General features: G+C 60.0%; 49 protein-coding genes and 1 tRNA gene (1 of these 50 running past the window's edge). 22 read left to right on the forward strand and 28 right to left on the reverse strand.

All coding sequences use genetic code 11. The features are described 5' to 3' along the window. Window positions 1–474 precede the first annotated feature (474 nt). From AACV02_RS27915 to AACV02_RS27965, 11 genes are all read right to left on the reverse strand, one after another. A complete protein-coding gene (locus AACV02_RS27915) occupies window positions 475–1326 on the reverse strand; it encodes a transporter substrate-binding domain-containing protein (protein WP_119738231.1) in 852 nt (283 codons plus the stop codon). Further along, window positions 1323–2099, reverse strand: coding sequence for an amino acid ABC transporter ATP-binding protein (locus tag AACV02_RS27920; protein ID WP_119738233.1), 777 nt, complete (start codon window positions 2097–2099; stop codon window positions 1323–1325). Before AACV02_RS27920 ends, AACV02_RS27915 begins: the two co-directional genes overlap by 4 nt. Further along, window positions 2096–2755: an amino acid ABC transporter permease gene (locus tag AACV02_RS27925; RefSeq protein WP_032884905.1), complete on the reverse strand. Its 660-nt coding sequence runs from the start codon at window positions 2753–2755 to the stop codon at window positions 2096–2098. The genes AACV02_RS27920 and AACV02_RS27925 overlap by 4 nt, the downstream gene beginning before the upstream one ends. Continuing rightward, window positions 2736–3401 (reverse strand): amino acid ABC transporter permease, encoded by a 666-nt coding sequence (locus AACV02_RS27930; protein ID WP_106577379.1) that lies wholly within the window; start codon window positions 3399–3401, stop codon window positions 2736–2738. The genes AACV02_RS27925 and AACV02_RS27930 overlap by 20 nt, the downstream gene beginning before the upstream one ends. 490 nt (window positions 3402–3891) lie before the next feature. Next, the gene (locus AACV02_RS27935; protein ID WP_119738235.1) at window positions 3892–4674 is read right to left on the reverse strand and encodes a MetQ/NlpA family ABC transporter substrate-binding protein; all 783 of its coding nucleotides are present in this window, start codon (window positions 4672–4674) and stop codon (window positions 3892–3894) included. Window positions 4675–4798: 124 nt separating this feature from the next. Continuing rightward, on the reverse strand, window positions 4799–5740 hold the full coding sequence (locus AACV02_RS27940) for a sigma 54-interacting transcriptional regulator (protein ID WP_119738237.1): 942 nt from the start codon (window positions 5738–5740) through the stop codon (window positions 4799–4801). Between the two features lie 49 nt (window positions 5741–5789). Further along, window positions 5790–6371, reverse strand: a complete 582-nt coding sequence (locus AACV02_RS27945) for an alpha/beta hydrolase (RefSeq protein ID WP_119738240.1) — start codon at window positions 6369–6371, stop codon at window positions 5790–5792. 307 nt (window positions 6372–6678) lie between these two features. Then, the gene (locus AACV02_RS27950) at window positions 6679–7080 is read right to left on the reverse strand and encodes an ExbD/TolR family protein (protein WP_106577375.1); all 402 of its coding nucleotides are present in this window, start codon (window positions 7078–7080) and stop codon (window positions 6679–6681) included. 1 nt (window position 7081) lies between these two features. Next, a complete protein-coding gene (locus tag AACV02_RS27955) occupies window positions 7082–7804 on the reverse strand; it encodes a MotA/TolQ/ExbB proton channel family protein (protein WP_106577759.1) in 723 nt (240 codons plus the stop codon). A gap of 51 nt (window positions 7805–7855) precedes the next feature. Further along, window positions 7856–8677, reverse strand: a complete 822-nt coding sequence (locus AACV02_RS27960; RefSeq protein WP_119738242.1) for an energy transducer TonB — start codon at window positions 8675–8677, stop codon at window positions 7856–7858. A 395-nt stretch (window positions 8678–9072) separates the two neighbouring features. Beyond that, window positions 9073–9924, reverse strand: a complete 852-nt coding sequence (locus AACV02_RS27965) for a LysR family transcriptional regulator (RefSeq protein WP_106577373.1) — start codon at window positions 9922–9924, stop codon at window positions 9073–9075. Window positions 9925–10034: 110 nt separating this feature from the next. Between AACV02_RS27965 and AACV02_RS27970 the strand changes: the two genes are divergently transcribed. Next, a complete protein-coding gene (locus tag AACV02_RS27970; RefSeq protein WP_119738244.1) occupies window positions 10035–11234 on the forward strand; it encodes a CynX/NimT family MFS transporter in 1200 nt (399 codons plus the stop codon). On the opposite strand, the gene AACV02_RS27975 is transcribed toward AACV02_RS27970, so the two are convergent. Then, entirely contained in the window at window positions 11205–13520 is a 2316-nt protein-coding gene (locus AACV02_RS27975; protein WP_119738246.1) for a TonB-dependent receptor, read from the reverse strand. The genes AACV02_RS27970 and AACV02_RS27975 overlap by 30 nt on opposite strands. Before the next feature lie 155 nt (window positions 13521–13675). Between AACV02_RS27975 and AACV02_RS27980 the strand changes: the two genes are divergently transcribed. Continuing rightward, complete coding sequence (locus tag AACV02_RS27980) at window positions 13676–14620, forward strand: LysR family transcriptional regulator (protein ID WP_119738401.1); 945 nt, start codon at window positions 13676–13678, stop codon at window positions 14618–14620. A 189-nt stretch (window positions 14621–14809) separates the two neighbouring features. Continuing rightward, a complete protein-coding gene (locus tag AACV02_RS27985) occupies window positions 14810–16417 on the forward strand; it encodes an alkaline phosphatase family protein (protein WP_119738248.1) in 1608 nt (535 codons plus the stop codon). Window positions 16418–16542: 125 nt separating this feature from the next. Here the strand turns inward: AACV02_RS27985 and AACV02_RS27990 are convergent, their stop codons facing one another. Beyond that, a complete protein-coding gene (locus AACV02_RS27990) occupies window positions 16543–17448 on the reverse strand; it encodes a TauD/TfdA dioxygenase family protein (protein WP_106577368.1) in 906 nt (301 codons plus the stop codon). Window positions 17449–17630: 182 nt separating this feature from the next. Between AACV02_RS27990 and AACV02_RS27995 the strand changes: the two genes are divergently transcribed. After that, window positions 17631–18551: a LysR family transcriptional regulator gene (locus tag AACV02_RS27995; RefSeq protein ID WP_119738250.1), complete on the forward strand. Its 921-nt coding sequence runs from the start codon at window positions 17631–17633 to the stop codon at window positions 18549–18551. 96 nt (window positions 18552–18647) lie between these two features. On the opposite strand, the gene AACV02_RS28000 is transcribed toward AACV02_RS27995, so the two are convergent. Then, a complete protein-coding gene (locus AACV02_RS28000) occupies window positions 18648–19649 on the reverse strand; it encodes an ABC transporter substrate-binding protein (protein WP_119738252.1) in 1002 nt (333 codons plus the stop codon). A gap of 288 nt (window positions 19650–19937) precedes the next feature. On the opposite strand from AACV02_RS28000, the gene AACV02_RS28005 reads away from it, so the two are divergent. Genes AACV02_RS28005 through AACV02_RS28015 form a run of 3 tightly spaced genes read left to right on the forward strand, consistent with a single transcriptional unit; the run spans window position 19938 to window position 23973 of the window. Further along, window positions 19938–21536, forward strand: coding sequence for an ABC transporter permease (locus tag AACV02_RS28005; RefSeq protein WP_119738254.1), 1599 nt, complete (start codon window positions 19938–19940; stop codon window positions 21534–21536). Further along, window positions 21533–22348: an ABC transporter ATP-binding protein gene (locus AACV02_RS28010; protein ID WP_119738256.1), complete on the forward strand. Its 816-nt coding sequence runs from the start codon at window positions 21533–21535 to the stop codon at window positions 22346–22348. The genes AACV02_RS28005 and AACV02_RS28010 overlap by 4 nt, the downstream gene beginning before the upstream one ends. Before the next feature lie 14 nt (window positions 22349–22362). Then, window positions 22363–23973: an arylsulfatase gene (locus AACV02_RS28015; RefSeq protein ID WP_119738258.1), complete on the forward strand. Its 1611-nt coding sequence runs from the start codon at window positions 22363–22365 to the stop codon at window positions 23971–23973. On the opposite strand, the gene AACV02_RS28020 is transcribed toward AACV02_RS28015, so the two are convergent. Beyond that, window positions 23945–25024, reverse strand: a complete 1080-nt coding sequence (locus AACV02_RS28020; protein WP_119738260.1) for a fatty acid desaturase — start codon at window positions 25022–25024, stop codon at window positions 23945–23947. The two genes, AACV02_RS28015 and AACV02_RS28020, sit on opposite strands and share 29 nt — an antisense overlap. Before the next feature lie 101 nt (window positions 25025–25125). Between AACV02_RS28020 and AACV02_RS28025 the strand changes: the two genes are divergently transcribed. Continuing rightward, window positions 25126–26130, forward strand: a complete 1005-nt coding sequence (locus AACV02_RS28025) for an AraC family transcriptional regulator (protein ID WP_119738262.1) — start codon at window positions 25126–25128, stop codon at window positions 26128–26130. Window positions 26131–27268: 1138 nt separating this feature from the next. On the opposite strand, the gene AACV02_RS28030 is transcribed toward AACV02_RS28025, so the two are convergent. Together AACV02_RS28030 and AACV02_RS28035 are read right to left on the reverse strand one after the other, a co-directional pair. Further along, on the reverse strand, window positions 27269–27634 hold the full coding sequence (locus AACV02_RS28030) for a response regulator (RefSeq protein WP_119738264.1): 366 nt from the start codon (window positions 27632–27634) through the stop codon (window positions 27269–27271). A gap of 38 nt (window positions 27635–27672) precedes the next feature. Continuing rightward, entirely contained in the window at window positions 27673–28359 is a 687-nt protein-coding gene (locus tag AACV02_RS28035) for a Crp/Fnr family transcriptional regulator (protein WP_119738266.1), read from the reverse strand. Between the two features lie 83 nt (window positions 28360–28442). Between AACV02_RS28035 and AACV02_RS28040 the strand changes: the two genes are divergently transcribed. Beyond that, window positions 28443–28970, forward strand: coding sequence for an Mpo1 family 2-hydroxy fatty acid dioxygenase (locus AACV02_RS28040; RefSeq protein ID WP_106577358.1), 528 nt, complete (start codon window positions 28443–28445; stop codon window positions 28968–28970). A gap of 120 nt (window positions 28971–29090) precedes the next feature. Here the strand turns inward: AACV02_RS28040 and AACV02_RS28045 are convergent, their stop codons facing one another. The 6 genes from AACV02_RS28045 to dibA all read right to left on the reverse strand — a co-directional run bounded on the left by AACV02_RS28045 (window position 29091) and on the right by dibA (window position 35462). Continuing rightward, complete coding sequence (locus AACV02_RS28045) at window positions 29091–30071, reverse strand: sulfate/molybdate ABC transporter ATP-binding protein (protein WP_106577357.1); 981 nt, start codon at window positions 30069–30071, stop codon at window positions 29091–29093. 3 nt (window positions 30072–30074) lie between these two features. Continuing rightward, entirely contained in the window at window positions 30075–30947 is an 873-nt protein-coding gene (gene cysW / locus AACV02_RS28050) for a sulfate ABC transporter permease subunit CysW (protein WP_003218139.1), read from the reverse strand. A gap of 13 nt (window positions 30948–30960) precedes the next feature. Then, entirely contained in the window at window positions 30961–31779 is an 819-nt protein-coding gene (gene cysT, locus AACV02_RS28055) for a sulfate ABC transporter permease subunit CysT (protein ID WP_003218141.1), read from the reverse strand. Window positions 31780–31979: 200 nt separating this feature from the next. Further along, on the reverse strand, window positions 31980–32990 hold the full coding sequence (locus AACV02_RS28060; RefSeq protein ID WP_106577355.1) for a sulfate ABC transporter substrate-binding protein: 1011 nt from the start codon (window positions 32988–32990) through the stop codon (window positions 31980–31982). 75 nt (window positions 32991–33065) lie between these two features. After that, window positions 33066–33248, reverse strand: coding sequence for a sulfur starvation response protein OscA (oscA, locus tag AACV02_RS28065; RefSeq protein ID WP_003170956.1), 183 nt, complete (start codon window positions 33246–33248; stop codon window positions 33066–33068). A 303-nt stretch (window positions 33249–33551) separates the two neighbouring features. Then, a complete protein-coding gene (gene dibA / locus AACV02_RS28070) occupies window positions 33552–35462 on the reverse strand; it encodes a phosphodiesterase DibA (RefSeq protein ID WP_106577354.1) in 1911 nt (636 codons plus the stop codon). Between the two features lie 165 nt (window positions 35463–35627). On the opposite strand from dibA, the gene desA reads away from it, so the two are divergent. Then, the gene (gene desA, locus AACV02_RS28075) at window positions 35628–36812 is read left to right on the forward strand and encodes a delta-9 fatty acid desaturase DesA (protein WP_119738268.1); all 1185 of its coding nucleotides are present in this window, start codon (window positions 35628–35630) and stop codon (window positions 36810–36812) included. Between the two features lie 326 nt (window positions 36813–37138). Further along, window positions 37139–38140: a sensor domain-containing diguanylate cyclase gene (locus AACV02_RS28080; protein ID WP_106577352.1), complete on the forward strand. Its 1002-nt coding sequence runs from the start codon at window positions 37139–37141 to the stop codon at window positions 38138–38140. Window positions 38141–38193: 53 nt separating this feature from the next. Here AACV02_RS28080 and AACV02_RS28085 read toward each other — a convergent pair whose 3' ends face one another. The 3 genes from AACV02_RS28085 to gabD all read right to left on the reverse strand — a co-directional run bounded on the left by AACV02_RS28085 (window position 38194) and on the right by gabD (window position 42436). Then, on the reverse strand, window positions 38194–39396 hold the full coding sequence (locus tag AACV02_RS28085; RefSeq protein ID WP_119738270.1) for an HDOD domain-containing protein: 1203 nt from the start codon (window positions 39394–39396) through the stop codon (window positions 38194–38196). 139 nt (window positions 39397–39535) lie between these two features. Continuing rightward, a complete protein-coding gene (gene gabT, locus AACV02_RS28090) occupies window positions 39536–40813 on the reverse strand; it encodes a 4-aminobutyrate--2-oxoglutarate transaminase (RefSeq protein WP_106577350.1) in 1278 nt (425 codons plus the stop codon). 180 nt (window positions 40814–40993) lie between these two features. Further along, the gene (gene gabD / locus AACV02_RS28095) at window positions 40994–42436 is read right to left on the reverse strand and encodes an NADP-dependent succinate-semialdehyde dehydrogenase (RefSeq protein ID WP_095186318.1); all 1443 of its coding nucleotides are present in this window, start codon (window positions 42434–42436) and stop codon (window positions 40994–40996) included. Between the two features lie 371 nt (window positions 42437–42807). Between gabD and AACV02_RS28100 the strand changes: the two genes are divergently transcribed. The 11 genes from AACV02_RS28100 to AACV02_RS28150 all read left to right on the forward strand — a co-directional run bounded on the left by AACV02_RS28100 (window position 42808) and on the right by AACV02_RS28150 (window position 50862). After that, window positions 42808–42884, forward strand: a tRNA-Arg gene (locus tag AACV02_RS28100). Between the two features lie 167 nt (window positions 42885–43051). Continuing rightward, the gene (locus AACV02_RS28105) at window positions 43052–44287 is read left to right on the forward strand and encodes a tyrosine-type recombinase/integrase (RefSeq protein ID WP_119738272.1); all 1236 of its coding nucleotides are present in this window, start codon (window positions 43052–43054) and stop codon (window positions 44285–44287) included. Window positions 44288–44777: 490 nt separating this feature from the next. After that, entirely contained in the window at window positions 44778–45026 is a 249-nt protein-coding gene (locus AACV02_RS28110) for a helix-turn-helix domain-containing protein (RefSeq protein ID WP_116079674.1), read from the forward strand. Between the two features lie 92 nt (window positions 45027–45118). After that, window positions 45119–45379 carry a helix-turn-helix transcriptional regulator gene (locus AACV02_RS28115; RefSeq protein WP_256680474.1) on the forward strand — a complete coding sequence of 87 codons (261 nt, stop codon included), beginning with the start codon at window positions 45119–45121 and terminating at the stop codon, window positions 45377–45379. Next, on the forward strand, window positions 45376–45681 hold the full coding sequence (locus tag AACV02_RS28120) for a hypothetical protein (protein ID WP_119738276.1): 306 nt from the start codon (window positions 45376–45378) through the stop codon (window positions 45679–45681). Before AACV02_RS28115 ends, AACV02_RS28120 begins: the two co-directional genes overlap by 4 nt. A 47-nt stretch (window positions 45682–45728) precedes the next feature. Then, window positions 45729–46214: a hypothetical protein gene (locus AACV02_RS28125; protein WP_157986812.1), complete on the forward strand. Its 486-nt coding sequence runs from the start codon at window positions 45729–45731 to the stop codon at window positions 46212–46214. Next, a complete protein-coding gene (locus AACV02_RS28130; protein ID WP_060548259.1) occupies window positions 46211–46495 on the forward strand; it encodes a hypothetical protein in 285 nt (94 codons plus the stop codon). Before AACV02_RS28125 ends, AACV02_RS28130 begins: the two co-directional genes overlap by 4 nt. Then, window positions 46492–46764: a DUF3077 domain-containing protein gene (locus tag AACV02_RS28135; protein ID WP_119738278.1), complete on the forward strand. Its 273-nt coding sequence runs from the start codon at window positions 46492–46494 to the stop codon at window positions 46762–46764. Before AACV02_RS28130 ends, AACV02_RS28135 begins: the two co-directional genes overlap by 4 nt. Beyond that, window positions 46761–49649, forward strand: a complete 2889-nt coding sequence (locus AACV02_RS28140; RefSeq protein WP_119738281.1) for a DUF927 domain-containing protein — start codon at window positions 46761–46763, stop codon at window positions 49647–49649. Before AACV02_RS28135 ends, AACV02_RS28140 begins: the two co-directional genes overlap by 4 nt. A 97-nt stretch (window positions 49650–49746) precedes the next feature. Continuing rightward, a complete protein-coding gene (locus AACV02_RS28145) occupies window positions 49747–50589 on the forward strand; it encodes a chromosome segregation protein SMC (RefSeq protein WP_119738283.1) in 843 nt (280 codons plus the stop codon). Window positions 50590–50652: 63 nt separating this feature from the next. After that, window positions 50653–50862: a hypothetical protein gene (locus tag AACV02_RS28150; RefSeq protein ID WP_256680475.1), complete on the forward strand. Its 210-nt coding sequence runs from the start codon at window positions 50653–50655 to the stop codon at window positions 50860–50862. Window positions 50863–51105: 243 nt separating this feature from the next. Here the strand turns inward: AACV02_RS28150 and AACV02_RS28155 are convergent, their stop codons facing one another. Together AACV02_RS28155 and AACV02_RS28160 are read right to left on the reverse strand one after the other, a co-directional pair. Beyond that, window positions 51106–55698, reverse strand: a complete 4593-nt coding sequence (locus AACV02_RS28155; protein ID WP_119738288.1) for a hypothetical protein — start codon at window positions 55696–55698, stop codon at window positions 51106–51108. 242 nt (window positions 55699–55940) lie between these two features. Further along, a protein-coding gene (locus tag AACV02_RS28160) for an ATP-binding protein (protein WP_119738290.1) crosses the window boundary here: on the reverse strand, window positions 55941–57443 show its 3' portion. The gene runs 315 nt beyond the window's last position; the window shows 1503 of its 1818 coding nt (coding positions 316–1818); its start codon lies beyond the right edge, outside the window — the gene reads right to left on this strand; the stop codon is at window positions 55941–55943.

Here is a 57443-nt window from a genome sequence, read left to right on the forward strand (position 1 = left end):
TATTCCAAGGTTGGAACTCGGTCATAGGTGGGAGCTGGCTTGCCTGCGATAGGGGTAGAACGTGGCATTGGCCGGAATAAGTGGTGATTGCACCGGCCTTTTCGCGGGCAAGCCCGCTCCCACATTAGCCTGTATTCCAAGGTTGGAACTCGGTCAAAGGTGGCAGCGGGCTTGCCTGCGATAGGGGTAGAAGGTGGCATTGGCCGGAGTAGGTGCGGTGACTGCACTGGCCCCTTCGCGGGCAAGCCCGCTCCCACATTAGCCTGTATTCCAAGGTTGGAACTCGGTCAAAGGTGGCAGCGGGCTTGCCTGCGATAGCGGTAGAACGTGGCATTGGCCGGAGTAGGTGCAGTGACTGCACCGGCCTTTTCGCGGGCAAGCCCGCTCCCACATTAGCCTGCATTCCAAGGTGGGAACTCGGTCAAAGGTGGGAGCTGGCTTGCCTGCGATAGCGGTGTGACAGTCAGCGCGGGATCAACCCTGCCACTTACCGCCCTCAACAATCACACTCTCAGGCTTGGTGTCATCGCTCAGCTCTTTACGCACATATTGGTCGTACAGCTTGAGCAGGAACTTCTCCTCACCCAACTTCGCCAACTCGGTATTCACCCAGTCGCGCAGTTCGATGTTGCCCTTCTTCACGGCTGGCGCAATCGGTGCTTCATCACCGAGTTTCTCTTCCAGCACGCGGTAGCCCGGGTTCTGCTTGGCCCAGCTGAACAGCACCAGGTTGTCTTGCGCGTACGCATCGCCACGCCCGGCCGACAGCGCCTGCAGCGACTCGGAGTTTTTCTCGAACTTGAGCAGTTTCCAGTCCGGGTGGTTTTTGGTCAGCCAGATATCGGCAGTGGTGCCGGTGGTGACGATGGTGGTGCGGGTGGCCAGGTCATCCAGGCTTTTCACCGAGCTGTCCTGCGGCACCAAAGCCTGCACCGCCACTTTCAGGTTGGGATTGGTGAAGTCCACCGCTTCCTTGCGCTCCGGCGTTACGGTCATGTTGGCAAGGATCAGGTCGACCTTGTCGCTCTGCAGGAACGGAATACGGCTGGCCGGTTCGACGGCGACGAATTCCACCTTGTTTTCATCGCCCAACAGGTCCTTGGCGAATTGGCGGCCGATGTCGGTATCAAAGCCGACGTAACGACCGGCTTCGTTCACAAAACCGAACGGCGGTTTGTCGGTGAATACGCCGACGATCAGCTTGTCCCGCGCTTTGATCTTGTCGATGTAGCTGGCAGCAGCGACGGGTTTGGCAGGCTCTTCGGCCTTTTTATCGCAGCCGGCCAGTAAGGCGATGGCAAACAGTGGCAGCAGTAGTTTTTTCATATCAGCTCCAATTCCTTGGTTTTCTTGGGCAGTGTTGAAACAAAGGAGAACTTCTCCAGGAACTGCTGCGCGCGTGCGGTTTGCGGGTTCGTAAAGAATTCTTCGGGGGTGTTGTGCTCAAGGATGCGACCGGCCTCCATGAACACCACGCGGTCGGCGACGGCGCGGGCGAAGGCCATTTCATGGGTGACGATCAACAAGGTCATGCCGTCGCCGGCCAGACCTTGAATCACTTCCAGCACTTCCTTGACCATTTCCGGGTCGAGGGCGGCGGTGACTTCGTCAAACAGCATCACTTGCGGGTTCATGCACAGCGAACGGACGATGGCGATGCGTTGCTGCTGACCACCGGACAGCTGGCGTGGGAAGGCGTCGCGCTTGTCGGCCAGGCCAACGCGTTCGAGCAATTTTTCCGCTTGGGCACGGGCTTCGCGAGGCGTGCGTTTTTGCACTTTCAGCGGGCCGAGCAGTATGTTGTCGAGCACGCTCATGTGCGGGAACAGGTGGTAACTCTGGAACACCATGCCCACGTCCTGGCGCACCTGGCGCCAATCGGTATTTTTGTCCAGCAGCTCTTTGCCGGCAAAACGCAGGCTGCCGCTGTGCGCCACTTCCAGGCCGTTGAGGCAGCGCAGCAAGGTGCTTTTGCCACAGCCGCTGGGGCCGAGGATCACCACCACTTCGCCGCTTTGCACCCTCAGGTCGATGCCCTTGAGCACCTGCTGCTCGCCGAAGAATTTGTTGAAAGCCTGGAACTCGATCAATGCGCTCATGCTTGGGCCCAGCGCCGTTCCAGCACCTTGGAGGCGGCTGACAACGGGTAGCAGATAAAGAAGAAAAACAGGAACAGCACGCCGTAGATCAGTACTGACTCATAGGTGCGTTCGATGATTTGCTGGCCAACCTTGATCACGTCCACCACGCCGATCAGCACCGCCAGCGAGCTGGTCTTGATGATGCGCGTGTAGACGTTGATGGTTGGCGGCGTCATGCGCTTGAGGGCCTGGGGCAGCAGCACGTAGCCGTACAGCTGCGGGTCGGACAGGCCAATCGACAACCCGGCCTCGCGCTGGCCACGCGGCAGCGAATGCAGCGCGCCACGGACCACTTCGCCGACCTCGCTGGCGCCCCACAATGACAGCACCAGCACCGCGCACCAGAAACTCGGAATGCTCAAGCCAAAGAAAATCGGCAGGCCGAAAAACAGCAGGTACAACCACACCAGCACCGGGATCGCGCGAAACAGCTCCAGGTACACCCGCAGCACCGCGTTGATCAGCGTGTTATTGAGCGTGCGCAGCACGCCGTACAGCACGCCGCCGACGGTGCTGAAGGCAATGCTCAAAAATGAAATCGACAGCGTTTGCGCAGCGCCCTTGCCCAGTTGCGGCAACGACACCCACAACAACTCAAGACCCGAACTGGCCATGCTGGAGCCTCCTTTCCAGGCGGCTGAGCAGCAGCGACAGCGGCAAAAACAACAGCACGCAGATCAGCGTCAGCACGGCGAGCATTTCGTAGGTTTTGTAGTAGAGCGCGATGTAGCTCTTGGTGGTGTAGAGAATCTCCGGCACCGCCACGGCCGACACCACCGTGGTCTCCTTGAGCAGAAAGATGAAATTGGCGAACAGCGCCGGCAGGCTGAGGATGCCGGCCTGAGGCAGGATCACATGGCGCAGCAGCTGCCAGTCGGACAGGCCGATGGACTTGCCCGACTCGATCTGCGCCAGCGGCACCGCCTCCACACCGGCGCGCAGCACTTCGGTAAGGTAGGCGCCGCCGAGGAAGGTCATGGTGATGATCGCGGCCCAGAACCCGGAGATATTGAACCCCAGCGCCGGCAAGGCGAAGTACACAAAGAACAGTTGGATCAGCAGCGGCGTGTTGCGCGCCAGCTCCACATACAGCGCCACCAGGCGCGACAGGTACGGCGTGCGAAACACCAGCAGCGCGGCGTTGATCAGTGCCACCAGCAACGAGGTGGCAATGGCGATCAGGCCCACTTGCAGCGTCACCCCAACGGCGCTGAGAAACGCCGGCAAGGTGCTGAGGATAAAAGCGAAATCGAAGGTCATCTTGAGTCCATGACGCCGCAAGGGTAATGCAGCGGGCGCAGTCCGGTCCGGCGTGGGTAACGCCGGGTAGCGCGAACTCTAAAGGTATAAAAAGCAAAATTTAAATACCCAAATAGCATATTGATATCACCCAAAAAGATAACCGCCGGATTCGCGGGTTGTCCGGGTGACGGCTAGGGTTGGGGGGTCTGAGATTCGAGGGATTGAACCGTGAACGACGCGAAACCGATTGATCCGCAGGAGCTGGTGAAGTGGTTGATGGCGTTGCGCCGGGCGATCAACACACAAAACAGGTAAGCCTGCGCCAATCAAATGTGGGAGGGGGCTTGCCCCCGATAGCGGTATGTCAGCCACAGATACATTGACTGAACCCCTGCTATCGGGGGCAAGCCCCCCCACATTTTTATTGCATTCCAAACTCCAGGCATAAAAAAACGCCGACGCTATGTGAGCCGTCGGCGTTCAAACCTTGAAGGGGGTTTTGTTTACATCAGAACGCAGGCACTACCGCGCCTTTGTACTTGGAATCGATGAATGCTTTGACTTCAGGGCTGGTCAGGGCCTTGGCCAGCTTCTGGATAGCGTCGCTGTCCTTGTTGTCGGGGCGTGCCACCAGGAAGTTCACGTACGGCGACTTGGCGTCTTCGATGATCAGTGCGTCTTTGGCTGGGTTCAGGCCAGCTTCCAGCGCGTAGTTGGTGTTGATCAAGTCCAGGTCAACCTGGTCCAGCACGCGTGGCAGCAGCGCCGATTCCAGCTCTTTGAATTTCAGGTGTTTCGGGTTGCTGGCGATGTCTTTCGGCGTGGCCAGGGCGTTGCTTGGGTCTTTGAGGGTGATCACACCGGCTTTCTGCAGCAGCAACAGGGCGCGGCCGCTGTTGGAGCCTTCGTTCGGGATGGCCACGGTGGCGCCGTCCTTCAACTCAGAAATGTTCTTGATCTTTTTCGAGTAACCGCCGAAAGGCTCAACGTGCACACCGATCACAGTGACCAGGTTGGTGCCCTTGCCCTTGTTGAAGTTTTCCAGGTACGGCAGGGTCTGGAAGTAGTTGGCGTCCAGACGCTTCTCGGCCACTTGCACGTTAGGTTGCACGTAGTCGGTGAATACTTTGATCTCCAGGTCCACGCCTTCTTTGGCCAGGGTCGGTTTGACCAGCTCAAGGATCTCGGCGTGCGGGATCGGCGTGGCGGCAACCACCAGTTTCTCGTTGGCCTGGGCGAAGCTTGCAGTCAGGGCAGCCGCCAGTGCGGTAAACAACAGAACCTTTTTCATGCAGTGTCCTTATCGAAATTCCGGGGCGTCTCTGACGACCGTTTTTATGGTGTGCCAGCGAAGTGCTATCGCGGCGTGGAGTGGACAATACCTAGATTTTTTATTCCCGAACAATATCTTTTATTCACTTTGATATTCCATTTTGCTCATGTAGCTGCTGTTCATTTAGAAAGCCGAGCAAGGCTTGCCGCTCGGCAGCGCTGGCACTCGCGAAGATCCGCTGCACCTGTTCCAGTGGCGAGCCCGCCACCGGCAGGTTGAGATGTTCGGGCAAAATCTCATCACCACTGCTCACCAGCAGCGCAAAGTGAATAACGTTTTCCAGTTCGCGGGTATTGCCCGGCCAGCTGTGGAGTTCCAACACACGCTGGGCGGCATCACTGATCAGCGGCACCGGCAGGTCCAGGCGCTGGCTGTAGATGCCGAGAAAATACTCGGCCAGGGACAGGATGTCGCCGACCCGCTCACGCAAAGCCGGCAGGTCGAGCCGGCCTTCACTCAAGTAATGGAACAGGCGCTCATGAAACTTGCCCGCCGCCACCGCCTGGGCCAGGTCGATGCTGGTCGCCGCCACCAGCCGCACATCCACCGGGCTGGGCTGGTGGGCGCCGACGCGGGTGACTTCGTGATTTTCCAGGGCGGCGAGCAATTTCACCTGGATCGGCAACGGCAAGTCGCCGATCTCATCCAGGTACAAAGTACCGCCGTTGGCCGACCCGAACCACCCGGCCCGGCTGCTCGCCGCGCCGCTGTGGCTGCCGGCCGCGTAGCCAAACAGTTCGGCATCGGCGTAAGTGGGGCTGATCGCGCCGCAGTTGACCGAGACAAACAACCCGGTGCGGTCGCTGCCACGGTGGATATGCCGCGCCAGCAGTTCCTTGCCGCTGCCGGTCTCACCGCGAATCAACACCGGCAAGGCGCGCGGCGCCAGGCTTTCCAGGTCTTCACGCAATTGGCGCGAGCGCGGGTCGACAAACACCAGGGCCTTGGCACGGATGCTCAGCGGGCTTTTTTCGGCGTCGGGGAAGGTCAGCAAGGGCTGGCCGTAGGTTTCATGCAGACTCATGGCAGGCTCCCGCCCCAAATCCACTCAGGGACGGGGCGTTGAAAAATGTTCAGGCAGTACGCCGGGCGTGGTGCTCAAGGCGATTTTGCAGGCGATAGAGGTAGGCGAAGCCCTGCTCCCAGCGCTGGTGGCCGGACTTCACATTGATATGGCCGGCGCCGGACAGAATCCCGGCCTCCGCGCCCCAATTGCGCGCCAGTTCCAGGGCCCGCGGGGCGCTGACGGCGCTGTCGTTGTCGGAGCTGACCACTTGGCTGGGAAACGGCAGCAGGTCGCTCGGGATCGGTGCGAAGTTGCGCAAGGCCGGTGAGCAGGCCGGGCGCTCGACATCCGCCGGAGCCACCAGCAAAGCGCCGCGAACCTGACGCAGAAAGTGCACCGGCGCAGTGGCGGCCCAATGCGCGACGGTGATGCAACCCAGGCTATGGGCGATCAGGATCACCGGCGTGCTGTCGGCGGCGATGGCCTCGGCGAGTGCGGCCACCCAGTCTTCGCGACGCGGCGTCAGCCAATCGGCCTGCTCCACCCGCGCGCTGTTGGGCAGGCTGTTCTGCCAATGGGTTTGCCAATGATCTTCTGGCGATCCTTGCCAGCCCGGCACGATCAGATAACGAATCGACTCGCTGTGCATGGGTGTGCCCTCCTGCAGCGTTTAACGTTGCTGACCAGTATAGGGACGGGGGTTATATTCGTTAAGGAATAAGAAGCTATTTATTAATAACCAAAAACTCAAAGACGCAGAAGATCAAAAGGTGGGAGCGGGCTGGCTCGCGAAGGCGGTATATCAATCAGCGCATCTGCTACTGACCCACCGTATTCGCGAGCAAGCCCGCTCCCACATAGACCTCATTTCGCATCGAGCTTCAGCGGAATTTCAGGCAAAAAAAAGGCCGCACCCTGCCAAGGAGACGGCCAAAAAATTGTCGAGGCATTTGAAACTAACGTGCAGTAATCACCGACAACTTGGTAATCCCCGCGCGTTCGATAGACGCCATGGCTCGCGCCACTTCGCCGTAGTTCACGCCATTGTCAGCCTGCAGTTGCACCCGCACATCGGGGTCCTTGGCCTTGGCCGCCTGCAGGTTGAACTCCAGCAGGTCCGGCTGGATTTCGTCCTTGTTGATAAACAGTTTGCCGGCGCCGTCGATACTCACCACCAGTGGGTCTTTCTGCTCAACCGGCGCCACGGCTTCGGTCTTGGGCAGGTTGATCGGGATCGCGTTGGTCAACAGCGGCGCAGTGACGATAAACACCACCAGCAGCACCAGCATCACGTCAACCAGCGGCGTCACGTTGATCTCGCTCAGCACCTCGTCACTGTCTTGCGTGGAAAAGGCCATCTCAGGACGCCTCCTTCACTTTCTGCGGGTTGCCGGCTGCGTTCTTGGTCAGCGCAGGGTGCAACAGCACGCGGAAAGAGTTTTTCTGCGCCAGGCTGTAGAAGTCATGGGCAAAGTCGTCAAGGTCAGCAGCCGTCAGCTTCAAACGACGCAGGAAATAGTTGTAGACCAGCACCGCCGGCACCGCGACGGCGATACCGACACCGGTGGCCACCAGCGCCGCACCAATCGGGCCGGCCACGGTTTCCAGGCTGGCGGAGCCGGCGGCGCTGATGCCTTTCAACGCTTCCATGATCCCCCAGACGGTGCCGAACAGGCCGATAAACGGCGAGGTGCTGCCGATACTGGCGACCACGGCCAGGCCGGTTTCCAGCGAGCGACGCTCACGCACGATCTGCTGACGCAGGGCGCGTTCGAGGCGGTCCTGGTGGTTGATGGCCTGGCTCAGGTCCGCAGCGTGCGGCGCGTCACCCACCTGGATCGCGGCATAACCGGCCTGGGCCACACGCGCTGCGGCGCCGGGCTGGGTGTCGGCCAGTTCGGCGGCCGAGTCGAGACTCGACGCCGCCCAGAACTGTTTGTGGAATTTGCGATCCTGGGCCTTGAGGCGACCGAACTGCACGCCCTTGAGCAAGGCGAAACCCCAGGTGGCGACTGAAAAGGCCACCAGCAGCCAGATCACCGCGCTTTCGATGGATTCAAGTGGAGATGCTAATGCCATGATGTTTTCCCTCTGTGCAGGTCGCGACGTGTCCAACACACCGCTGCCGAATAGTTAGTGAATCTTGAAATCGATCGGTACGCTGACCCAGCCGTCCTGGGCCACATCGCCCTGCTTGGCCGGCACGAAGCTCCAACGCTTCACCGCGGTCAGTGCGGCGTCATCGAGTTGCTGACGACCGCTGCTTTTCTGGATCTGGATCTCGCCCGGCTTGCCGCTGGCCAACACATGCACCCTGAGCAACACCGTGCCTTCCCATCCGCGACGCTGGGCCAGTGACGGGTACTCCGGCGCCGGGTTCTTCAGGTACGCGGCGTTTGCCGAAGCGGGTGTCACCGGCGCCGGCGACGGTGGCGCGGCTGGCGCGGGCGGTGCAGGTGGCGCCGGCGTCGGTGGCGCGGGCGGCTGCTCGACCGGTTTCGGTGCAGGCTTGGGCTCGGGCTTGGGCACCGGCTTGGGTTTAGGCTTGGGAATCGGTTTTGGCGGCGCCGGCTTGGCGGCCAATTCATCCACAACCGGCGGCGGTGGCTCGACCACAGGCGGCGGTGGCGGTGGCGGCACGGGCGGTGGTGGTTCAACCACCGGCGGCGCCGGCTGGGAAAATTCGATCGTCATCGGCGGGATTTCCGGCGGCACAATCGGCAACACCGGCGTCGGCTTCTGGCTCACCCAATAGATCACCGCGCCGTGCAGCGCCAACACCAGTAAGCCGAGCAGAAGCCCTTCGCGACGGCTCGAGAAGCGCTTCGGGGTTTTCTGCAAACGCAATTGCCCCAACGGCGCGCGATGCGGCCGGCCAAGGTCGACCAACTCACCACCCGGTGCCTGGCGCCATTGCGCCTCGGGTGCACTGGCGGCGGTCTGGACATTGCCCATTGATTCACTCCCTACGGTTTTCACACAAAAAACCGACAGGCCTGCCTTGGCGGCCGTCGAGGGCTGAATCATCGGGGCCAGACGCTTATCTCTTAAAGTAATCTTTAAAGTTATACATAGATCTAAATTGAATATGAGAAACATCCTGAAACGCCAAAGCCACGGCCTGCGTGGCCTGTGGCGAAGGCACGGTTTTTCGATGCATTTCAGGCATAAAAAATATTCAGTAAAGGCATCGAATGCGGCGGGTGGACTTGCCCCGCGCGGGGTTGCGCAGCAGACCCGCCGGGAAACAACGCGGTGTCAGGTAGACCGGTTGGGCAGGTTTTGAGGCGGCTACACAGCCCAACGCGGGGCAAGGCCGCTCGCCACGAACGTGGCGCTCGGCCACAGCTTTACGCTGGGCTGTTGGCGCATAACGCGAGCAATTGACGTTGCAACGTCTGCCCGGCTGCGCCCAACCCGCTGCGGCCATATAACGCCAGGCGCACGCCTTGCACCGCGGGCAAACCACTGTCCTCGCCGAGCACCACGTGCCCCGGTTGCACTACCCGGCGTGGTAACAGGCTGATACCGAGCCCCGCCGCCACTGCCGAACACACACTGGCCAGGCCGGCGCTGGAATAGCCGATGCGCCAGCGCCAGCCGCCCACTTCCAGGTGATGCAGCATTTCATTGCGGTACAACCCACCCACCGGAAACGCCACCAAGGGCAACGGGTCGCGGCCCAGCGACGGCATGCTGCGGCTGTCGACCCAGCACAGGGGCTCCGGCCACGACGCCAGGCAGTCGTCGCTGGCACCCATTTGCTTGACCAGCAACACGTCGAACTCACCTGCACGGTATTGACGCTGCAGCTCCGGGCCGAGGCCGCTGGTGACTTCCAGGCGCACGCGCGGATAGGCCACCACAAACGACGACAGCAACGGCATCAGCCGTTCAGCGGCAAAGTCCTCTGGCACCCCCAGGCGCAGCACGCCGTCGCTTTGCTGAGTGATCAGCACGTCGGCAGCCTCCTCATGCAGCGCGAGGATGCGCCGCGCGTACGCCAGCAAGCGCTCACCCTCGGCGGTGGCCACCACGCGGCGCTGATCGCGGTCGAGTAACTGGCACGCCACGGCCTCTTCCAGGCGGCGGATCTGCTGGCTCACGGTGGACTGGGTCACGTGCAGGCGCTCGGCGGCGCGGGTGAAATTGCCGCAATCCACCACGGCGACAAAACTGCGTAACAACACGGGGTCGAACATGGCGCTTCACCATTGCGTTTGCCACTGATTGGCATGGTTATATTTAATTTCAGAATACCTCGCGAGCTGCCCATACTTCCTGCCTCTTTTGCACACCGGAAAGGTCCTGCATGCCGCTCAACCCTTCATTCATGAGCAGACTCGCCGGTTGGGGCCTGCTGGTAGTGCTTGGCCTGAACCTACGGCCGATCCTCAGTTCCATCAGCCCGTTGCTTGGCGAGATTCGCCAGGCCACGGGCCTGAGTTTCCAGAGCAGCGCCCTGCTCACCAGCCTGCCGGTGGTGTGCATGGGCCTGGTGGCGCTGGTCGGCGTGCGCGTAGAGGCACGACTGGGCGAGCGGCGCGGTATTGCCCTGGGCTTGATGATGATTCTGCTGGCGTGCCTGGCGCGCTGGTTGATGGGCCAGGCGTCGGCGTTACTGGTCACGGCCTTGCTCGGCGGCGCCGGTGTGGCGCTGATCCAGGCGTTGGTACCGGCGATGATCAAGCGTGAATTCCATCACCGTGTGCCGGTGGCGATGGGCGTGTATTCGGCCTCGTTGATGGCCGGTGGCGGGCTGGCCGCGCTGCTTAGCCCGGTGGTAGCCACGCACTTCCAGCAATGGCAGGCGGGGTTGGGCGTGTGGCTGCTGCCGGCGCTGGGGGCGTTGCTGTTGTGGGCGTGTTTGCCGTTGGGTGCGCCGCGCAATCCTCACATGGCCCCCACGTTCAAAGGCCTGCGCAATCGTCGCGCGTGGCTGCTGGCGCTGTATTTCGGTTTGGTGAACTGCGGCTACATGAGCATGGTGGCGTGGCTGCCTGCGTACTATCAGCAACTGGGCTGGGGCGTGTTGCCGAGCGGTTCGCTGCTGGCCTTCATGACCATCTTCCAGGTGATCGCCGCGCTGTTGATGCCGGTGCTGGCGCAACGCGGAGTCGACCGTCGTCCGCTGCTGGGCATCAGCCTGTTGGCGCAAACCATCGGCTACCTCGGCCTGATCATCGCGCCGCTGGACTATCCGCACCTGTGGGTGGCGCTGTGCGGCTTCGGCCTGGGCGCGTGTTTCGCCCTGAGCCTGCTGCTGACCCTCGACCATCACCGCGACCCACGCCAAGCCGGGCAACTGGCCGCCTTCGTGCAAGGCGTGGGCTTTCTGATCAACGCGATTTCACCATGGCTGACCGGCTGGCTGCGCCAACTCACCGGCGGCTTTGTCAGCGCCTGGGTGGTGCTGACGGTGACCGCGGTGGCGATGCTGCTGGTGACACGGGTGTTCAGCCCGGCCACCTATCGCAGCGCATCAGAAGTCGTAGCGCCCGGTCACGCCTAACGTGCGCGGTGTGCCCAGCAGGCCTTCGTAGCCGCCGTTGCCGCCGGTCCACAGGGTGGTGTAGTAGGTTTTGTCGAAGGCGTTTTTCAGCCACAACGACACGTCCCACTGCCCTTGCTGATAGCTGCCGCGCAGGCCGGTGGAGAGGTTCACCACGGCGTAGGCGGGGATCTGCCCGTAGTCGGAATCCTCGACAGTGCCCACCGCTTTGGAGCGGAACGCGTAGCTGGCAGTCACGTAGGGTTCGAAGCCGTTATCCAGGTTCCACTTGTACTCACCGTTGGCGTTGGCGATCCACTTGGACGCGCCGACCACCTGGTGGCCGGTCAGGTCGCAGGACGCCGGCGCACCGGCGCGCAGGCTGACTTCCGGTGGGCACGGCGCATCCTTGTAAGACAGGTAACTCACATCGTTGAACGAGCCGTTGAGGTTCAGCGTCAGGCCCTTGAGCGGCACCAGCGTGCTTTCCACTTCAACCCCGCGCGAGCGCACGGAGCCAGCGTTGGTGAGGTACTGCACGCGGTTGTCCTGGTCGTAGGCGTTGGTCTGGTAGCCGTTGACCTGGGTCCAGAACAGGTTGGCATTGAGCTGCAGGCGGCGGTCCCACAGCGTGCTCTTGAAGCCCAGCTCGGCGTTGTTGGCGCGCTCGGTGCCGATCAACAGTGAGTCGGCCCCGGCGGTCGGCGCGGAGCCCACGGCCAGGTTGACCCCACCGGACTTCTCGCCATGAGACAAGGTCGCGTAGCCCAGCAGGTTCTCATTGAAGTGATAGCTGAGGTTCAGCAGCCCAGACGGCGTTGCGCTGTACTGGCTGAGGTCGCCCGAGTCGTACACCCCGGCACGCCCGCGCCGCGCAGTGGCTGCGGCGCCGGTCACCGCCGCGCCCCCCACTGGCGCATTGCGCGTGACCCAGGCACTTTTCTCTTCATAGGTGCCGCGCAGGCCGGCCGTGAAATCCAGGCGCTCGGTGAGGTGCCAGGTGCCTTGGGCGAACAGGGCAAAACTGTCGGTGCGGATATGCCCGTTGCCGACGCTGCTCACATTGTTCAACGCGCCGGTTGGCGTGCCGTTCCAGATATCCGCCTTGGGCCCGTAGTAGGCAAAGGATTTGTTATCCAGCGAATTGCCGAAGTAATAAGCGCCCAGCACATAGTCGAAGAACCCGCCGGTAGGCGAGGCCAGGCGGAATTCCTGGGACCACTGTTTATCTTCCACCGATACCCCGGCGTTATACGCTGCCGGGACATTGAGGCCGTCATCGTTGCGCGGGGTGAAATTCCACCAGCGATACGAGCTGACCGAGGTCAGGGTGAAGTCGCTGGGCAGGGTCCAGTTGGCCTCCACAGACGTGCCGCCCTGGAACACGGTAACGTGCTGGTCGTTGTCCAGATTGACCTTGCGGTGAGTGCCATCCACCAGTGTCGCTCCCGCCGCCGTTGCCCGCGATTGATACAGGTTGGTGCCATTGATGGTCGGCCCGGTGCTGTACAGCACGCGGGTGCCGGCGCTGGAATCTTCCTCGTTGTAGTCGCCGATCCAGCGCAGGTTGAATGTCTCGCTGGGCTTGTACAGCAGCTGCCCGCGAAAGCCCTGGCGTGAGCCGCCGTTGAGGTCGTGGCCGTTGTATTCGTTCTTGATGTCGCCGTCGCTGCGCGTGCGATAAGCCGAAAAACGCCCGGCGAGGTCATCGGTGAGCGGGCCGGAAATAGTGCCCTTGGTCTGGAAATAACCGTCCTCGCCCAACGAGGTTTCAATGCTGCGTTCCGGGGTAAAACTTGGCGCGCGGGTGCTGATATTGATCACGCCTGCGGTGGTGTTTTTGCCGAACAGCGTGCCTTGCGGGCCCCGCAACACTTCAAGCTGTTCGATGTCCATCAAATCGAACACCGCCATGCCCGGTCGGCCGAGGTACACGTTGTCGATGTACAGCCCCACGCTGCCTTCCAGGCCGTCGCTGGCCGGGTTGTTGCCCAAGCCGCGAATCGACACGCTGGACTGGCGCGCATGCATGTAGGCAACGTTGACGCTGGGCACCAGTTGCTGCAAATCCTGAATCCGATAGACCCGCTGACTCTCCAGCGCCTGGCCGCCAATCACGCTCATGGGCGTGGGCACTTCCTGGGCGCTTTCGGTGCGCCGACGCGCGGTCACCGTGACCGTCTCAAGCTGGCCGCTGGCGTTTTCGCCCTTGCTTTCCGGCGCGTGCGTTTCGGCGGCCTGGGTCGGCGACCAACTGGTGCTGCCGGCCAGTAACATGGCCATCGGCAAGGACTTCAACAGACTCATAAGCGGCTCCGGACCCCGGAAATATCCCTTATCGAATATTCCATTAGGTTATTTATTTATGTTTTTACGAACATTTACTGCATAAGAGATAGCCTTTATAAGGAGTCGACCTAATGCATAGCCAATGCATTTCCCGGATATTTTTGATGTGGAAAATGCATATCGATCTGCGCCAACTTCGCCACTTCATCGCCCTCGCTGAACAGCGCAGTTTTGTCGCGGCAGCGTTGGCCGTGAACCTCTCGCAGTCGGCCTTCAGCCGCAGTATCCAGGCGCTGGAACACAGCGCCGGGTGCCAACTCGTGGACCGTGGCCGCAAGGACCTGGCGCCCACCAAGCAAGGCCAGGTGCTGCTCGAACATGCGCGTCGGCTGGTCAGCGGCGCGCAGCAACTGGCCAACGAGATCAGCCAGTTCAATGGCCTTGAGGCCGGTGAATTGCGCTTCGGCTGCGGCCCGGCACCGGCGGCCGGGTTGATCCCGCGCGCCATCGGCAGTTTTATCGGGCGTTACCCCAAGGCGCGCGTGCAGTTCCAGGTGGATGACTGGCAAAGCCTGAGCAAGCGCCTGCTCAGCGAAGAGTTCGAATTTTTCGTCGCCGATACCCGCCACTTCGAAGCCAACCCGGACTATCACACCCACCGCCTGCGCGCGCGGCGCTGGTATTTCTGCTGCCGCGCCGGGCACCCGTTGGCCACGCGCAGCAGCGTGAGCGCCGCCGAGCTGATGAGCTATCCATTGGCCGTGACCCTCCGCCCGCCGAACCTGCGCAAGGTCATTGTCGACCTCAGCGGCCGGCCGGATTACCTGCCCAATGTGGAATGCGAAAACGGCTACAGCCTGATGGGCGTGGTGCTGCGTTCGGACGCTATCGGCATCGTCAGCGCCAACAGCGATGTGCTGCACATGGCGCGGAGCGAGTTGGTGTGTTTGACCATTGATGGGCTGGCGGAAGACCTGGAGGAGCGTTACACCCGCTATGGCATTGTCAGCCGCGCGGGGTATCGATTGTCGCCGCTGGCCGAAGCGATGATCGAGCAGATCAAGCAGATTGATGAGTTGGATGAGGATGTGTGTGCATTGGAGAATGTCGCTGTTTGAGTAGACGCCTTCGCGAGCGAGCCCGCTCCCACAGTTGAACGCATTCCAAATGTGGGAGCGGGCTTGCTCGCGAAGGCGTCAGCAGTAGCACCCATGCATTCCCTGCATAAAACCCAGTCCTCAAATGCACTTGCCAGTGCCCCTGCGAACAGCGAAAACCGTCACCTTTGTTCTGTTCGGTGAAGCCCCATGTCCCAACCCAACCCCGTGCGCAACGTGCTCTACATCATGTGCGACCAACTGCGCCGCGATTACCTGTCGTGCTACGGCCATGCGCATTTGCACACGCCGAATATCGACCGCCTCGCCACTGCCGGCGTACGCTTCAGCCGGGCCTACACCCAGGGCACCATTTGTGGGCCGTCGCGAATGTCGGCCTACACCGGGCGCTATGTCAGCAGCCATCAGGTGGCGTGGAACGCGGTGCCGCTGCCGCTGGAAGAGCTGACGATTGGCGATTACCTGCGCCCCCATGGCATCCGCACTGCCCTGGTCGGCAAGACCCACGCCACGCCGAATCTGGACGCCCTGCAACGTCTGAATATCGCCCCCCACAGCGCGCAGGCCGAGCCGCTGAATGAGGTCGGGTTTGACGCGTACATGCGCCACGACGGCATTTACCCTGACAGCCCACTGTTCGAGGACAAACGCGAGTCCGCGCCGTACACCCATTACCTGCGTGAACAAGGCTACGACGGCAGCAACCCGTGGCATGAATGGGCCAATGCCGCCGCCGGTGAAAACGGTGAAATCCTCAGCGGCTGGCACATGCGTCACTCAGGCAAGCCTGCGCGCGTGGCGCAGGAGCATTCGGAAACGGTCTACACCACCGACCGCGCCATCGACTTTATCGCCGAACAAGGCGAGCAGCCGTGGTGCCTGCACCTGTCCTACATCAAGCCGCACTGGCCCTATATCGCTGCGGCGCCGTACCACGCGCTGTATGGCGCCGAGCATGTCCAGGCGCCCATTCAACCTGAACACACCAGCGATCACCCGGTTTACCACGCCTTCCGCCAGCACCAGGAGAGCCTGAATTTCTCCCGTGATGAGGTGCGGTTGACGGTGATTCCCACCTACATGGGGCTGATCAAACAGGTCGACGATCAACTCGGGCGGCTGTTCGATTTTCTGCAAAGCAATGGCCGTTGGGACGACACGCTGATCGTGTTCACCAGCGATCACGGCGACTTTCTCGGCGACCACTTCCTCGGTGAAAAGGAGTTCTTGCTGGAGCCTGCGGTGGGCGTCCCGCTGATCGTGCGCGACCCGCGCGCCAGCGCCGACATCAGCCGTGGTTCAGTGGACGCACGCCTGGTGGAAACCATCGACGCCCTGCCGACCTTCCTCGACGCCCTGGGTTTGCCGGCGGCTGACCACCGCCTGGAGGGTCGTTCGCTGATCCCGCTGCTGCACGGCAAAGACATCACTTGGCGCAACTACGCCATCGCCGAATACGACTATGCGTTCCAGGCCCCGGCCCGCGAGCGTCTGGAACAGCCCATCGACCGTTGCCGCATGACCATGGTGCGCAGCGAGCGCTGGAAGTACCTGGCGTATGACGGCTTTCGCCCACAGCTGTTTGATCTTCACAATGACCCGCAGGAATTACACGACCTGGGGGCCGATCCGGCCTATACGGCGGTGCGCGAAACGCACCTGGGCTATCTGTTCGAGTGGCTGCGTGGGTTAAAGCGGCGCACCACCATCAGCCACGCGGAGATTGATCGGCGTGGCCAAGGGTTTCGGTATGGTGAGCCGGAGGCGGAAAAAGTGGTGCAGATAGGCGTCTGGTAAACACCACACACCAATGTGGGAGCGGGCTTGCTCGCGAATGCAGTCTGTCAGTTGATACATACATCGACTGACACTGCGCATTCGCGAGCAAGCGCGCTCCCACATTTTTGATCGCCAAACTTAGCCTAGAGCCCCTTTGTGGTCTGGCTACGCTGCCCCTGCACACCCACCGGCACGTCGCCCTTGAGCGTTACCCGGCGCACGATGCGTTCCTGGGTGCCGTAGTCATCCACCGCGTAATGCTGGGTGGCGCGGTTGTCCCAGATCGCCACGTCGCCGGCATTCCAGCGCCAGCGCACGGTGTTTTCCAGGCGGGTGACGTGGCTTTGCAGCAGGTTGAACAGCTGCGTCGAGTCCGCCTGGGAATAGCCTTTGAGGCGCTTGACGAAGTGCCCCAGCAGCAAGGTTTTCTCGCCGCTGACCGGGTGCACGCGCACCACCGGGTGTTCGGTCTCGTACACCGTGGAGGTGAACACCTTGCGGTATTCCTCAAGCTTTTCGACCGATACATCCGGCTTGCGCCCGGCGTAGTCGTACTCGTTGCTGTGTATCGCCCACAGGGTGTCGGCGAGGGCGCGCAGCTCGACGCTGAGGTCGTTGTAGGCGCTGGACGTGTTGGCCCACACGGTGTCGCCGCCGGATTTTGGCGCCAGCACCGACCGCAGGATCGAGGCTTTCGGGTAGGCGTCAACGAAGGTCACGTCAGTGTGCCAGGAGTTGGCGCGCTGGCCGCGCGTGCCATCCAGTTCCAGCAGGAACCGCGTGCCGTCGCGCACCGGCACGGTGGGGTGGGCAATCGGCTCACCGAGCAGGTGAGCGAAGGCTTCCTGGCTCTGGTCGTCGAGGTGGGTCTGCTCACGAAAGAAGATCACTTTGTACTGCACCAGCGCTTGCTGGATCGCGTCGACGGTGGCGGCATCCAGGTCACCGGACAGTTTGATGCCACGGATCTCGGCGCCGATGCGGCCAGCGACCGGGTGGATGTCCAGCGCCTGGGCGACGGGTTGAACAGCTAATGCGGCGTTGCTCATGGTGAAGACCCTCATGTGCCTGCTGATGGTGGGGATGCCTTCCGGCAACGCTCTATTGATATGCATTTTAGATCTAGCAAATGAATCAATGCTTCGTTGACGGAATAAGAGCTTGCATTTAAAACCTCAGCTCCCTCGGTCGCAAATGCCTTCGACCTATTTTTCAGATGCCGGGAAAGCATATGGATCTTCGCCAACTGCGCTACTTCATCGCCCTCAACGAACACCGCAGTTTCGTGCGTGCAGCGGACGCCATGGGCATCACCCAGCCCGCCTTCAGCCGCAGCATTCAAGGGCTGGAGCAAGAGTTCGGCTGTGTGCTGGTCGATCGCGGCAACAAGGATCTGCGCCCCACGCCCGAGGGCCAGGTGGTGCTGCAACACGCCTTGAGCCTGGTGCATGGCGCCGCCCTGCTGAGCAGTGAAGTGACGCGCATGACCAAACTCGACGCCGGTGACCTGCGCTTTGGCACCGGGCCGGCGCCGGCCGTGAAACTGGTGCCGGATGCGGTGGCGCGGTTTATCGGTGCGCACCCGAAAATCCGCACCAGCTTCCAGGTGGACAACTGGGAGAAACTCAGCCGCGCCCTGAGCCGTGAAGAGATCGAATTCTTTATCGCCGACATTCGCCAGTTCGAAGCCGACCCGAACTTCCAGACCCGCGCACTGACGCCCAAGCGCGGGGTGTTTTTTTGCCGACCGGGGCATCCGTTATTGGCCAAGGACAGCTTGTCGACCAACGACATGTTCGACTACCCGCTGGCCTCACCGTTGATCTCCCAGGGCATCCGAAAATTGTTGGCGAACCTGAGTGGGCGCATGGACTTTTCACCGAGCATTCAGACCGAGCATTTCCCGGCGCTGGTGAAGATCGTGCTGCAGTCCGATGCGATTGGGGTGGGCACGGAAGAGGCGTTTGCCGAAGACATCGCCCAGGGCTCGCTGGTGCTGCTGCACTGGCGCAACCTGCCGCAGAACCTGGAGACCATGAGCGCGCGCTGCGGGATTGTCAGCCGCACCGGGTCGCGGTTGTCGCCGGCGGCGAAGGCGATGATCGAGACGCTGGTGGAGGTGGACAGGCAGCAGGTGAGCGTGGCGATTTGAAGGCCTCATCGCGGGCAAGCCCGCTCGCCCATTGGAAGGCGTTCCCCTGTGGGAGCGGGCTCGCCTGCGATAGCGATAACCCAGCCACCACCAGGCTCAGCGCCCCGCCGCCGCCAGATTGGGCGCCACCCAATCGCTCACCTGAAACGGCTTGCGGATCAGCCGCTCTTTGGACGCCAAGTCCACCGCGTCCTGCAATTTGCCGAGGAACACCGGGTCCAGGGTCGAGGGGAAAATCTCGCTGAGCTTCTGGTCTTTCAGATCGTTGGTCAGGATCACCGGCGGGTAACTGGCCAAACCCGACACCAGGTCGATGTAAGCCTGCTTGTTGTTGTCATCGGTCAACCACTGCACCGCCTGCTGCTGGGCCTTGAGCAAGGTGGCCACGGCTTGCGGGTGTTCATCCACAAACTTGGCACTGCCCACCAGCACCGCCTGCACGCTGCCGGCGCCACCGATGTCCTTGGTGGTCAGCGGTATCTCGGCCAGGCCCTTGGCTTGCAGCGCCGTGAGGCCTGAACCGCCCCAGGTGGCGTCAATCTGTTTGGCGGCCAGGGCGGCAATGGCGGCGCTGAAGTCCAGGTTGATGACTTTCAGGTCCTTCTCACTCAAACCCTGGCTGGCCAGCGCGGTGTCGAATGACAACTGGCTGGCCGTGCCGCGGAACACGGCGACGCGCTTGCCCTTGAGGTCTTGCAAGGTCTTGATGCCGGAGCCTGGCACCACGGCGAGGTAATGCTTGACGCCGCGCGCCGATGCACTGAGCAAGCGCGTGTCCAGGCCATTGGAGCGACCGATGATCGCCGCCAGGTCGCCCAGGTAAGCCAGGTCCACCTGGCCGTTGGCAAAGGCCTCATTGATCACCGGGCCTGCGCCCTTGAAATAATTCCATTGAATCTTGATGCCCTGGTCGGCAAAGGCCTTTTCGAAGATCTGCTGGCTTTGCAGTACATCGGTTACCCCGCCGCCGCTGTGCTGGCTGCCCGCACTGAGGTCGGGCACGGCGATGCGAATTTCCGTGAGATCGGCAGCCTGCACCAACCCGGCCAGGGCAGTGCCGGCGAACAGGCTGATCAGACGTTTGAAGGGCAGTTTCATAAGCGCAGCTCCTGGTGGGCGACGGTCGCCTGGGGAGCAGAAAGTAGGCACAGGCCGATCAAAACTTTAAATACTATAAATTCACAATTTAATAGCTTTTGGGACTATGCGAGCTAAAACGCAGGCTCCAGAGGGATATGCATAAACAGCATCGAAAATATTCTTCGAATGCATTGGATGCGTGTCGGACAGAGGCTTTAAATGATTTTTCTTATCTCACAATCATCTTGTTTGCATTTTTCTAAGATCGAAATCACATAACGCCCACGGCGACAACGGAGGTCTTCCATGGCCCGAATTTCACTTCTGAGCCTACCTCTGGCGGCCCCCGGCAAAGACGCCGCGCTGCGTTGGCCGAAGCTGAGCGAACGCCTCATACCTTGGCTGCTGCCGCTGGCACTGTTTGCGCTGTGGTGGCTGGCCAGCCGCAATCACTGGATGAGCCAGCAGATTCTGCCGCCGCCCTCGCTGGTCTGGAGCAGCGCAGTGGAACTGGCCAGCGGCGAGTTGTGGAGCCATCTGGCGATCAGCGTGCAGCGTTTGTTCTGGGGGCTGCTGGCCGGTGTCGGCGCAGGCGCGTTGCTGGGCGCGCTGTTGGGGTTCAGCGCCCGGGCGGAGCGCCTGATATTTCCAACCTTCAGCGCGTTGTCGCAAGTGCCGACCCTGGCATGGATTCCGCTGTTCATGGTGTTTTTCGGCATCGGCGAAACGCTGAAACTGGTGGTGCTGGTCAAGGCAATCGTCGTGCCCGTCACCCTGCATACCTTGGTCGGCGTGCGTGATGCCCAGCCCAACCTGCGTGAAGCCGCTCGCGTGCTGCGCCTGCCCCCGCACCTGTTGATCCGCCGCCTGATCCTGCCCGCCGCGCTGCCGGCATTCATGGCCGGTGTATGCCTGGCCCTGGCGGCGGGCTGGACGTCGTTGCTGGCGGTGGAGTTGTTGGCGTCCAGTGAAGGCATCGGCTACCTGATGGTCTGGGCGCGCCAGTTGTTCATGCTCGACATCGTGTTCGTGTGCATCGTGGTCATCGGCGTGCTGGGCGTGGTGATGGATCGTGGCATCGGCTGGCTGGATCGCAAATGGGTGCACTGGCCGCACCCGGCCACCGCGCAGATTCGTCGCGGGCCGCGCTATCAAGGCTGGCAGCGCCTGCAACCGTGGTTACTGCCGCTGCTGTTGGTAGCGCTGTGGCAGATGGCGACGCAGCATGGCTGGGTGGACGCCAATATTCTGGTCAGCCCATGGGCGGTGCTGCAAACCACTGGCGCCGGCGTGCTGGATGGCAGCCTGTCCGGTGCCCTGGTCAAAAGCCTGGGCCGCACACTGGGCGGCCTGCTGCTGGGCGGCGGCCTGGGCTTTGCCATGGGCCTGTGGCTGGGGCTGTCGCGGCGCAGTGAGCGCGTACTCGGCCCGACCTTGGCCGCGCTGCGCCAGATCGCGATTTTTGCCTGGGTGCCATTGCTCACCGCGTGGTTTGGCCTGGGCGAGTTGGCCAAGTCAGTATTTATCGCACTCGCCGCGTTTTTCCCGCTGTTTATCGCCACCCAACGCAGCGTGCTCAACCTGTCGCCGCAACTGCGCGAAGCGGCGCAAGTGCTGCGCCTGAACCTGTTGCAACGCCTGCGCCGTCTGGTGTTGCCGGGCGCGGCGGCGGGGATTTTCGCCGGCCTGCGCCTGAGCCTGATCTACGCCTGGCTCGGCACCATCGGCGCGGAATACTTCATGCCGTCCAATGGCGGCATCGGCAGCCTGATGATCGGCGCCCAACAGCTGCTGCGCATGGACGTGATCATGGGCGGCATGCTGCTGGTCGGCCTTACCGGCGCCACGCTCAATTTTATCGGCCAACGCATCGAAACCCGCGCCACCCGCTGGAGACACGCATGAACGCACCTATCGTCCGCTTCAACCATGTGGGCAAGTCCTTCGACGTCGACGGCTTTGAGCTGGAGGCTATTCGCGAATTCAACCTGGAGATTGCCGAGAGCGAATTCGTCGCGATTGTCGGCTCCAGCGGCTGCGGCAAATCCACCCTGCTGCGCCTGTTGGTGGGGCTCGACACGCAGTTTCGCGGCGACATCCAGGTCGACGGTAAGGCCGTAAACGGCATCGGCGGCGAGCGCGGCATTGTGTTCCAGGAGCACCGCCTGTTCCCCTGGTTGACCGTGGCGCAAAACATCGGCCTGGGCCTGGTCAACGAGCCGCTGAGCGAAGCCGAGCGCAACCGGCGCATCAGCGACTTTATCGAGCTGGTGGGCCTGAGCGACTTTACCCGCGCCTATCCCCATCAGCTGTCCGGCGGCATGGCGCAGCGTGTGGCGATCGCCCGTGGCCTGGTCGCCAGCCCGCGCATCCTGCTGCTGGACGAGCCGTTCGGCGCCCTCGACGCGCTGACCCGCCAACAAATGCAGGACGAGCTGTTGGCGATCCGCGCGCGCGCCAAGATCACCACGGTGTTGGTGACCCACGACGTGGAAGAGGCGATTTTCCTCGCCGACCGCGTGGTGGTGATGGAGCCTCGGCCTGGGCGGATCAAGCAAATCGTCGATATCGCCCTGCCCCATCCGCGCCAGCGCAGCAGCTTCGAGTTCCACCAGCTGCGCGAAGAACTGCTGCATGAACTGATCAGCGATGACCACTATCAGCCGCCGGTGCGCGAACAGATTCGCGACCTGCCGCTGGCCTTTATTGCCTGCTGAAGAGGAGTGCCGTGATGCCGCAACGTCCCAATTTTCTCGTGATCCTGGCCGATGACATGGGTTTTTCCGACCTCGGTGCGTTCGGCGGGGAAATCTCTACGCCGCACCTGGATGCCCTGGCGCTCAAGGGTCTGCGCCTGACCGACTTCCACACCGCGCCGACCTGCTCCCCCACGCGTTCGATGCTGCTGACCGGCACCGACCATCACATCGCCGGCATCGGCACCATGGCCGAGGCGCTTACGCCGGAGCTGATCGGCAAACCGGGTTACGAGGGCTACCTCAACGACAACGTCGTGGCGCTGCCGGAGCTGCTGCGCGAGGCCGGTTACCAGACCTTGATGAGCGGCAAATGGCACCTGGGCCTCACCGCCGAACGGGCGCCGCATGCGCGGGGTTTCGAGCGGTCGTTTTCACTGTTGCCCGGCGCGGCCAACCACTATGGATTCGAGCCAACCTACGACGACGACACGCCAGGCCTGCTCAAATCCACCCCGGCGCTGTACATCGAGGACGACACCTTCGTCGAGCAACTGCCCGAGGGGTTCTATTCCTCCGATGCGTTTGGCGACAAGCTGCTGCAGTACCTCAAGGAGCGCGACCAGGCGCGGCCGTTCTTCGCTTACCTGCCGTTTTCGGCGCCGCATTGGCCGTTGCAGGCGCCGGCGGACATTGTCGAAAAATACCGTGGCCGCTACGACGCCGGTCCCGAAGCGCTGCGCCTGGAACGCCTGGAAAAGCTCAAGGCGCTGGGGTTGATCGACGCCGATGTCGAGCCCCACCCGCTGATCGAGCTGAACACCCAATGGGCGGCCTTGAGCGATGAACAGCGCCAGCTCTCGGCCCGCGCGATGGAAGTGTATGCGGCGATGGTGGAGCGCATGGACTGGAACATCGGCCGGGTGGTGGAGTACCTGCGCCGCCAGGGGCAACTGGACAACACCTTCATCGTGTTCATGTCCGATAACGGCGCCGAGGGCGCGCTGCTGGAAGCCTTCCCCAAGTTCGGGCCGCAGCTGCTGACCTATCTCAACCAGCATTACGACAACAGCCTGGAGAACATCGGCCGCGCCAACTCTTACGTCTGGTACGGGCCGTCATGGGCGCAGGTGGCGACCGCGCCGTCGCGGCTGTTCAAGGCGTTTACCACCGAGGGCGGCATTCGGGTGCCGGCGCTGGTGCACTACCCGCCACTGGCGCTCAACGGGCGCATCAGCCATGGGTTTGGCACGGTGATGGATATTACGCCGACGATTCTGGACCTTGCCGGTGTACGCCACCCTGGCAAGCACTGGGGCGGCAAGCCGGTGGCGCCGTTGCGGGGCAAGTCGTGGCTGGGCTTTTTGTCCGGCGAGACCGCCCAGGTGCACGACGAACATACCGTCACCGGCTGGGAGCTGTTCGGCCGCCGCGCGATTCGCCAGGGCCAGTGGAAAGCCGTGTACATCCCAGGCCCGGTAGGGCCGGCGACGTGGCAACTGTATGACCTGGGCCAGGACCCCGGAGAAATCCATGATCTGGCTTCAAGCCACCCGGACAAACTCGACACCTTGATCGGCCACTGGCAGCAGTACGTGGACGAAACCGGCGTGGTGCTCAGCGCGTCGCCGTTTCAGCCGGATTGAGCCCGGCCTGTGTGCGGGCCTGCGGTTCCAGGCGGTTGGCCCGCGCGAAGGTACCGAAATCGTTGAAGCGCACGCCCATCTCGCGCATCACCTTGTGCGCCACGCTGGCAGTCATCTGGCGAATGTAAAACGGCTCTTTCACCACAAAATGGTGGATGCCATGGGTGCTGCCGAAGTTGAAGCAAAACGCCTGCAGCGGCCACATCCACCAAGGGTTCAGCACCTGGGTTTGCTGGATCACGTTGCCCAGCTCCACATCACCGTAGTAGTGCATGTTGGAGCTGACAAAGTGCAGGCAGAAGGTGCGCAGCACGTTGGGGCCGATGATCACCACAGCAGCGATGTCGATCACCTGCATCACCTGCAAGGTGCCGGCTGACCAGGCGATCGGCGCGCCCATCAGGCTGGCGACACCATTGGCCGCATGAAAGCCCAAAAACACATACCACGCGCCCCAATGCAGCAGCGCCAAGGGCGCGTACACCAACAGCGAGCGCTTGAGGATGTTGAATGTGTGCTTCCAGGTCCGGGCGCGCAGCATGCGGATGAATGCCGACATGAGGTTGTCACCCACCATCAACAACCGTGCGAGGCCCCACGGTTCGCCATTGGTGATGGCGCGTTCTTCCATATCGGTCTCGGTGCCGGACACCTTGTGGTGATTGAGGTGCAAATGCCGGCGTATCCACGGGTTGATGGTGCTCGGCCGCGCCAGCCATACCAGGCCCATCATCAGGTTGTGGGGCAGACGTTGCTTGCGAAAGTACATGCTGTGGATCAGGTCATGTTCCAGCTCGTGGGTCAGCGAGGCGAGGAAGCCATTGAGCAGCAGGCAAACCCACCACGCCATGTGGCCGGTGATGTAGAGCGCCGCCGAGCCGAGCATGCCCAGCAAGGCAAACGCCAGAATGCCCGCGCCCAGGGCGTCGTGGTGCCGCAGCCAGGGGTGCTGCTGGCGTAATCTGGCCCCTTCGGCGAGCACCACGTCACGGATATGCGCCGAACGCTGTTGTGCGTTCATCTGCTGGGGACTTGCAGAAGTACCGTCCATGCTTCCATCCTCTTGGTTATTGATCGATGCATCCTGGCCCAAGCGGTGCGCCAGGGCATCAGCCCCACACGCCAACCTGTTGACCGCAAGCGCCAATCGTCATGCCCGAAGCCACTTCCCTCGCCAGCTGGACCCGCGCCCTGCGCAAGCAGCTCGACGCCCTGGACCTCGACAGCGCCGCGCTGTGCGCGCAAGCCGGGCTCGACCCGCAGCTGATGGACGACCCCAACGCCCGCTATCCGTTGTCGGCCACCACGCGGTTATGGGCACTGGCCGTGCAGGCCAGCGGCGACCCGGCCATCGGCTTGCGGGTGTCGCGGTTTGTCAGCCCGACCACCTTTCATGCGCTGGGTTATGCGTTGGTGGCCAGCGGCAGCCTGCGCGAGGTGTTCGAGCGGATCGTGCGTTATCACCAGGTGGTCAGCGATGCGCTGACGCTGGAGCTTAGTCGAGAGGGCGAGCGCTATTGCTTTCGCCTGCTGCAACCCGTCGGCAGCCCGGCACCGGCGCTGGAAGCGATTGATGCGTTTGCAGCGATCTATGTGCGCACCTGCCGAAATCGGCTGGGCCGTGAGTACGCGCCGCTGGCGGTATACCTGCAACGCCCGGAGCCGGCCGACCCCACGCCGTGGCACACGGTGTTTCGCGCACCGGTGTTCTTTGGCGCCGAGGAAGACCGCCTGGAGTTTGCCGCGCGAGACTTCGACAGCCACTTGGATGACGCCAACCCGGAGTTGGCCGAACACAATGAAACCGTGCTCAAACGCACCCTCGCACAGCTGCAACCGCTGACCTGGGAGCGCAAGGTGCGCGCGGCCATCGAGGCGCAATTGCCGGAGGGTGAGCCGAGTGCCGAACGGATCGCCCAGGCGTTGCATTTGAGTTTGCGCAGCTTGCAACGGCATCTGGCCGATGAGGGCTGCCGGTTTGACGCGTTGCTCAATGAGTGTCGGGAAAATCTCGCGCTGCTGCACTTGCGGGACCCGCAGTGTTCATTGGCCGAAATCAGCCATTTGCTTGGGTTTGCCGATACCAGCAGTTTCAATCGCGCGCTCAAGCGCTGGACGGGAATGACACCGGGGCAGTTTCGGGATGGGTTGCGCTAGGTCGGGCCTCTTCGGGGGCAAGCCCCCTCCCACATTTTTGATGTGTGAATGCAGGCAAAAGTGGGAGCGGGCTTACCCGCGAAGGCGGTGGATCAGGCCATGCAACCCTGGATCAATCAGCGCCTTCGGGGGCAAGCCCCCTCCCACATTTTGATGTGTGAATACAGTCAAAGGTGGGAGCGGGCTTGCTCGCGAAGGCGGTGGATCAGGCCATGCAAATCCTGGATCAATCAGCGCCTTCGGGGGCAAGCCCCCTCCCACATTTTGACCTGTGAATGCAGCCAAAAGTGGGAGCGGGCTTGCCCGCGAAGGCGGTGGATCAGGCCGGGCAATCCTGGACCAATCAGCGCCTTCGGGGGCAAGCCCCCTCCCAAATTTTGATGTGTGAATGCAGTCAAAGGTGGGAGCGGGCTTGCTCGCGAAGGCGGTGGATCAGGCCATGCAATCCTGGCTCAATCAGCGCCTTCGGGGGCAAGCCCCCTCCCACATTTTTGATGTGTGAATGCAGGCAAAAGTGGGAGCGGGCTTGCCCGCGAAGGCAGTGGATCAGGCCATGCAACCCTGGATCAATCAGCGCCTTCCGGGGCAAGCCTCCTCCCACATTTTCATGTGTGAATGCAGTCAAAGGTGGGAGCGGGCTTGCCCGCGAAGGCGGTGGATCAGGCCATGCAATCCTGGATCAATCAGCGCCTTCGGGGGCAAGCCTCCTCCCACATTTTGATGTGTGAATGCAGTCAAAGGTGGGAGCGGGCTTGCTCGCGAAGGCGGTGGATCAGGCCATGCAATCCTGGCTCAATCAGCGCCTTCGGGGGCAAGCCCCCTCCCACATTTTGATATGTGAATGCAGTCAAAAGTGGGAGCGGGCTTGCTCGCGAAGGCGGTGGATCCGGCCATGCAATCCTGGATCAATCAGCGCCTTCGGGGGCAAGCCCCCTCCCACATTTTTGATGTGTGAATGCAGTCAAAGGTGGGAGCGGGCTTGCTCGCGAAGGCAGTGAATCAGGCCATGCAAGTCCTGAATCAATCAGCGCCTTCGGGGGCAAGCCCCCTCCCACATTTTGATGTGTGAATACAGTCGAAGGTGGGAGCGGGCTTGCTCGCGAAGGCGGTGGATCAGGCCATGCACATCCTGGATCAATCAGCGCCCACGATCGCGGCGCAGTAACTTTCTTGCCCGCGCCGCCAGCGCCTTGGCATCAAACGGCTTGAGCAAATAATCATCTTCATGCAATTCCAACCCGCGCAGCCGGTCTTCAATCCCGCCCGGCGTGGTCAGGAACAACACCGGCGTCTCGCCCTTCAACCGAATAGCCTGCTGCAACTTCCAGGCGTTCAAGCCCGGCAGCATCACATCCAGAATCACCAGCTCGTACTCGGTACTCTCCACGAAGCGCAAGGCCGCCATGCCATTGGCTGCGACCTCCACGGTGTAGCCGGCCTCGTTCAAACCTCGGGCCATCCGCTGTGCCTCTTCGGTTTCATGTTCCACTAACAGCACGCGCATAACACACCTCGATTGATCAGGCTTGCAGGCTAACACCCTCAGGTGTGCGCCGCCTCACGCAAGCGATGAGCATCGAGGATTTCAATTTCCCCATAGCCCAGGCGCACGACGCCTTGGGCTTGCAAGTCCTTGAGCAAGGCGTTGGTGGTCTGGCGTGACAGGCTCAACATCGCCGCCAGGTCTTCCTGGGGCAGTTGCAGCACGCGTTTTGACTGCTCGGTATCGCCGTAACCTTCAACAATCATCAGTAAACGGTGCGCCAGCCGCACCGAGGCCGGCATCAGGCTCAGGTGCTCGATATTGATAAAACTCAGGCGCAGTTTCTGGCTCATCAGCAAAGCCAGGTCGCGCCAGTACGGCGGGGACTCGTCAAGGATGTTCAGCAACGCCTGCTGCGGCACCTGCAACAGCGTGCACGGCCCCACCGCGCAGGCATCGTGGGTACGCGGCAAGCCGTCGAACAGGCAGATTTCGCCGAACCAATATGGCCGCTCTACCAGGCTCAACAGCGCTTCCTTGCCGTGTTCGTTCACCGCGCTGATGCGCAGCGTGCCGTCGAGCACGGCATACAGGCCACAAGGCGGGTCGCCGCGCTTGAACAGGTATTGCCCCGCCGCCAGCTGGCGCTGCCGGGCACTGGTCAGCAGGCTATGCTGAAAAGAGGCAGGCAAGTGACTGAACCAATGACCGCTGGCCAGCTGCGAGCGCCATTTCTCTGTGTCCATGCGAACTCCGAAGATTGTCGCCCAGCTGACAGTCAGTCACAGGCCGGCAAGGCATGATCAAGCATCCTACAGGAGGAACAACAATGAAAAGCCTCGTCGAGCACCTCAGTCAATACGCCGCCTACCACCGCGACCCGCGCAATATCGCCAGCCACTTTGTCGGCATCCCGTTAATCGTCGTCGCCGTGGCGGTGCTGCTTTCACGTCCTGAATGGCCGGTCGGCAGCTTGTGGATATCTCCAGCGGTGATCCTCGCGTTGTTCTCGGCCGGGTTTTACCTGCGCCTGGAACTGGCGCTGGGCGTGCTGATGACGCTGCTGATGGGCTTGTCGGTCTGGGCCGGGCACGTGTTGGCGGCGCAGAGCACGCTGGTGTGGCTCAGCAGCGGCATAGGGATGTTTGTGGTGGGCTGGGTGATTCAGTTTATCGGCCACTATTACGAGGGCAGGAAGCCCGCGTTTGTGGACGACGTGTCGGGGCTGATCGTCGGACCACTGTTTGTGGTCGCGGAGTTGGCGTTTTTGCTGGGGTTGCGGCATGACCTCAAGGAACAGATTGAGGCGCGGTCCGGCCCGGTAGAACGCCGCGATCTAAAGCCGAGCAAGGTCTGAATGTGGGAGCTGGCTTGCCTGCGATGCAGGCACCTCGGCGTGTCAGTCACACCGCAGTGATGCTATCGCAGGCAAGCGGCTCCCACACAAGCCCGCTCCCGCATGGGTATTGCGGTGTCTTCAAGCTTTTTGCCAGACCTTGGGCTTGAAGAACAGGGTCTCGCCACGCGCCAGGCCCGTCAGGCTGTCGTGGTCCTTTACCACTTCAGCTTCGATCAGCTCGCTTTGGCCTTCGACCTTCAGCGTTACCCGAGTGGTAGCGCCCAACGGCCGAATATCACGCACTTCAGCCGCGTGGTGATCTTCCAGTTCATGGCGCGACAACGACACTTCATGCGGGCGGAACAGCACGTGCTTGTCCTCGCCCAGATGCAGGCGGTTGGAATCACCCAGGAAGTGGTACACAAAATCGCTGGCCGGGTTTTCGTAGACTTCGCCCGGTGAACCGATCTGTTCGATCACGCCCTTGTTCATCACCACAATGCGGTCGGCGACTTCCATGGCCTCTTCCTGGTCGTGGGTCACGAACACCGAGGTCAGGTTGATGTCTTCGTGCAGACGCGCCAGCCAGCGGCGCAGCTCTTTACGCACCTTGGCGTCGAGGGCGCCGAACGGTTCGTCCAGCAGCAGCACTTTGGGCTCGACCGCCAGGGCGCGGGCCAGGGCGATACGCTGGCGCTGGCCACCGGAGAGTTGTTCCGGGTAGCGATCAGACAGCCAATCCAGTTGCACCATGTTCAGCAGCTCGTGAACCTTGACCGCAATCTGGCTTTCGTTCGGGCGCTGGTTTTTCGGTTTCATGCGCAGGCCGAAAGCGACGTTGTCGAACACGGTCATGTGGCGGAACAACGCGTAGTGCTGGAACACAAACCCCACGTTGCGATCACGCACGTCGTGGCCGGACACGTCTTCACCGTGGAACACGATGCTGCCGTCATCCGGAGTTTCCAGGCCGGCAATGATGCGCAGCAAGGTGGTCTTGCCGCAGCCGGACGGGCCCAGCAACGCCACCAGCTCGCCACTCTGGATGTCCAGATTGATGCTGTTCAGGGCCTTGAAGGCGTTGAAATTCTTGCTGACATTACGGACTTCAATCGACATGACTTATTCCTCACCGGCGCTTTTGCGCAGGCGGTTGATACGGTTCTCGCTCCACTGCTTGAGCAGCAGGATGAAGAGCGCCAGGATCAGCAACAGGCTCGCGACGGCAAACGCGGCAACGTGGTTGTATTCGTTGTAGAGGATCTCGACGTGCAGCGGCAGGGTGTTGGTCACGCCGCGAATGTGGCCGGACACCACCGACACCGCGCCGAACTCACCCATCGCCCGTGCGGTACACAGCACCACGCCGTAGATCAGGCCCCACTTGATGTTCGGCACGGTCACGTGCCAGAACATCTGCCAGCCATTGGCACCGAGCAGGCGCGCGGCCTCTTCTTCCTGGGTGCCCTGCTCCTGCATCAGCGGGATCAGTTCACGGGCCACGAACGGCACCGTCACGAAGATGGTCGCCAGCACAATGCCCGGCAAGGCGAAGACGATCTGGATGTCGTGATCTTGCAACCACGGGCCGAAAAAACCCTGGGCGCCGAACATCAGCACGTAGACCAGACCGGCAATCACCGGCGACACAGAGAATGGCAGGTCGATCAGCGTGACCAGAATGCTCTTGCCACGGAACGAGTATTTGCTCACGCACCAGGCGGCGCTGACGCCGAACACCACGTTGAGCGGCACCGAAATCACCACGGCGATCACCGTCAGCTTCAGTGCCGACAGCGCATCGGGTTCCAGGATCGCGGTGAAGAACGCGCCAAGGCCGTTTTTCAAACCCTGGGACACCACGATAAACAGCGGCAGCAGCAGGAACAGGAAGAACACCAGCCAGCCGAGGCTGATCAGGATGCGTCGCGACACTGCGCTGCCACGACGGGCGGCGTTGGCCGAAGACGCGGCGGAAATAGACGATTGGGACATGTTCCGCGCCTCCTTATGGGTGTTCGATGCGCCGCTGCAGCAAGTTGATCAGCAGCAGCAAAACAAAGGAAACCACCAGCATCAGCACACCGATGGAGGTGGCGCCGTGGTAGTCGTACTGGTCGAGCTTGACCATGATCAGCAGCGGCAGGATTTCGGTTTTCATCGGCATGTTGCCTGCGATGAAAATCACCGAGCCGTATTCACCAACGCCTCGGGCGAAGGCCAGTGCGAAGCCGGTCAGCCAGGCGGGCAGCAACGCAGGCACGAGGATGTAGCGGAACACCTGCAATGGCTTGGCGCCCAGGCAGGCGGCGGCTTCTTCGATTTCCCGGGGGATATCGGCCAACACCGGCTGCACCGTGCGCACCACGAATGGCAGCGTGACGAAGGTCAGCGCCAGGGTGATGCCCAGCGGGGTGTAAGCGATTTTGAAGCCCAGGTCCGCGGCGAACTGGCCGACCAGGCCGGTGGGCGTGTAGAGCGCAGTCAGTGCGATACCGGCGACGGCGGTGGGCAGGGCGAAAGGCAGGTCGATCATCGCATCGATGATTTTGCGGCCGGGGAAGGTGTAGCGCACCAACACCCAGGCCAGCAGCGTACCGATCACGCCGTTGATGATGGCGGCATACAGCGCCGTGCCGAAGCTCAATTTCAACGCCGCCAGCACACGCGGTGCCGAGATGATGTTCCAGAACTGATCCCAAGTGAGTTGAGCGGCATGTACAAACATCGCCGCCAGGGGGATGAGTACGATCAGGCTGAGGTACACCACGGTGTAGCCCAGCGTCAGCCCGAAGCCGGGTATGACGGGGGAAATACGACGCGACATAAGAGTCCTTGGTTAAAGGGTAGAAACCACTGTAGGAGCGCACTCTCTGTGGGGGCTGGTTTTACTGTGGGAGCCGGGCTTGCCCGCGATGCAGGCACCTCGGTGTGTCAGACACACCGCGGTGATGCTATCGCAGGCAAGCCAGCTCCCACAGAAGCCCAGCGCCTACAGAAAATCAGGCTCCTACAGTTTAATTTGGCTTACTGCGCCGAATAGATCTGGTCGAACACGCCACCGTCATTGAAGAATTTCGGTTGGGCAGTTTTCCAGCCGCCGAAGTCTTTGTCGATAGTCACCAGGTCCAGTTTCGGGAACTGCTGGGCGTATTTGGCGGCGACTTTCTCATCGCGTGGGCGGTAGAAGTTTTTCGCCGCAATCTCCTGGCCAGCGGGGCTGTACAGGTGCTTGAGGTATTCGGTGGCGATTTCGGTGTTGCCCTTTTTCTCGGCGTTCTTGTCGACCACGGCCACTGGCGGCTCGGCGAGGATCGACAGCGAAGGTACAACGATGTCGAACTTGTCGGCGCCGCCGTCTTCTTTCAGCGCCAGAAACGCTTCGTTTTCCCAGGCCAGCAACACGTCACCCTGACCGTTGTTGACGAAAGTGATGGTCGAACCGCGAGCGCCGGTGTCGAGGATCGGCACGTGCTTGAACAGCTCCTTCACGTATTCCTGGGCCTTGGCTTCGCTGCCGCCGGCTTTCAGGCCATAGGCCCAGGCGGCGAGGAAGTTCCAGCGGGCGCCGCCGGAGGTTTTCGGGTTCGGGGTGATGACGGAAACGTCTTTCTTGATCAGGTCGCCCCAATCCTTGATGCCTTTGGGGTTGCCTTTGCGCACCAGGAACACGATGGTCGAGGTGTAGGGCGTGCTGGCGTCCGGCAGGCGGGTTTGCCAGTTTTCCGGCAGGGTCTTGCCCAATTTGGCGATTTCGTCGATGTCGCCGGCCAGGGCCAGGGTCACCACATCGGCGCGCAGGCCGTCGATCACCGCACGGCCTTGCTTGCCCGAACCACCGTGTGATTGCTGGATCTTGACGTTGTCGCCGGGGTGGGACTGTTTCCAGAAGGTGGTGAACTCAGCGTTATAGTCCTGGTACAGCTCACGGGTCGGGTCATACGAGACGTTGAGCAACTCGTAGTCTTTGGCAACAGCGGAACCGGCAAACACGGCACTGGCCAGTGCGGCCAGGGCGTAACGGCGAATCGACGACATAGAAGGCTCCTGAAATTCTGGGGTGTTGGCTTTTTCTTATAGTTGCGGGTCTAGCATGCGAATCGCCGTTGTTGCTCAGCTCGGTTTGTTACCCGGGTTCTGCAAACGGAATTTTTCCTTGCGTTCGATCTGGACCACTTGGGCGTTATGCACAGTGATTTCCACCGCGCCAAACCGCAGGTCGCGCAAGGCGCTCTGGATCTCACGCAAAATGGCTGCTTCGTCCTGGCCGTCGACGCTACGTAGAGATGCGCTCATGGTCTCGCTCCTGAAATGAATAGTGCCTGGCAGTGGCGGCACTGCTTGCGGCGTGAGGGCGATAGTAGATAAGCGCGGATATTCTTAAAAATACTATTTAAGAATGTTTATATAACCAGAAAGAATTTTCTGGCAGGACGTGGGGTTGCGAAGGTTTTGGTACTGAAAATACTGATACCCCGGCGCTGCTTAACCCTGTGGGAGCCGGGCTTGCCCGCGATGGCGGTGTGTCAGGTACGAAATATTTCGCCTCAAAGGCCCTCATCGCGGGCAAGCCCGGCTCCCACATTGACCGAGTTTTGCCTATCGGATAGCAGGTGCCCGCTGCCAATCAATCTCCTGTGCCGGCATCGGCCGCCCAAACCAGTACCCCTGCCCCATATCGCATGCCTGCTCCAACAAGAACCGCGCCTGTTCCACTTGCTCGATGCCTTCGGCGTGCACCTGCATGCCCATGCTTTTCGCCAGGGCGATCACCACGCGCACAATCGCCGCATCGTCCTCATCCCATGGCAGCCCGGCGACAAAACCCTGGTCGATCTTGAGCTTCTGCACCGGCAGGCGCTTGAGGCGCAGCAGTGACGAATAGCCGGTGCCAAAATCGTCGATGGCCAGGCGCAAGCCCAGCTCCCGCAGGCGGTGCAGCTGCTCAAGGGCAACTTCCGGATCATCCATTACCGCGCTTTCGGTGACCTCCAACTCAAGAAACGCCGGATCGAGGCCGGTGGCGTGCAGCACCTGGGCGACTTGCTCGTACAGCTCGCGCCGGGCAAACAGCCGGCTGGAGACATTCACCGCGATAAAACTCAACGGCGCGCCATCGGCCAGCCATTGGCACATCTGGCGGCAGGCCTGGTCCATGACCCAGGCGTCGATGTCGGCAATCAGCCCGGTACGTTCGGCGATGGGGATGAAATCGCCGGGTGGCACCAGACCGCGCTCCGGATGCTGCCAACGCACCAGCGCTTCGACGCCGATCAGGCGGCTGCCCTGCAGGTGATGCACCGGCTGGTAATACACGCGCAGCTCGTGCTGGTCGAGGGCGCGGCGCAGTTCGCTGGCGATTTCCACGCGGTTCTGTGCATGGGCGGTCAGCTCTTCGGTGTACAGCGCGTAGCTTTCGCGCCCGGCACTCTTGGCTTTGAACAGCGCGGAATCGGCATTGCGCAGCAACTGCTGGGCGCTCAGGGCATCGCTGGGGAACAGGCTGATACCGATGCTGGCGCTGATAAACAGTTGATGGCCGTCAAAGATGAACGGCTGCTTCATCGCATCGAGCATGCGCTGGGCCAGCGCGGCGGCCTGCACCACCTGTGGACAACTTTCGGCGAGCACGGCGAACTCGTCGCCGCCCAGGCGCGCCAGGGTCACGCCGGGGCCGAACAGGCCCTTGAGCCGCTCGCCGACCGCTTTGAGCAACTGGTCGCCGACGTTATGGCCGAGGCTGTCGTTGATGATCTTGAAGTGATCCAGGTCCAGCAACAACAAGGCACAGCCACGTTTGTGCACTTGCGCCGAGGCCAGCGCCTGCTCGGCGCGGTCGGTGAACAGCAGGCGGTTGGGCAGGTCGGTGAGCGGGTCGTGATGGGCGAGGTGCGCCAGTTCGTGCTCGGAATCCTTAATTGCGCTGATATCGGAAAACACCGCGACGTAATGGCTGACCTTGCCTTGGTCATCCTGGATGACGCGGATGGTTTGCCACTGTGGATAAATTTCGCCGCTTTTGCGCCGGTTCCAGATTTCGCCGCTCCATTCGCCGGTGCGTTCCAGGGTCTGGAACATCTGTTGGTAAAAATTCGACGAATGGCGCCCGGACTTGAACAAGCTTGGTCGCTCGCCCATGACATCTTCGCGGCGATAGCCGGTGATCTCGATAAACGCCCGATTGACGTGCACGATCAGCCCCTGGGCGTCGGTGACCAGCACGCCTTCGCGGGTGCAATCGAACACGGCAGCCGCCTGGCGCAGGCGCTCGCGGTTTTCTTTCAGCGGCTGCTGCAGCTGGTGAGCACGGGCAAAACGGGCGCAAATCAGCGACAGGGTCAGCGCGCTGAGCCCCACCCAGACATAGCCGCGCACCTGCAGCCAGCGCTCCAATTCCCAAGGGTCATCGAGAAAGTCGATCAATAGATGATGGCTGAGCTGGAGCCACGCAATGGAAACCAGCAGGTATACCAGCCCCACACGCAGGGCACCTCGGTATGAAAACAGCATATGGTCAGTAATCCTTACCAAAAAACAAAATCGCCCTACAAAGGCTGCGGATTATAGAATAAGAAACATCCAGTCACTTCTATCTGAAAGGGCGGCTGGTTTTCTCTGTAGGCTTAGTGATAATGCGTGAGCTGCTTTTTTCTTTATCTGAGGGCCATACAGCCTATGTGGTACAACGGTTTTCTTGACTTGTCAGCCTGGCAACTGGTGGCAGTCACTCTGTTGATGACCCACGTGACCATCGTTGGGGTCACGGTTTATCTACACCGCTATTCAGCCCATCGCTCCCTGGAGCTCAATGCCGGCCTGAAACACTTCTTCCGCTTCTGGCTGTGGCTGACCACGGCGCAGAACACCCGCGAGTGGACCGCCATCCACCGCAAACACCACGCCAAATGCGAAACCGTCGACGACCCGCACAGCCCGGTCGTCAAAGGCCTGTCCACCGTGTTGCGCAAAGGCGCCGAGCTGTACCGCGCCGAAGCCGAAAACCCGGAGACCCTGCGCATCTACGGCAAAAACTGCCCGGACGACTGGATCGAGCGCAAAATCTATACGCCTTACCCGCTGCTGGGCGTGGCGATCATGGGCGTCATCGACCTGCTGCTGTTCGGCACCATCGGCATCACCATCTGGGCGATCCAGATGATGTGGATTCCGTTCTGGGCTGCCGGCGTGATCAACGGCCTGGGGCATGCCGTGGGCTATCGCAACTTCGAATGCCGTGACGCGGCGACCAACCTGGTGCCGTGGGGCATCATCGTCGGCGGCGAAGAGCTGCACAACAATCACCACACCTACCCCAATTCAGCCAAGCTGTCGGTGAAGAAGTGGGAGTTCGACCTGGGTTGGGCGTGGATCAAAGTCTTCAGCTTCCTGCGCCTGGCCAAGGTGCAGCGCGTTGCCCCCATCGCCCACCGTGTCGAAGGCAAAGGCCATCTGGACATGGACACCGCCATGGCGATCCTCAACAACCGCTTCCAGATCATGGCCCAGTACCGCAAGTTGGTAATCGGTCCGCTGGTCAAGCAAGAGCTGGAAAAGGTCGATCACTCGGTGCGTCACCAGTTCCACCGGGCCAAACGCCTGCTGTCGCGTGAAACCAGCTTGCTCGATGACCGCCACCACGTGCGTATCCAGAGCCTGCTGGAACACAGCCATGCGCTCACCGTGATCTACGAGAAGCGCCTGGCGCTGCAGCAGATCTGGCTGAAAACCAGCTCCAATGGCCACGACATGCTGGCAGCGATCAAGGAATGGGTGCACGAGGCCGAGGCCAGCGGCATTCAGTCCCTGCGCGATTTTGCCCACCAACTGAAGACCTACTCGCTGCGTCCTGCAGCGGTCTGATCAGGCATTCACAGCCCGCTCGTACGAGCGGGCTGGCCGAAGGCGGCGGGGTTGGCCCTGGCAGGCGGGCTTGCTGTGGCAAACCTGCTCGCCATGGCAAGCCCCTCGCCACAAGGGGCATCCTCGCCACCGTAAAACTAATCACTAAAACCAACCTATTCACCACGAAAATCGGCCTACAACCGGTTTCTGACGTCATTTCTTAGTCAGGCTGTTCACGGAACTTCACCGCAATTCCCCTCTCTCAAAGAACACTTCGCCATCATGGTGACCCCTTGTAGTGACCGCTGCTCCATCCTGCGGCGCGCCCAGAGAGAGTTGTACCGATGGTCCACGAAAAGCCTTACTTGCCCGATGCCCCCACAGCTGAGCCTGCCCGCCCGGCTGCGGCGGCAACCTTGTTGGCGCTCATGCACGCCCAGGGTGAAGTCGAGCGGCTGAGTGAGCGCGAGCAACTGCTCAGCTCACTGCTGGTCAGCGTGAATGCCGTGCTGTGGGCCATCGATTGGGAAACGCGCCAAGTGCTGTACGTGAGCCCGGCCTACGAGCGAGTGTTTGGCCGTTCGGCCGGTCTGCTATTGGCCGACCACCGAGAATGGCGCAACAGCATTCACCCCGAAGACCTCGATTACGCTGAATACAGCCTCGCCCGCGTGTTGGAGCAAGGCGCCGTGGAGGACCGCGAGTACCGCATCATTACCGCCGACGGGCAGATTCGCTGGCTGAGCGACAAATGCTATATCAACCAGCAGGTCGAGCCCGGCAAGCCGGTGATCGTGGTCGGCATGGCCGAAGACATCACCGAAAAGAAACAAATGGAGTTGGAACTGCACCGACTCGCCACCACCGACGTACTGACCCAGAGCAGCAATCGCAGGCACTTTTTCGAATGCGCCAACCTGGCCTTCGACAGCGCTTGCGCTCAGGGCACACCGCTGGCGTTCCTGTTGCTGGACATTGACGACTTCAAAGAGGTCAATGACAGTTACGGCCACCTGGAGGGCGATCAGGTGTTGCGGCGTATCGCCGAGAGCGGTCGCAGCGTACTGCGCCGTGGCGACCTGTTCGGGCGCATCGGTGGCGAAGAATTCGCCGCCGTGCTGCCCGGTTGTGCGCCGCACATGGCTTTGCAAGTGGCCGAGCGGTTGGGCAAGGAAATCCAGGCGCTGAGTTTCAGCTACGAAGGGCGGCAATTCACCGTCACCGTCAGCCAGGGCCTGGCCACCCTGCGCGAAGAAGATGCGTCTCTGGACGGCCTGTTCGCGCGCGCTGATGCGGCGATGTACGAGGCCAAACGCCAAGGCAAGAACCGCGTCATAGCGAGTTAACGCCGCTCAAACGATGGGAGCGGGCTGGCTCCCACACGCGACCGCGTTGCTGGCTAGGCCTTGCGTACTCGAGTCAACTCCGACAACCCGACCCTCAGCAAGCGTGCCGTTTTGCTGCTGGCCAGCTCTTCCAACCCTTCACGCTCGGTCAGCCGCGCCATCTGCGCCGCCAGGTTCATCACCAGCGATTCTCGCGAATACACCCCGCCTTCGAGTGAGTAGATCGACGCAATCAACTGGCGTAGCTCCAACGGCAAGCGCCAACGTGTGCGCAATGCCGACCCATAGGCCGCACCGTAGGTATCCAGAGACTCGCCAATGGCTTCGTCATCCAACGCCCCGCCGCCCTGGCGCCAGTCCTCCAGGCAACGCAATAACGCCAAGTCGCCCAACCGGTGCAGGATGCCGGCGCTGTAGCAGCGCTCGTGGTCCAGCTCCAGCATGCGCGCCAGGCGGCGGGCATAGTCGGCGGTGTCTTGAGACAGTTGCCAGTGGCGCTCGGCATAGGCCACCAGCGCCGGGTCGCCCAGCACTACGTTGTGCTTGAGGGCCAGGCCCAGAATCAGGTTCATGCTCTGCCCGGCCGCCAGTGTGTGCAGCGCGGCCGACAGGGTTTGCACCGGCGTGCCGTGATGACCGGCGCTGTTGGCGGCGGCGATCAATACGGCCGTTATTTGCGGGTCCATGCGCACCTGGTCTTCCAGGCGTTCGAGGTCCAGGCCATCCGGCGTGAGGCTGTGCGCCACGGCGTTTTTTACATCAACCCGCAACGGCGCGCCGTCAGAGGCTTCGCGGCGGCGCTCCAGGAACACCGGCAACGTCATGCCCGGCGCCAGCGGCGCAATTTCGCAGTACACGCTTTCGCCTTCGTTGAGCAGCAGGTCTTGCAGGCGCTGGGTCAGGCCTTCCATGTTCAGTGGTTTGGTCAGGTACGCCGTCGGCGCCAGGGGCAAGGCTTCGCGCACGCTGGCGCTGTCATTGCGACTGCTCAACAGAATGAAGGGCAGCGAACGGCGCTTCTGGCGCACGCTGCGCAGCAGGCTCAGGCCATCGACGCCGGGCAACTCCCAATCCGCGAGAATCAGGTCGTAGGTTTTTTCTCGCAACAGCGTGGCTGCTTGCTGCCCATCAGCACACACATCCAGCCGTGCGTCGCAGCGCACATTCAACAGCACTTGCTTGAGCAGATCCCGCGACCAAGGGTCCGCCTCGGCAATCAACACTCGGGGTACAGCCGGTAAATCAACAGCAGTCATCCAGCACGCTCCATCGGCAATGCTGCAACCTTAGACAATCACGCTGCCTACGTACAATGAACAAGGCCTGAATGTGCTGCATCGGGCACAAAAAAACCCGCCGAGGCGGGTTTTTTCTGTCGATCAAATCAGGTTCCGCTTACAGCTCGGAGAAACATTCTTCGATGATCGCCAAGCCTTTGTCCAACTGCTCGTCCGGCGAGGTCAGCGGGACCAGTACGCGCAATACGTTACCGTAGGTGCCGCAGGACAGCAGGATCAGGCCCTTGTCACGCGCCTTGGCCACCACGGAGGCGACGGCAGCAGCGTTCGGCTTGTGGCTGTCGCCACCTTCGAACAGCTCGACCGCAATCATCGCGCCCAGGGCACGCACTTCACCGATTACCGGGTATTTGGCTTGAATGGCTTTGAGGCCAGTCACCAGGCGCTCGCCGACAGCCTTGCAGCGGTCCAGCAGGTGCTCTTCTTCAAACACTTCCATCACCGCCAACGCAGCGGCGCACGCGATCGGGCTACCGGCATAGGTGCCGCCCAGGCCGCCTGGGGCGATGGCGTCCATGTATTCCGCCTTGCCGCACACACCGGCCAACGGGAAGCCGCCAGCGATGGATTTGGCGAAGGTGGTCAGGTCGGCGGCGACGCCCATCTGCTCCATGGCGAAGAACGTACCGGTACGGCCGGCACCGGTTTGCACTTCGTCGGCGATCAGCAGGATGCCGTGCTTGTCGCACAGTTCGCGCAGGCGCTTCATGAAGGATTTAGGCGCGACGTAGAAACCGCCCTCGCCCTGCACCGGCTCGATGATGATGGCAGCGATATCACGCGGCTCGGCATCGTTTTTGAAGATGCGTTCGATGCTGGCGATGGCGTCGTCATCGCTCACACCGTGCAGTTCGTTCGGGAACAGCGCGCGGAACACGCCGCCCGGCATCAGGCCCATGCCGGCCGAGTACGGTACGACTTTGCCGGTGAGGCCCAGGGTCATCATGGTGCGGCCGTGGTAAGCGCCGGTGAAGGCGATCACGCCGGCACGGCCAGTGGCGGCACGGGCGATCTTCACGGCGTTTTCAACCGCTTCGGAACCGGTGGTGACCAGCAGGGTTTTCTTGGCGAAGTCGCCTGGCACCTTGGCGTTGATTTTTTCGCACAGTTCCACGTAAGGCTCGTAGGCCAGAACCTGGAAGCAGGTGTGGGTCAGCTTGTTCAGTTGCTCGGTCACGGCGGCGATGATTTTCGGGTGCACGTGGCCGGTGTTCAGCACCGCGATACCGCCGGCGAAGTCGATGAACTCGCGACCTTCAACGTCGGTCACGGTGGCGTTCTTCGCGGATTCGGCGAAGATCGGGTGAATCTGGCCAACACCGCGCGGTACAGCGGCTTCGCGGCGTTTCATCAGGGATGCGTTGGTCTTGCTCATAAAGTCCTCATTCGCCACTCATCGGGTGGCGTGGTCCAAGGAATACGTGGCGGGGAGGCAACTACGGCAGCATGCGATGATCGACTGCCACAGCTTTCCCGGCCACTACGAATAACGGTGTGAAACACGCAAAGGGGCAGCGCTCTCGTGCCCTCTGCGTTTGCCGCAAGCTCTTGCCGGTCAGATGCCCAGGCAGAGGTATTTGATTTCCAGGTAATCCTCGATCCCGTACTTGGAGCCTTCACGGCCCAGGCCCGACGCCTTGATGCCGCCGAACGGCGCCACTTCGTTGGAGATCAACCCAGTATTGACGCCGACCATGCCGTATTCCAGGGCTTCAGCCACACGGAACACACGGCCCAGGTCGCGGGCGTAGAAATAGGAAGCCAGGCCAAACTCGGTGTCGTTGGACATCGCGATCACTTCGGCTTCGTCTTTGAAGCGGAACAATGGTGCCAGCGGGCCGAAGGTTTCTTCCTTCGCCACGGCGGCATTTTTCGGCACGTCGACCAGAATGGTCGGCTCGAAGAAATTGCCTTCCATCACCTTGCCACCGGCCAACAGCTTGGCGCCTTTGCTCAGGGCATCAGCGATGTGCTCCTGAACCTTGGCCACGGCTTTTTCGTCGATCAGCGGGCCAGTCGTGGTGCCGTCTTCCAGACCGTTGCCGATCTTGAGTTTGGCCACGGCCACTTTGAGTTTCTCGGCGAACGCGTCGTACACCGAATCCTGGATGTACAGGCGGTTGGCGCAGACGCAGGTCTGGCCGTTGTTGCGGTATTTGGAAATGATCGCGCCTTCGACGGCCTTATCCAGGTCCGCGTCGTCGAACACAATAAACGGCGCGTTGCCGCCCAGTTCCAGCGAGACCTTCTTGATGTCCTTGGCGCATTCGGCCATCAGCTGGCGACCGATTTCGGTGGAGCCGGTGAAGGACAATTTACGCACGATCGGGTTGCTGGTCAGCTCGCCGCCGATGTCGCCGGCACTGCCGGTGACCACGCTGAGCACGCCTTTAGGGATACCGGCACGGTGCGCCAGCTCAACCAGGGCCAGGGCCGAAAACGGCGTTTGCGAAGCCGGCTTGATCACCATGGTGCAACCGGCGGCCAGGGCCGGGCCGGCTTTACGGGTGATCATCGCGGCCGGGAAGTTCCACGGGGTAATTGCAGCGGTCACACCGATGGGCTGCTTGATCACGATCAGGCGCTTGTCGGGCTGGTGGCCGGGAATCACATCACCGTAGATGCGCTTGGCTTCTTCGGCGAACCACTCGATAAAGGAAGCGGCGTAGACGATTTCGCCCTTGGCTTCGGCCAGCGGCTTGCCTTGTTCCAGGGTCATCAGGCGACCGAGGTCGTCCTGGTTTTCGATCAGCAGCTCGAACCAACGGCGCAGCTTGTTGGCGCGCTCCTTGGCGGTCAGTGCACGCCAGGCCGGCAGCGCCTTGTCGGCGGCTTCGATGGCGCGGCGGGTTTCGGCGGCGCCCATCTTCGGCACGGTGCCGAGAATTTCGCCCGTGGCCGGGTTGTTGACCTTGATGGTTTGACCGTTGTCCGCATCGACCCAAGCGCCATCGATAAAGGCTTGTTGGCGGAACAACTGGGTATCTTTGAGCTGCATGTCGGCTTTCCTTAACAGCACCGCGCGCACGCGGAGCGAATTAGAGTTGTTGAAAGGCGCCTTGTGGGCTGCCGTCAGGGAAATCAGCCCCAGCGCGCGGCAAGAGTGAAAGAGCGCACGGGAGACAGAGCGTTTGAAATCTCAAACGAATCCTAGGATCAATGGGGGTACAGGGCAATAGTCTGTTCGAAAAAAAGAACGAAAACGGCGCATTTGCCGAATCTTTCTGATCAGCGTGATTCGGCCGCGTTCCACCGCATAGACCACCGGCGCCCGGCGCAGGGCCTCTGTGCAGCCAATTCCTACCCATAAACGGCCAAAGACCGGCATGGACGCCCAAGGACGACATGGGTATGATGTCGCCCGCACAAGCATCCGTAGCTCAGCTGGATAGAGTACTGCCCTCCGAAGGCAGGGGTCGTGGGTTCGAATCCCGCCGGGTGCACCATATAGCAGTCTCGGGCTGTCTCAGACAGTCTACGAAACACCCCAAGAAGCCCGCCCTGTGCGGGCTTTCTTGTTTCTGGCTATCCGTCCCTGTCTACCCCTATAACTTCCCGTCGTGTATGCCCACGTGTATGCTTTGAGATTCCTATAACTGGAGGCATACAGGAAGTGAAGCGCTCTGAAATCAAACGCCGCCCCTTAGCAGACACCACGCTTGCAGGCCTCGAGCCTGAGCACGCTACGTATAGGGAGCAGGACGGGAATGGTTTGTACTTCCGGGTAAAACCTAACGGGCAAAAATCGTGGGAGCTGCGCTATAAAAAGCCAGACGGCAAATGGTCTTGGTTAGGCCTCGGCGGATACCCGGAAATCAGTGGTTCTTTGGCGAGACAGAAAGCAGCCCAACTGCGGGAAGACGCATCGACCGGCAAAAATCCATTGGTGAGCAAGCAAGCTCGGAAGGTTGCAGACCAGGTCGCTGCTAACAACACTTTTGAAGCGTTAGGTCGTGAGTGGTTTGAGGCCAGACGCACAAGCTGGGAATCAGGTACGTCTCGACGGGTACTTGGCGCACTTGAACTTCATGTGTTCCCCGTCTTCGGAAAACGCGTGTACACAGAAATATTGCCCCTGGAATGGATGGAGTTTCTACGCGGCATGGAGCAGAAGGGGATCATTGAACAAATGGGCCGAGTTCGTGCCTTTTGCAAAGAGATCTATGACCTGGCCCGCGTAACAGGACGAGCCGTCCACAATCCCCTTGAAGGTCTCAGCAAATTCCTGCAATCACGTAGCGCTGAAAACTATGCACACGTTTCGATTGAAGAACTGCCTGCGCTACTTCGAGCGATCAACTCCTACCCTCACGCAAAGGACGTTCGTATAGGGCTTCGCTTGCTTTCCTTATTAGCATCGCGCCCGAGCGAAATCCGAGAAGCACGCTGGTCAGAAATTGACCTCTCCAAAAAGCTATGGACGATCCCAGCCGAGCGAATGAAACGTCGTCGCGAACATGTGGTGCCTCTCTCCCGACAGGCTATCGAAGCACTCACTGAGTTACGAACACTGACAGGTGCGTACCCTCTCCTATTTCCAGGCAGGAAAGACAGGACAATCCCCCGTAGCAACACTGTCTTTCTAATGGCGCTCCGCAGACTGGGATATGCCGGTCGGCAAACAGGCCACGGCTTTCGTCACATCGCCAGCACCATACTCAATGAGCAGGGTTTCGATGAGAATCACATTGAGGCCCAGCTCTCTCATGCAAAGGAAGGAATAGCAGGGGTGTACAACAAGGCGGTTTACCTGCCTCAGCGCAGAGTGATGATGCAGTGGTACGCAGATCATCTGGATGAGCTAGTAGATGGCAACATTATTCAGGGACAGTTTGGCAAGGCGGGTTGAATACGCCAACCGCACGCCCATCAAAAATCGGTGTTACTTGTGTTACGCACGTTACGCACCCCATCAACCAATTGATTTTATTGAATATTTATTGCGTAACACGCATTAAAAGAGATCCGTACACCATGCGTTACGCGTCAAAAGCGTGTTACGCCTAAGGCGCCCAAAACCTCTGGCGGCCATCTATTATTGGTCGCCCCACTCTGAGGAGGGGCCGCTGTTATCGGACTACCAGAAGGGGCTCAGGGGACTACCGTTCGTCGGGACTTCACTGAGTTTCATTTCTCACTCTCCGATTTTTAACTGTATAGAAAACCAGTAGGTCAAGGTAGGACAGCCCCGGGAAAAACTGAAACTTTGCTGCGATCTTTCTCAATTAAATTGCCTTATCCATAAAATCCGCGTCGAAAACTATAAAAATAAAACTTTTAAAAAATAGAAAATCGTTTACATAGCTGGGGCCTGTACGAACTACGACAGGAAACGCGCTATGCAGCCTCACGACACTTCACACCACTCCACTACCTCTCTCACCCCTGCTTGTTTGCTCACTACCGACCAAGTCGCTAATGCACTAGGTCTGTCCAGCCGAACGCTTGCCGCCTGGCGAAGTTCTCGCAGCAACTCACTTCCCTATATCAAAACCGGGTCTCGGGTTCGTTATCGCTCCCAAGACGTGGTCGCGTGGCTTGAAACCCAACTGCGCTCACCTGCAAAAACCGCTGGAGACAGGACCTGATGAGCGCCCCAAAGCAATCTGCAAAAGTTGTGGGGCTTGCCCCCTCCAATCCACGAGAAAGTCACCAAAAGGCCCCTAGCGGATCCGCATGCTTGCCGATCAGCGCGCCTCATACGGAACTGGGACAGTTCGATCCGGCCGCCACGCTGATACGCATCAATCAAGTCATAGCCCTGACAGGTATCGGACGCGCAACGGTTTACAAACTTATGAGCCAGCCAGAGAGCGGCTTTCCGCAAGCGGTAAAGCTCACCGACAGCAATGCGCGTGGGGCTCCGGTCGCTTGGGTATTAGCCGAAATTTTGAATTGGACACGGGCGCGTATCGCGGCCCGCGACCGGGTGGCGGCATGACGAATCGTGTCGCTAACAAGGCCATTTTGCAGCCCTTCTCTGTACTCAGAAAAGTCGGTTTCTCGTCGCGGTGGATGCAACGTTTTGAGCGTCACAGAACGCAACAAAAACGCCTGAATCGAGTAGTTCTAGTCATGCGATGGGCTGACGGCACCTGGTGCGCACTGTCTTTACCCAACGAAGCCCCGCGTGCAGTGATCGTGGATGAAGGGCAACAAATCGACGCTTACGAAGATGCACGATCTTGCCTCGACGGCGACTTCCTCCCACTGCTCTCCCTGCGCTGGGAAGCCAATGCCTGAAACGAAAACGCCCCCGGCGGCAACCGGAGGCGTTGAGGTAAATCTACATGCCTAATCAATTTATGCCGCATCGAAAAAATCCGCAAGCGTTCCGGACAGTTGCACTTTCAAAAAACGGGCGTTACTCTCTGGCTGTCGCTGCAAATTCAGCGAACGGGCTTGGTAACCCGACGAAATCAAGGCGCAACAGCGCCCCCATTACGATTGCAGGCGCTTTTTTTGTGCCCGCAGTTACGTGTTATGGCGGCTGTGCGTGGGAGGCATTCGTGCCTGCCGGGTTCCTTGATTCCCGGTTTACCAACCTGCGCACAGCTGCCACCCATTCGCTTGGTAACGAACGTGGCAGCTCCTCAAATCAAGGAGCTACACAGATGAAACACGCCCTCAATCCGTCCAAAATTCGCGCCGCCGCTCATCGAGCAATGGCTCTAGCCGCTTTACACGCCAACTCCAGCCTCGCTACACGTCTCTCCCGTTACAATGCCCATATGTCCAAGGCGCGGGCCTTGGAAGCTGCAGGGGGTGCCCAATGAGCATGCTCCCAGGCTTTTCACTACCCGAGGATTTGCTCTGCGTCAGCCAGGACGCCGAAGCCGGTATTCCCATTGATGCCATCACCTGCGCCCTCGACCGTGCCGACTCCGTTCTCATGCTGCTGGAAGATCACTTAGACGGCGATAAACCCCTGCTTTCCAACCGCGTGCTGTCGTCCGTTATTTGGGACGTGCGTGGCACCTTGGGCTTGATCAAAACACTCACCATGTACGGTGATGCCTCCTCTGTGCCGATGGGCCAGAAAGGCGGTGCTCTGTGACCCACTCCAGCACGCTTGGACGCTCCGAGTTTTCCCCTGCCAACGGTAACGGCCAAAACCTGTTTCGGGTGAATGCCGGTATCCCGCTGGAGGACGCACTTGAAGCCGTCTCCCAGATTCTGCACCACGCCAACCAACTGATCCTCGACGCCGCCATCAGCGATGCGGGCGAGCGTTTTAGTTGGCCCGCGTTCTACCTCGGCGAGATGGCGAAGGCGCTGATCGACGACGTGAACGAGGCGTTGCTTGAGTCGAGGACCGCACCATGACTCAGCGCACCGGCAGCACATCAAAACGCCCGAGCTTCGCTGACGTAAAAAGCGCCGCTCTGAAGAACATCGACCGCGTCCTTACTCACTGGCTGCCAAACGGCAAACGTGTTGATGGCGGCAAGGAATACACAGCACCTAATCCAACGCGCACGGACAAACGAGCAGGCTCGCTCAAGGTCAATTTGAGCAAAGGCACCTGGGCGGATTTTGCCACCGGCGATAAGGGCGGTGACCTGATCGACCTGGTGCGCTACATCGACGGCGGCACGGACGTTGATGCCTGCAAAAAGCTGGCGGATCTGCTCAACGTTTCCGCAGGATCTGCAACCACCAAAAGCGCACCGACGAAAAGCGCAGTGCCTGAGTGGGTCGCGATTCAGCCGATCCCGGCCGAGGCCATGAACAAGTGCCCAGCTAAGCACCGACAACACGGCGCCCCTTCCAAGGTGTGGATCTATCGCGATGCAAAGGGCCAGCCGGTCATGGCGCTGTATCGCTTCGACCTGGGCCCAGATGAAGACGGCAAACCACGAAAGGTATTTGCGCCGTTGACCTGGTGCAAACGCTCCGATGGGCAAACCACACAATGGCGCTGGCAGGGATTGCCCGAGCCTCGGCCCTTGCTGCGCCTGGATGAGCTGGTACAGCGTTCAGATGCGCATGTAGTGCTGTGTGAAGGCGAGAAAGCTGCTGACGCCGCCGCTGAACTGATGCCCGACCACATCGCCACCTGCTGGCCGAACGGTTCCAACTCTTGGCACAAGGCCGACCTGACGCCGCTCAAAGGGCGAACGGTGGTGCTGTGGCCGGATAACGATGCCAGCGGCAAGGCCTGCATGGACGCCATCGAGCTTAAGTTGATTGAGCTGGGCGCCGCGTCAGTCCAACGAATTGCGCTCGACGTGTTCAAGCTCAAGCCCAGTAGCAAAGGCGGAAAGCCGACACTCGTCAAAGGTGGAAAATGGGCAGACGGCGACGATGCAGCAGACGCATTAGCCAAAGGCTGGACCGCTGGCCACATCACCGAGCTGGTGCGCAGCGGTGAGTTTTTCGGCGGCGCCGCTGAGCCCAATGAACCCCAAGAACAGAAGGCCAATGCGCCCGCCACACGCCCTGCGAAATCGAAAAATGATCTGTTGCCGGGCGGCTTTCGCCTGACGCCTGAAGGGGTGTTTTATTCCGGCGATGATGGCGAGGCGCGTCCCGTGTGTTCGCCTCTCGAAATCATCGCCCGCACTCGCGACGACAAGGGCCACAACTGGGGTTTGTTGGTCGAGTTCGATGACCCGGACGGCGCCAAAAAGCGTTGGAACATTCCGGCCCGAACCATGACCGGAGACTTCGGCAAGGATGTACTCGGCCCACTGGTCGACATGGGCCTGCGCCTTGCCGGAAGCCGATCAGGGCGCAACGCACGCAATGACCTGCAGAGTTACCTCGGCGGCTTCGATAGCGCCCAGCGCGCACGATTGGTGACACGCTTGGGCTGGCACGACAATGCGTTCCTATTGCCCGAACAGCAGATCGGCTCACACTCCGAGCACCTGCATTTTTATGAAGCCGGTGCCCAACTGCCACCGATCAGCGAGGCCGGCTCTCTGGAGCAATGGCAGCAACAAATCGGCGCGCTGTGCGTTGGCAACCACCGCTTAGCGTTTGTCGTCTCTGTGGCCTTTGCAGGCCCACTGTTGAATATGCTCGGACATGAGTCGGGCGGCTTCCACCTCTACGGCGACAGCTCCGGCGGCAAGACCACTCACTTGCAAGTCGCAGCCTCGGTTTATGGTGGGCCTCGTCTGGTGCGCTCGTGGCGCTCCACGGATAACGCCTTGGAGTCCATCGCCGCCGCACACTCAGACGGTCTCCTGGTACTGGATGAAATCGGCATGTGCGACCCGCGCATTATTGGCGAGACGGTGTACATGCTCGGCAACGGCACCGGCAAGGCCCGGGCGAATGATCGAGGACAAGCGGGCCGACAGGTGCAGGAGTGGCGCTTGCTGTTTCTCTCGACCGGCGAGAAGACGTTGGCGCAGCACATGGCGGATGCAAACAAGGAGCTGAAAGCCGGTATGGAGGTGCGCATGCTCGCCGTGCCAGCGGATGCCAGCAAAGGCCTCGGCATGTTCGATGTGCTGAATGGTTTTGAGGACGCTGCCGCCCTCTCCGATGCGCTCAAGGCCCGAGTAGCCAAATATTACGGCACGCCCCTCACCGCTTTCCTGCACGCACTGTGTGCGCCTGGGGAAATGCTCAGGTGGACAGTGATCGTGCGCCGCACGGTGGAACAGTTCATCACCCAAAACCTACCAGCCTCGGCCAGTGGTCAGGCGCAGCGTGCCGCCCTTCGCTTCGGCCTCGCCGCCGCCGCCGGAGAGTTGGCTACCGCCTTTGGTGTTACCGGCTGGCCGGATGGCACAGCCACGACCGCCGCTCGGGTGTGTCTGCATGCGTGGCTGGCCGAACGCGGCGGCGCCGGAAACTTCGAGGGCGATGCGATCTTGGCGCGGCTGCGCCAGGTCATCGAGCGGTTTGGAGAAAGCCGCTTTACCCGCTGGGAATCTGCCGCCGCCAAGCTCGATGAGCACGGGCCGCGCACGATTGATCGGTTGGGCTTTCGCAAGACGCTGGAACACGGCATGGGCGACGCCCTGCACACCACCAACACCTATTACGTACTGCCTGAAGCCTGGAGGACCGAGATATTCAAAGGCATGAACATCAGTGCGGTGAACAAGGAGTTGCTGCAACGCGGCGTGCTTGAGCCGGGTAGTGACGGCAAGGCCTACAGCTTGATCCGTCTGCCCGGGTTAGGGCCCCAGCGCTGCTACGTGGTGAAGACCGTTCCAGGAACGGATGAAGGCGAGGCAAAGGCCGCCTGACGGCATGCCTGCTGATCGAGGTAGCGCCGGCTCATTCCCGGCCTCGCCAGCCGTTCGACAACCATCCCTATCAACCGCAGTGCCCAGGACAATACAGATGAACACTATCCAAGAACTGAAAGACCGCCGCGACACACTGACCCTCGAAATGGAGAGCATTCAGCGCGACCTGGCGCCCTTCGAAGAAGCGCTGGTGAGCCCAGAGGCTATCCAGCAAGGCCGTCAACGCGCAGTGCAAGATGAAATCAACGATCACAAAAGACGCATCGAATCGCGAAATCTCGAGATCAGCACACTGAACCAGAAGATTGATCGCCTTGAGGCATTGGCGAATCGCGAGAGCTTAGTTGCGGGCTATCTCAGCGATATGGCGAACTGGAAAGCAGACGAGATGGAGCTCAACGAAAAGCGCAGCAGCATCGAGACCCGGTTGCAGCAGGTCCGCCACAGCGATCAGGAAGACATGGCGAAAGCTCGACAAGCTGAAACGGATGCAGCCACCGCCTACGCGCAGGCTGTCGCTTGGGGCGATGTGGAGGGCGAGAAAGCTGCTAACGCAGAAGCTCAAAAGGCAGCAAAGAACCTAACCGCCGCGGTTGAGCATCACCGCCGTCAACAACTGCTTATCACCGCCCTGGAACAAGAGCTAGTGACGATTGATCTGCACATCACAGAGGCACAAAAGGAACGCACCGAGATCGAGAATAAAGCGGCTCACCTGGCGAACACTGTGCTGGAAGAACAATGGAATGAGGCCGCGAAAACACTGCTGGAGACTGGCGGCAAGCTGTGGGCAGCACGCAACCTGATTAGTCGTGACCCGGTTGCACTGATGAAGCTGGATATCCCTGAACAGGGCGAGCACTTTGGAAGCTGGACCTGGCGCGAACTCGTGGATCGCTCACACCAACACAGCCTGATTGATCTGCTGGCCGCCTAACCCATACCTACCCCGAGGCAACCGGCGAGGGCCGGTTACTTCGGGCCTACCATCGGTCTGACCATGAACAAACCACCTCAGAACAGCGCACAGATGCCTGATTACCTAAAGGCCCGGAAGATCCATTTAAAGGGGATAATCGTCGGCATGACTGGTATGAAAAAACTCAAAGCAAGAGCAAACACTGACACAAAAGTTGAGACGCTCACGATTAATGCAATCAAGGCAGAGCTTGATTTGATTGACCGTAAACTCGAAATAACGGGAGCATGATGAAAAAGCGGACGCTTAAACCGCTTCCGCTTCGCTAGATACTATCCTTACAAACCAAAGGTTCAGACTTGATTCGTTTCTTACCGGTAGCGACCCTTTAGCTACTGGTCGCTACAGCCAGAAGTAGACATAGAGGTAAGATCTCCTGTCGCTGCTTTGTTGCTCTCATCTCGGCCGCTCGCGAAGTCAACACCTACCGCCCAAAGTGGCCATGCTAGCTGCCTCGCAATTCGCACATCATTATTAGGAACCCAACATTACCGATGCGGGAGCTTTTTCACCGAACAGCTTCTCTTGGCGCTTTTTCTGGACCTTAATTGCTCTGTTGCTGATCTCCAGACTTATCGTCGGCATAAACGCCGTGAAGATGGCTGTGGGTGCTATCGAAGATTCTGACCATATGTCAAAACGGCCATCAACGATCTTTATAAACAGAACGGACGCGCTCCAGAAATCCTCCTGCTGCTGGGCATTTAGCATCTTTGCATACCAAGTTTTTGCCCAAACATTCCTTGCATACGAATCGCTTGCGGCTGCGTGGGCCTTACCAATGAAGCCTTCAGCTTCGTCGAAGCGAGACAGAACCGCATCAGCGTGAGCGCTATCGTCGCAAAAGCCTGCAATCATGAGCGCAAGCGCTGTCTCGTAAGGCCGGTTCGTAGCGAGAAGCTCGTCAATGTAGGTCTGTAAAGCCTCCACCTTTCCGCAGAGATGGGCCGCGATGACCTCGCGCGCAATTTCGCTGTCGCTATGCGGTGTTCGGAGGCGCCTTTTGCAGATGTTCATCACCGCCGGGCTAGAAGTGTTGCTCCAAAGGATAATGGCCTCTATAGGAATTTTTGTAGCGCCAGTGACACGACGTATGGTTGGATCCAATGCCAAAATGCGGGTAATAAACTCAGGCGCTAACTGATTGCCGCTTGCGCACAGCGCGACCGCCACCTGCAGGGCGACATGGTGAAGATGACGGAGTTTTTGATCGGAGGTGGCGGCCAACATTCGGAGCCAGCGCTCATCGCGATCAACATCCTGTCCTATGATCGATTTGATGCCGTCGAACGTGAGGTCGGAGAGTATTAAGTCTGACTCTACAGCAGTGAGCTCACTGGCAAAGCGTTCATAGGCGTGGTCCATGCGGCGTTGACGCTCGTCGAACTGTTCATTCGTTTCCGAAAGCCGACTCATCTGGGACACAAAGTCGCTTTCCGACGGTGTCCGCTCTATTAACGAAACCAGGGGAGGCACGAGGTCGGACACTTTAGGCGTCCCAGTCTCGATCTCTGGCAACTCCACGTTACCTTCATAGCCCAACGCTTTCACAAGCGCAGCTTCGATGCGTGTGGCGATGGCGCCAACGTTTTCCGCATGTAGCATTTCGGCGGCGAACCCGTAGTGAGACACGTTCATTCGATCAAGCGCAGGTCCCGTTTCTATCAGACCAGCTTCCAATGCTTTCAATATCGCGGTGGAACCGTGCCAGTCCTCGAAACTGCTGTCGCGACTGTTAGGCTTTTGCGCGCTCCATCCACTATCTAAGACTTCTTGTAGTAATGAAATGTCGCCGCTGGATGCGGCGAGGGCGAGCGCTTCATGCCGGAGATTTTTGAATGGAGATCGGATGAAGCCTTTGACAATAACAGCAGCGCGCGGTGTGAGGGGCGATTTGGAGTAGTGGATTGAGGCAAAAACTGCCGTCTGCGCATGCTCGTTTCCACTCTGCAGAACCCCCTCCAACACCTCTTCCACTTTTTCCTCTGTGACACTCCGCACGCATGAGAGTAGTTCCAGCAGGAGGGTATCGCCCTGCATTTTCGCGATCGCGTCTAACTGCTCGGCGGCTGTAAAATGCGGCAATGCGATGAGCGCAGAAAACTGTGCTGTAAGGAATTCGTCCCTATCGCCTTCCATGTCTTTACGCCATGCGGTGCTAGATACAGAGGCCGAAAGGAAACGTTGGGCAAGATCTTTTGTTAGGGCCGCGCTATGCCGTATAAGCACCAATATACCTAGGAGCCGTGTATGCCCACTGCGGCCGAGCACTTCGGTCGCGAGCGCACGGTGTGCGTGTATCGCGGCATCAGGTACAAAGCGCGCGACACCGGCGCGGGCGCGGCGGAAGAAATGGTCCTCCTGGGCCATTCCCCGACTCATGGCAATTTTTTCTGGGTCTATCTGTCGATAGTTGTGGGCTGTCGCGGTAACGTTCTCTGGCTCAACGGTGCCGGGATCGCAGGGATCAACAGCGCTGTAATTTTCTTTGATAGAAAAGCCTTCAAAGCGTTCTTGGCCGCGTGTGAGCTCGCAGCGGATACGTGCCCCCTCTTTTGCGTCGGCGGCGTCCCCGGTGCCGTAAAGGATACCAACACGCGTCCATGTCCCCACGCTGGACGAGCGCTCCGCCGGCAGCGCTTCCAGTTCTTTCAGGATTGCTGATCGAGTTTCCTGCCAGTCGACGCGGTTGTAGTGAAGAACCTGGTCGAATTCTGCATATGGCACCGACGTTGATGCATTGAGCGCGACAGAGAACCGCCAACGGACAAGGTAGGTTGCGATCTCTTCTAACGGCATACCAGCCAGAAGATAGAGAGCAAAGCGTCCTATACCATCGAACATGGGTTGCGGAGCTAACACGAGATTCGCAGTCATGAAGGAGCGCTCGGCCTCAGTAAGGGCGGCCTCACGTTCTCGAATGTTAGCTAAGACCCTATTGCGCTCTTCGTCAGCCTGAGTGACCGATTCATGGCCCAACGTCCGATGCATTCCACGTTCTGGTGCGAGCGAATAGAAGGAAAGCCACCGCTTCGTTGATTCAAGAATATTCGGCCAGACACCTGGCTCGTCGCGCCGGTTGAGCAGTGCGTAAAGCAGCCACTCTTTACTGGCGATGTGCTCTGGAGACAGATGTACATATTCAGCGGCTTGCAGGAAGGCGAGCGGAGCCGATTTTGCTAGCACGGCGAAGGCGTCGACCTGGCTGTTCGGAAGATTCTGCAGTGACACGAATTTTTCGATCAGCGCTGAGCGTATCTCGGGGCTCGTTTCATCTTCAAGGCAAGCGATCTGCGTTGCAAGCAAGATAACCTTGGCCGTTTCATCAAGTGCGCTGATCGGTTCCAGTATTGTCGCTAGCTTTTCTCGTGGGTCACGGCCGTTGCGCAACTCGCGTTCGAGTTGGCCGACGAGGTAGAGCGCGAGTGCCAGGTTTAGACCATCGAGGTTTATCTCATACTGTGACGCGCTTCCTTTCACCGAGGAGAAGAACCGGCTCGATGCAACAGCTTCGAGTTGAGCTTCTTGGACGACATCGAATAGCCTAAGGTCATCTGTATCCTGCGTATTCGCTCGAGCCAATACCTTCGCTGCAAGGCCTTTCAAAAGGTCAGCAAATGCGAGCGCCGAAACTGCAGCCGCCCCATGTTGCTCCATCCTGCGCATATGCTCAAAGAGCAGCCGCCCAACATTTAGTTCATCCAAAAGCTCGATGGCCTTGGCCTCTATCAGCTCTACCGCGATACCAAGAAGCCGGGGATTGCGAACAGATTCGAGAACCTCGATCCTGGTATTGGAAAAGTCGATGCCGCGACTACCCAATATCTGTTTCACGTCGTTGATGGACCACTCGGCGAGCGTGATCGTCGTTACGCCACAAAACAGCGTTTTTTTGAGATCCGCCCAGTGCTGCGTGCGGGTAGTGACCACCAGGCAGCCGCCCAGCTCCTTCAAGCGTAGCGCGGCGCGATCAAGCCAGCGTCCCCAGTTCGACTTGAGCGGTTGGTTGAGTCCGTCAGCTATGAGAGTTACTCGGACGGAGGTTGCCGGGATGCGCGCGCGCCAACCATTGAGGCGCCGCTTCCAACGCGCGACCACTTGCGGCGTAACATTTTCATCTGTCTGACGGATCAGTTTGCGAATTAGGAAGTCATCGAAGTCTTCTGCATCATCTTCGATCAAATCGTCGGCAGGACAAAGGACGAGAAGTGACTTGGGACTGGACAGATTCCAGCCCTGTACAGCCAACCAGGATTTGCCGACTCCCTCTTCGCCGACAATTGCGTAAATTTCGCTCTCTGGAGCGCCGGAGAATGCCTTTGTAAGAAGCGCTCGCTCAGGTCGGTCGAGTGCCGAAGGACTGGATGGATCAAATGGGGAGAGGGGTTGGCCGAGTTCGGCGCGCGCCTGTACTTTGTTTGTGAATAACCGTCCAAGCCATTCTTGGTTGAGTGTCTTGGCGTGGCCCAACCCAACATCTGTGGCGAGTGATTTTCTAAGCGCACTCGCCCTGGAGGGATAATCCTCATGTTTTTCAAAGTGGTCGATTGCGTTAATAGCGGGTGCGATAAAACTCGCGCCAAGGGTTCCGGTGAGTCCTTGTTTGATAAAGTCTTTGGATTTTAAACCTGCCGCAACGGTAGCAACGAGCAGTGATCCGAGATCGTAATTTGACCAGTCCAATACCGCGATACCAAAGCCGTTCTTGGCCGCAAACTTACGCACATCGTCGACTGTTTGGGATGCCACCTCGCACGTTGCTCCGAGTATCCAAAGATCCACTAGTCCGGCGTCGTCGTTCGCAACGTCAAAAAGCTTTGTCGCAATATCGTTTTTCGAGAGACCTTCTTTGTAGCGTTTGCCCTCAAAGTATGTGGCACCGCCATCGAACGCCGAGTCGCCGTCTCGTCCTCGCTGCGTACCTGACTTCGCGAGACGGAAAGATTGCCCTGTGATCTCACCCAAGATGACTCCAAGCAACCCCTCAAATCCTTCTGGACCTGAGGGGTCAAGGGATAACATGGCGTCCTGTAGAGCCTTAGCGTGAATTTCATCTGTTGTGTTCATACAGGAATGACGCTTCCATAAATATTGCAGCGAGTGCCAGTTAAGGGGGGCCGTAGCGTTGCCAGGTGAACAATAAGCGTCACCTCTTGGCTAGGTTCGGAAGAACAAAGCTGTCGGCTGCAGAACGACAGCTTTCCGGACCTTCCGCTTTAAAAGCAACGGGTGCATCCTACCGGCCAGAAGCGGACAACGGGTGCCTATGAGTTCAAGGCCGATTCAGAATGAACGCCCATCTCTTGCATTCAATCAATCGCAAGCCATCTTGCCGTAATGCCTTCGACCGTCGCAGCGTCCAAAGGAGCAGTTGACCACCCCTCAACAAAGCTGATGTCATTAGAATCTGGCAACTGATGGAGCTCAAGAGCCCTGATTCTGACCCTTGCGGGCAATGCTGCTGCTTCCCCGACAAAAATCGCCTCACGTCGCGCCAATGAGGATAGAATTTTCGTAATACCTGCTAATGAGTCAGGTAGAAATTTTGAGACATGCTCCTGATCTCTACCATTAGTTAGACGCAGCACTACCCATGAATTGCATTGTGAAAGCACAGTGCTCTCTACGTCCGAGGGCCGTTGTGATACGAGCATCAGCCCAAGGCCATATTTGCGCCCCTCTTTCGCAATTCGCCTTACCGCCTCCTGAGCTTCTCTATACTGAGCTTCTCCCCTGTCGGGAACATAACGGTGCGCTTCTTCACAAACAATCATCAGGGGATCAAGCAAACGCTGGGCCTTGGTCTGCCAAACTTTATAATTGAACAAAAGGCGGCAGATCATTGCTGCAAGTGTGCCTGCAACCTCATTTGGAACACCTGATACATCTACAAGCTTAAGGGTGCTTCCATTAGCCCCGGCACCAGTAAATTGAAGTATCGAGGTTTCGAGCGTATCCGTTGGGTCTTCTCGCATCAAAAATCGAAGGCGCGGATCAGTTCGGAGTACAGATAACTTGTCCAAAATGGACTCGATGGATTTTCTTTCCGTAGCTGAGGCTTTCGTAGTGGAACCAGGCTTCCTTCCTTGTACTTGGTCTATATGCTTTACGAACTCATTTAGCTCATATCGAAATGGCCTATCACGGTCGAATCCGCTGATATCCTCTTCGGTTTTCCCGGCTACCAGCGGTGAAGAAAAATCACCTTCGGGTTCTGCCGGGAGTGGCTCTACGATGCCAGCAGTGACCATGCGTGCATGCTTAAGCGCTTTATAAACGATATTGTTTTGAGAGGTGGCCTCAGCCTCTGTTTTTCCTATAATCAGCCCTCGCAGTTCATCGCCAGTCATGAGCCAATAAGGCAGGCGTAAAGGTTCAACTGGAGCTGCATCCGGCTCTACAGCAGCTGCTCCAGCGTAGGGACGGAGGACAGTTGCTTGGTCTCGAAATGCTCCAGCGTACTCGTTATGGGGGTCAATTAGTACGATTCTCGGGTGTATCGTCTGACCCAATACGGTCTGATGCTCCAAGACGGAACGGATTATCGCCGCAACAGTACCGGATTTGCCTGACCCTGTTGAACCTAGCACAGCACAGTGTTGGCCAAAAAGCTTATCGAGGTTTGCACGGCACACTGCACCGTTCCCACCAACATACTCCCCTATAGGTACTAGCGGCGAAATTGCTGCACCTTCGGCGGCATGCTCTGCAGCTGTAAAGATAAGCTCCAACTCACTCGCGGTTGTTAGATAAACTCCCTGAAGAGGTAATGGGTAGCTTTCTACGCCCCGAGAAAAAGCCAACTTTTTTGT

The organism is Pseudomonas sp. Larv2_ips (assembly GCF_963879675.1).
Taxonomy (GTDB): domain Bacteria; phylum Pseudomonadota; class Gammaproteobacteria; order Pseudomonadales; family Pseudomonadaceae; genus Aquipseudomonas.

Excerpts from the sequence above, each read along its gene's own strand:
- AACV02_RS27915 (WP_119738231.1), bottom strand. The coding sequence starts at position 1,326 with ATGAAAAAACTACTGCTGCCACTGTTTGCCATCGCCTTACTGGCCGGC.
- AACV02_RS27920 (WP_119738233.1), bottom strand. The coding sequence starts at position 2,099 with ATGAGCGCATTGATCGAGTTCCAGGCTTTCAACAAATTCTTCGGCGAG.
- AACV02_RS27925 (WP_032884905.1), bottom strand. The coding sequence starts at position 2,755 with ATGGCCAGTTCGGGTCTTGAGTTGTTGTGGGTGTCGTTGCCGCAACTG.
- AACV02_RS27930 (WP_106577379.1), bottom strand. The coding sequence starts at position 3,401 with ATGACCTTCGATTTCGCTTTTATCCTCAGCACCTTGCCGGCGTTTCTC.
- AACV02_RS27935 (WP_119738235.1), bottom strand. The coding sequence starts at position 4,674 with ATGAAAAAGGTTCTGTTGTTTACCGCACTGGCGGCTGCCCTGACTGCA.
- AACV02_RS27940 (WP_119738237.1), bottom strand. The coding sequence starts at position 5,740 with ATGAGTCTGCATGAAACCTACGGCCAGCCCTTGCTGACCTTCCCCGAC.
- AACV02_RS27945 (WP_119738240.1), bottom strand. The coding sequence starts at position 6,371 with ATGCACAGCGAGTCGATTCGTTATCTGATCGTGCCGGGCTGGCAAGGA.
- AACV02_RS27950 (WP_106577375.1), bottom strand. The coding sequence starts at position 7,080 with ATGGCCTTTTCCACGCAAGACAGTGACGAGGTGCTGAGCGAGATCAAC.
- AACV02_RS27960 (WP_119738242.1), bottom strand. The coding sequence starts at position 8,677 with ATGGGCAATGTCCAGACCGCCGCCAGTGCACCCGAGGCGCAATGGCGC.
- AACV02_RS27965 (WP_106577373.1), bottom strand. The coding sequence starts at position 9,924 with ATGTTCGACCCCGTGTTGTTACGCAGTTTTGTCGCCGTGGTGGATTGC.
- AACV02_RS27970 (WP_119738244.1), top strand. The coding sequence starts at position 10,035 with ATGCCGCTCAACCCTTCATTCATGAGCAGACTCGCCGGTTGGGGCCTG.
- AACV02_RS27975 (WP_119738246.1), bottom strand. The coding sequence starts at position 13,520 with ATGAGTCTGTTGAAGTCCTTGCCGATGGCCATGTTACTGGCCGGCAGC.
- AACV02_RS27980 (WP_119738401.1), top strand. The coding sequence starts at position 13,676 with ATGCATATCGATCTGCGCCAACTTCGCCACTTCATCGCCCTCGCTGAA.
- AACV02_RS27985 (WP_119738248.1), top strand. The coding sequence starts at position 14,810 with ATGTCCCAACCCAACCCCGTGCGCAACGTGCTCTACATCATGTGCGAC.
- AACV02_RS27990 (WP_106577368.1), bottom strand. The coding sequence starts at position 17,448 with ATGAGCAACGCCGCATTAGCTGTTCAACCCGTCGCCCAGGCGCTGGAC.
- AACV02_RS27995 (WP_119738250.1), top strand. The coding sequence starts at position 17,631 with ATGGATCTTCGCCAACTGCGCTACTTCATCGCCCTCAACGAACACCGC.
- AACV02_RS28000 (WP_119738252.1), bottom strand. The coding sequence starts at position 19,649 with ATGAAACTGCCCTTCAAACGTCTGATCAGCCTGTTCGCCGGCACTGCC.
- AACV02_RS28005 (WP_119738254.1), top strand. The coding sequence starts at position 19,938 with ATGGCCCGAATTTCACTTCTGAGCCTACCTCTGGCGGCCCCCGGCAAA.
- AACV02_RS28010 (WP_119738256.1), top strand. The coding sequence starts at position 21,533 with ATGAACGCACCTATCGTCCGCTTCAACCATGTGGGCAAGTCCTTCGAC.
- AACV02_RS28015 (WP_119738258.1), top strand. The coding sequence starts at position 22,363 with ATGCCGCAACGTCCCAATTTTCTCGTGATCCTGGCCGATGACATGGGT.
- AACV02_RS28020 (WP_119738260.1), bottom strand. The coding sequence starts at position 25,024 with ATGGACGGTACTTCTGCAAGTCCCCAGCAGATGAACGCACAACAGCGT.
- AACV02_RS28025 (WP_119738262.1), top strand. The coding sequence starts at position 25,126 with ATGCCCGAAGCCACTTCCCTCGCCAGCTGGACCCGCGCCCTGCGCAAG.
- AACV02_RS28030 (WP_119738264.1), bottom strand. The coding sequence starts at position 27,634 with ATGCGCGTGCTGTTAGTGGAACATGAAACCGAAGAGGCACAGCGGATG.
- AACV02_RS28035 (WP_119738266.1), bottom strand. The coding sequence starts at position 28,359 with ATGGACACAGAGAAATGGCGCTCGCAGCTGGCCAGCGGTCATTGGTTC.
- AACV02_RS28040 (WP_106577358.1), top strand. The coding sequence starts at position 28,443 with ATGAAAAGCCTCGTCGAGCACCTCAGTCAATACGCCGCCTACCACCGC.
- AACV02_RS28045 (WP_106577357.1), bottom strand. The coding sequence starts at position 30,071 with ATGTCGATTGAAGTCCGTAATGTCAGCAAGAATTTCAACGCCTTCAAG.
- cysW (WP_003218139.1), bottom strand. The coding sequence starts at position 30,947 with ATGTCCCAATCGTCTATTTCCGCCGCGTCTTCGGCCAACGCCGCCCGT.
- cysT (WP_003218141.1), bottom strand. The coding sequence starts at position 31,779 with ATGTCGCGTCGTATTTCCCCCGTCATACCCGGCTTCGGGCTGACGCTG.
- AACV02_RS28060 (WP_106577355.1), bottom strand. The coding sequence starts at position 32,990 with ATGTCGTCGATTCGCCGTTACGCCCTGGCCGCACTGGCCAGTGCCGTG.
- oscA (WP_003170956.1), bottom strand. The coding sequence starts at position 33,248 with ATGAGCGCATCTCTACGTAGCGTCGACGGCCAGGACGAAGCAGCCATT.
- dibA (WP_106577354.1), bottom strand. The coding sequence starts at position 35,462 with ATGCTGTTTTCATACCGAGGTGCCCTGCGTGTGGGGCTGGTATACCTG.
- desA (WP_119738268.1), top strand. The coding sequence starts at position 35,628 with ATGTGGTACAACGGTTTTCTTGACTTGTCAGCCTGGCAACTGGTGGCA.
- AACV02_RS28080 (WP_106577352.1), top strand. The coding sequence starts at position 37,139 with ATGGTCCACGAAAAGCCTTACTTGCCCGATGCCCCCACAGCTGAGCCT.
- AACV02_RS28085 (WP_119738270.1), bottom strand. The coding sequence starts at position 39,396 with ATGACTGCTGTTGATTTACCGGCTGTACCCCGAGTGTTGATTGCCGAG.
- gabT (WP_106577350.1), bottom strand. The coding sequence starts at position 40,813 with ATGAGCAAGACCAACGCATCCCTGATGAAACGCCGCGAAGCCGCTGTA.
- gabD (WP_095186318.1), bottom strand. The coding sequence starts at position 42,436 with ATGCAGCTCAAAGATACCCAGTTGTTCCGCCAACAAGCCTTTATCGAT.
- AACV02_RS28110 (WP_116079674.1), top strand. The coding sequence starts at position 44,778 with ATGCAGCCTCACGACACTTCACACCACTCCACTACCTCTCTCACCCCT.
- AACV02_RS28120 (WP_119738276.1), top strand. The coding sequence starts at position 45,376 with ATGACGAATCGTGTCGCTAACAAGGCCATTTTGCAGCCCTTCTCTGTA.
- AACV02_RS28125 (WP_157986812.1), top strand. The coding sequence starts at position 45,729 with ATGCCTAATCAATTTATGCCGCATCGAAAAAATCCGCAAGCGTTCCGG.
- AACV02_RS28130 (WP_060548259.1), top strand. The coding sequence starts at position 46,211 with ATGAGCATGCTCCCAGGCTTTTCACTACCCGAGGATTTGCTCTGCGTC.
- AACV02_RS28140 (WP_119738281.1), top strand. The coding sequence starts at position 46,761 with ATGACTCAGCGCACCGGCAGCACATCAAAACGCCCGAGCTTCGCTGAC.
- AACV02_RS28145 (WP_119738283.1), top strand. The coding sequence starts at position 49,747 with ATGAACACTATCCAAGAACTGAAAGACCGCCGCGACACACTGACCCTC.
- AACV02_RS28150 (WP_256680475.1), top strand. The coding sequence starts at position 50,653 with ATGAACAAACCACCTCAGAACAGCGCACAGATGCCTGATTACCTAAAG.
- AACV02_RS28155 (WP_119738288.1), bottom strand. The coding sequence starts at position 55,698 with ATGAACACAACAGATGAAATTCACGCTAAGGCTCTACAGGACGCCATG.